At 37.6% G+C, this 57,671-nt stretch carries 47 protein-coding genes, 3 pseudogenes and 3 riboswitches (1 of these 53 running past the window's edge); of the genes and pseudogenes, 25 read left to right on the top strand and 25 right to left on the bottom strand.

Annotated elements, in window-relative coordinates; genetic code table 11:
- From M5A78_RS18940 to M5A78_RS18930, 4 genes and pseudogenes are all read right to left on the bottom strand, one after another.
- Nucleotides 1–281: the start of an ABC transporter permease gene (locus M5A78_RS18940; RefSeq protein ID WP_248736847.1), read on the bottom strand. The gene continues 415 nt to the left of window position 1, outside the view; the window shows 281 of its 696 coding nt (coding positions 1–281); the start codon lies at nt 279–281; the stop codon falls past the left edge of the window.
- Nucleotides 282–295: 14 nt separating this feature from the next.
- Entirely contained in the window at nt 296–430 is a 135-nt protein-coding gene (locus M5A78_RS24745) for a hypothetical protein (protein WP_264760473.1), read from the bottom strand.
- A gap of 49 nt (nt 431–479) precedes the next feature.
- Nucleotides 480–662, bottom strand: a pseudogene (locus tag M5A78_RS18935) (ATP-binding cassette domain-containing protein); the annotation flags it as partial.
- A gap of 630 nt (nt 663–1,292) precedes the next feature.
- On the bottom strand, nt 1,293–4,379 hold the full coding sequence (locus M5A78_RS18930) for an efflux RND transporter permease subunit (RefSeq protein ID WP_248736846.1): 3,087 nt from the start codon (nt 4,377–4,379) through the stop codon (nt 1,293–1,295).
- Nucleotides 4,380–4,679: 300 nt separating this feature from the next.
- Here M5A78_RS18930 and M5A78_RS18925 point away from each other — a divergent pair, with 300 nt between their 5' ends.
- Nucleotides 4,680–5,516, top strand: a complete 837-nt coding sequence (locus M5A78_RS18925; protein WP_248736845.1) for a TetR/AcrR family transcriptional regulator — start codon at nt 4,680–4,682, stop codon at nt 5,514–5,516.
- A 454-nt stretch (nt 5,517–5,970) separates the two neighbouring features.
- Nucleotides 5,971–6,264, top strand: a complete 294-nt coding sequence (locus M5A78_RS18920; protein ID WP_248736844.1) for a Spo0E family sporulation regulatory protein-aspartic acid phosphatase — start codon at nt 5,971–5,973, stop codon at nt 6,262–6,264.
- 415 nt (nt 6,265–6,679) lie between these two features.
- Here the strand turns inward: M5A78_RS18920 and M5A78_RS25015 are convergent.
- A pseudogene (locus M5A78_RS25015) lies at nt 6,680–7,018 on the bottom strand (C40 family peptidase); the annotation flags it as partial.
- Between the two features lie 1,331 nt (nt 7,019–8,349).
- On the opposite strand from M5A78_RS25015, the gene M5A78_RS18910 reads away from it, so the two are divergent.
- The gene (locus M5A78_RS18910) at nt 8,350–8,775 is read left to right on the top strand and encodes an ester cyclase (protein WP_248736842.1); all 426 of its coding nucleotides are present in this window, start codon (nt 8,350–8,352) and stop codon (nt 8,773–8,775) included.
- A gap of 485 nt (nt 8,776–9,260) precedes the next feature.
- Here the strand turns inward: M5A78_RS18910 and M5A78_RS18905 are convergent, their stop codons facing one another.
- Nucleotides 9,261–10,451: a chromate transporter gene (locus M5A78_RS18905; protein ID WP_248736841.1), complete on the bottom strand. Its 1,191-nt coding sequence runs from the start codon at nt 10,449–10,451 to the stop codon at nt 9,261–9,263.
- A 387-nt stretch (nt 10,452–10,838) separates the two neighbouring features.
- On the opposite strand from M5A78_RS18905, the gene M5A78_RS18900 reads away from it, so the two are divergent.
- Entirely contained in the window at nt 10,839–13,775 is a 2,937-nt protein-coding gene (locus M5A78_RS18900) for an EAL domain-containing protein (RefSeq protein ID WP_248736840.1), read from the top strand.
- Nucleotides 13,776–14,219: 444 nt separating this feature from the next.
- Here M5A78_RS18900 and M5A78_RS18895 read toward each other — a convergent pair whose 3' ends face one another.
- The 3 genes from M5A78_RS18895 to M5A78_RS18885 form a co-directional block, all read right to left on the bottom strand.
- On the bottom strand, nt 14,220–14,519 hold the full coding sequence (locus M5A78_RS18895; RefSeq protein ID WP_248736839.1) for a BC1872 family protein: 300 nt from the start codon (nt 14,517–14,519) through the stop codon (nt 14,220–14,222).
- A 224-nt stretch (nt 14,520–14,743) separates the two neighbouring features.
- The gene (locus M5A78_RS18890; protein ID WP_248736838.1) at nt 14,744–17,866 is read right to left on the bottom strand and encodes an efflux RND transporter permease subunit; all 3,123 of its coding nucleotides are present in this window, start codon (nt 17,864–17,866) and stop codon (nt 14,744–14,746) included.
- Between the two features lie 208 nt (nt 17,867–18,074).
- Nucleotides 18,075–20,432 carry a bifunctional YncE family protein/alkaline phosphatase family protein gene (locus M5A78_RS18885; RefSeq protein WP_248736837.1) on the bottom strand — a complete coding sequence of 786 codons (2,358 nt, stop codon included), beginning with the start codon at nt 20,430–20,432 and terminating at the stop codon, nt 18,075–18,077.
- Between the two features lie 994 nt (nt 20,433–21,426).
- Between M5A78_RS18885 and M5A78_RS18880 the strand changes: the two genes are divergently transcribed.
- The 3 genes from M5A78_RS18880 to M5A78_RS18870 all read left to right on the top strand — a co-directional run bounded on the left by M5A78_RS18880 (nt 21,427) and on the right by M5A78_RS18870 (nt 22,997).
- A complete protein-coding gene (locus M5A78_RS18880) occupies nt 21,427–21,630 on the top strand; it encodes a helix-turn-helix transcriptional regulator (RefSeq protein WP_248736836.1) in 204 nt (67 codons plus the stop codon).
- Nucleotide 21,631: 1 nt separating this feature from the next.
- Nucleotides 21,632–22,030 (top strand): hypothetical protein, encoded by a 399-nt coding sequence (locus M5A78_RS18875; RefSeq protein ID WP_248736835.1) that lies wholly within the window; start codon nt 21,632–21,634, stop codon nt 22,028–22,030.
- A gap of 586 nt (nt 22,031–22,616) precedes the next feature.
- Complete coding sequence (locus M5A78_RS18870; RefSeq protein WP_248736834.1) at nt 22,617–22,997, top strand: hypothetical protein; 381 nt, start codon at nt 22,617–22,619, stop codon at nt 22,995–22,997.
- 385 nt (nt 22,998–23,382) lie between these two features.
- Here the strand turns inward: M5A78_RS18870 and M5A78_RS18865 are convergent, their stop codons facing one another.
- The 7 genes from M5A78_RS18865 to kdpF form a co-directional block, all read right to left on the bottom strand.
- Nucleotides 23,383–23,703: a helix-turn-helix domain-containing protein gene (locus M5A78_RS18865; protein ID WP_248736833.1), complete on the bottom strand. Its 321-nt coding sequence runs from the start codon at nt 23,701–23,703 to the stop codon at nt 23,383–23,385.
- A gap of 45 nt (nt 23,704–23,748) precedes the next feature.
- On the bottom strand, nt 23,749–24,324 hold the full coding sequence (locus M5A78_RS18860; RefSeq protein ID WP_248736832.1) for a competence protein ComK: 576 nt from the start codon (nt 24,322–24,324) through the stop codon (nt 23,749–23,751).
- 565 nt (nt 24,325–24,889) lie between these two features.
- Entirely contained in the window at nt 24,890–27,244 is a 2,355-nt protein-coding gene (locus M5A78_RS18855; RefSeq protein ID WP_248736831.1) for a universal stress protein, read from the bottom strand.
- Nucleotides 27,245–27,289: 45 nt separating this feature from the next.
- Nucleotides 27,290–27,850, bottom strand: coding sequence for a potassium-transporting ATPase subunit KdpC (kdpC, locus tag M5A78_RS18850; RefSeq protein WP_248736830.1), 561 nt, complete (start codon nt 27,848–27,850; stop codon nt 27,290–27,292).
- Nucleotides 27,851–27,876: 26 nt separating this feature from the next.
- The gene (kdpB, locus tag M5A78_RS18845; protein WP_248736829.1) at nt 27,877–29,916 is read right to left on the bottom strand and encodes a potassium-transporting ATPase subunit KdpB; all 2,040 of its coding nucleotides are present in this window, start codon (nt 29,914–29,916) and stop codon (nt 27,877–27,879) included.
- A 30-nt stretch (nt 29,917–29,946) separates the two neighbouring features.
- Nucleotides 29,947–31,620: a potassium-transporting ATPase subunit KdpA gene (kdpA, locus tag M5A78_RS18840; protein ID WP_248736855.1), complete on the bottom strand. Its 1,674-nt coding sequence runs from the start codon at nt 31,618–31,620 to the stop codon at nt 29,947–29,949.
- Between the two features lie 33 nt (nt 31,621–31,653).
- Entirely contained in the window at nt 31,654–31,716 is a 63-nt protein-coding gene (kdpF, locus tag M5A78_RS25010) for a K(+)-transporting ATPase subunit F (RefSeq protein ID WP_396954592.1), read from the bottom strand.
- 342 nt (nt 31,717–32,058) lie between these two features.
- Nucleotides 32,059–32,201, bottom strand: a riboswitch (cyclic di-AMP (ydaO/yuaA leader).
- A 233-nt stretch (nt 32,202–32,434) separates the two neighbouring features.
- Between kdpF and M5A78_RS18835 the strand changes: the two genes are divergently transcribed.
- Nucleotides 32,435–32,803 (top strand): DUF2294 domain-containing protein, encoded by a 369-nt coding sequence (locus M5A78_RS18835; protein WP_248736828.1) that lies wholly within the window; start codon nt 32,435–32,437, stop codon nt 32,801–32,803.
- A 1,488-nt stretch (nt 32,804–34,291) separates the two neighbouring features.
- Here the strand turns inward: M5A78_RS18835 and M5A78_RS18830 are convergent.
- From M5A78_RS18830 to M5A78_RS18815, 4 genes are all read right to left on the bottom strand, one after another.
- On the bottom strand, nt 34,292–34,483 hold the full coding sequence (locus M5A78_RS18830; RefSeq protein ID WP_248736827.1) for a hypothetical protein: 192 nt from the start codon (nt 34,481–34,483) through the stop codon (nt 34,292–34,294).
- A gap of 419 nt (nt 34,484–34,902) precedes the next feature.
- On the bottom strand, nt 34,903–35,475 hold the full coding sequence (locus M5A78_RS18825) for a histidine phosphatase family protein (RefSeq protein ID WP_248736826.1): 573 nt from the start codon (nt 35,473–35,475) through the stop codon (nt 34,903–34,905).
- Nucleotides 35,476–35,606: 131 nt separating this feature from the next.
- Nucleotides 35,607–35,786 (bottom strand): hypothetical protein, encoded by a 180-nt coding sequence (locus tag M5A78_RS18820; RefSeq protein WP_248736825.1) that lies wholly within the window; start codon nt 35,784–35,786, stop codon nt 35,607–35,609.
- Between the two features lie 198 nt (nt 35,787–35,984).
- On the bottom strand, nt 35,985–37,094 hold the full coding sequence (locus tag M5A78_RS18815) for a lactonase family protein (RefSeq protein ID WP_248736824.1): 1,110 nt from the start codon (nt 37,092–37,094) through the stop codon (nt 35,985–35,987).
- A gap of 351 nt (nt 37,095–37,445) precedes the next feature.
- Here M5A78_RS18815 and M5A78_RS18810 point away from each other — a divergent pair, with 351 nt between their 5' ends.
- The 12 genes from M5A78_RS18810 to M5A78_RS18750 all read left to right on the top strand — a co-directional run bounded on the left by M5A78_RS18810 (nt 37,446) and on the right by M5A78_RS18750 (nt 47,344).
- Nucleotides 37,446–37,547 (top strand): YjcZ family sporulation protein, encoded by a 102-nt coding sequence (locus M5A78_RS18810; RefSeq protein ID WP_248736823.1) that lies wholly within the window; start codon nt 37,446–37,448, stop codon nt 37,545–37,547.
- Nucleotides 37,548–38,070: 523 nt separating this feature from the next.
- A complete protein-coding gene (locus tag M5A78_RS18805) occupies nt 38,071–38,304 on the top strand; it encodes a hypothetical protein (protein ID WP_248736822.1) in 234 nt (77 codons plus the stop codon).
- Between the two features lie 1,255 nt (nt 38,305–39,559).
- Nucleotides 39,560–39,889, top strand: a complete 330-nt coding sequence (locus tag M5A78_RS18795) for a hypothetical protein (protein WP_248736821.1) — start codon at nt 39,560–39,562, stop codon at nt 39,887–39,889.
- A 180-nt stretch (nt 39,890–40,069) separates the two neighbouring features.
- On the top strand, nt 40,070–41,062 hold the full coding sequence (locus M5A78_RS18790; protein WP_248736820.1) for a ketoacyl-ACP synthase III: 993 nt from the start codon (nt 40,070–40,072) through the stop codon (nt 41,060–41,062).
- A gap of 222 nt (nt 41,063–41,284) precedes the next feature.
- Nucleotides 41,285–41,365, top strand: a riboswitch (ZMP/ZTP riboswitch).
- 114 nt (nt 41,366–41,479) lie between these two features.
- Nucleotides 41,480–41,560: riboswitch (glycine riboswitch) on the top strand.
- A 477-nt stretch (nt 41,561–42,037) separates the two neighbouring features.
- Nucleotides 42,038–42,709 (top strand): TetR/AcrR family transcriptional regulator, encoded by a 672-nt coding sequence (locus M5A78_RS18785; RefSeq protein ID WP_248736819.1) that lies wholly within the window; start codon nt 42,038–42,040, stop codon nt 42,707–42,709.
- Between the two features lie 10 nt (nt 42,710–42,719).
- Complete coding sequence (kdd, locus tag M5A78_RS18780; protein WP_248736854.1) at nt 42,720–43,736, top strand: L-erythro-3,5-diaminohexanoate dehydrogenase; 1,017 nt, start codon at nt 42,720–42,722, stop codon at nt 43,734–43,736.
- Nucleotides 43,737–43,872: 136 nt separating this feature from the next.
- Complete coding sequence (gene kal / locus M5A78_RS18775; RefSeq protein ID WP_248736818.1) at nt 43,873–44,268, top strand: 3-aminobutyryl-CoA ammonia lyase; 396 nt, start codon at nt 43,873–43,875, stop codon at nt 44,266–44,268.
- Between the two features lie 15 nt (nt 44,269–44,283).
- Complete coding sequence (gene kce, locus M5A78_RS18770; RefSeq protein WP_248736817.1) at nt 44,284–45,096, top strand: 3-keto-5-aminohexanoate cleavage enzyme; 813 nt, start codon at nt 44,284–44,286, stop codon at nt 45,094–45,096.
- Between the two features lie 31 nt (nt 45,097–45,127).
- Nucleotides 45,128–45,895, top strand: coding sequence for a transporter substrate-binding domain-containing protein (locus M5A78_RS18765; RefSeq protein WP_248736816.1), 768 nt, complete (start codon nt 45,128–45,130; stop codon nt 45,893–45,895).
- A gap of 44 nt (nt 45,896–45,939) precedes the next feature.
- On the top strand, nt 45,940–46,077 hold the full coding sequence (locus M5A78_RS18760; protein WP_248736815.1) for a hypothetical protein: 138 nt from the start codon (nt 45,940–45,942) through the stop codon (nt 46,075–46,077).
- Nucleotides 46,078–46,091: 14 nt separating this feature from the next.
- Entirely contained in the window at nt 46,092–46,589 is a 498-nt protein-coding gene (locus M5A78_RS18755; protein ID WP_248736814.1) for an amino acid ABC transporter permease, read from the top strand.
- A gap of 44 nt (nt 46,590–46,633) precedes the next feature.
- Nucleotides 46,634–47,344: an amino acid ABC transporter ATP-binding protein gene (locus M5A78_RS18750; RefSeq protein ID WP_248736853.1), complete on the top strand. Its 711-nt coding sequence runs from the start codon at nt 46,634–46,636 to the stop codon at nt 47,342–47,344.
- A gap of 1,214 nt (nt 47,345–48,558) precedes the next feature.
- On the opposite strand, the gene M5A78_RS18745 is transcribed toward M5A78_RS18750, so the two are convergent.
- Nucleotides 48,559–49,116 carry a GNAT family N-acetyltransferase gene (locus M5A78_RS18745; RefSeq protein WP_248736813.1) on the bottom strand — a complete coding sequence of 186 codons (558 nt, stop codon included), beginning with the start codon at nt 49,114–49,116 and terminating at the stop codon, nt 48,559–48,561.
- Between the two features lie 261 nt (nt 49,117–49,377).
- On the opposite strand from M5A78_RS18745, the gene M5A78_RS18740 reads away from it, so the two are divergent.
- The gene (locus tag M5A78_RS18740; protein ID WP_248736812.1) at nt 49,378–50,808 is read left to right on the top strand and encodes a PQQ-dependent sugar dehydrogenase; all 1,431 of its coding nucleotides are present in this window, start codon (nt 49,378–49,380) and stop codon (nt 50,806–50,808) included.
- Between the two features lie 427 nt (nt 50,809–51,235).
- On the opposite strand, the pseudogene M5A78_RS25005 reads toward M5A78_RS18740, so the two are convergent.
- Nucleotides 51,236–51,301, bottom strand: a pseudogene (locus M5A78_RS25005) (cysteine hydrolase); the annotation flags it as partial.
- A gap of 246 nt (nt 51,302–51,547) precedes the next feature.
- Here M5A78_RS25005 and M5A78_RS18735 point away from each other — a divergent pair.
- The 4 genes from M5A78_RS18735 to M5A78_RS18720 all read left to right on the top strand — a co-directional run bounded on the left by M5A78_RS18735 (nt 51,548) and on the right by M5A78_RS18720 (nt 55,190).
- Nucleotides 51,548–51,988, top strand: a complete 441-nt coding sequence (locus M5A78_RS18735) for an OsmC family protein (protein ID WP_248736811.1) — start codon at nt 51,548–51,550, stop codon at nt 51,986–51,988.
- A gap of 57 nt (nt 51,989–52,045) precedes the next feature.
- On the top strand, nt 52,046–53,737 hold the full coding sequence (gene lpdA / locus M5A78_RS18730) for a dihydrolipoyl dehydrogenase (protein ID WP_248736810.1): 1,692 nt from the start codon (nt 52,046–52,048) through the stop codon (nt 53,735–53,737).
- Nucleotides 53,734–54,657 (top strand): lipoate--protein ligase, encoded by a 924-nt coding sequence (locus tag M5A78_RS18725; RefSeq protein ID WP_248736809.1) that lies wholly within the window; start codon nt 53,734–53,736, stop codon nt 54,655–54,657. Before lpdA ends, M5A78_RS18725 begins: the two co-directional genes overlap by 4 nt.
- A gap of 77 nt (nt 54,658–54,734) precedes the next feature.
- Nucleotides 54,735–55,190: a MarR family winged helix-turn-helix transcriptional regulator gene (locus M5A78_RS18720; RefSeq protein ID WP_248736808.1), complete on the top strand. Its 456-nt coding sequence runs from the start codon at nt 54,735–54,737 to the stop codon at nt 55,188–55,190.
- 389 nt (nt 55,191–55,579) lie between these two features.
- On the opposite strand, the gene M5A78_RS18715 is transcribed toward M5A78_RS18720, so the two are convergent.
- The 3 genes from M5A78_RS18715 to M5A78_RS18705 form a co-directional block, all read right to left on the bottom strand.
- Nucleotides 55,580–55,969 (bottom strand): cupredoxin domain-containing protein, encoded by a 390-nt coding sequence (locus tag M5A78_RS18715; RefSeq protein WP_248736807.1) that lies wholly within the window; start codon nt 55,967–55,969, stop codon nt 55,580–55,582.
- 254 nt (nt 55,970–56,223) lie between these two features.
- Nucleotides 56,224–56,610: a hypothetical protein gene (locus M5A78_RS18710; protein WP_248736806.1), complete on the bottom strand. Its 387-nt coding sequence runs from the start codon at nt 56,608–56,610 to the stop codon at nt 56,224–56,226.
- A 296-nt stretch (nt 56,611–56,906) separates the two neighbouring features.
- Nucleotides 56,907–57,356: an AraC family transcriptional regulator gene (locus M5A78_RS18705; protein ID WP_248736805.1), complete on the bottom strand. Its 450-nt coding sequence runs from the start codon at nt 57,354–57,356 to the stop codon at nt 56,907–56,909.
- Nucleotides 57,357–57,671: the final 315 nt, after the last annotated feature.

Raw genomic sequence — 57,671 nt, 5'->3', positions numbered from 1 at the left:
ATCGGGTACATAAATAATATCGTTATCGTCTTATTTTTATATTCGTCAATAATAAGTTTAGCAACTAGAGTGGAAGCGAAGATAATAAAAACAGCTCTAACTAAAGTATCAATCGCGCTAAAGGCAACTTCGTAATTTTCGAAAACAAGTTCATGATCCAGTTTTGAGACATATAGACCTAAAAGAATAACACCAAAAATAATACCAGTTGCAACCAGCGCCCCTTTAATAGAACTGTCGATTTTATGTTTTTTTATTTCTAATCTAATAAGATTAAGCATGGATCCTACCCCCATTAATTAACTTTTAAAAAGTAGTCTTCTAAAGAATTCATTTTCTTACTTATCGATTCCACTGCAAAATCATTTAGGACAAGGGCTTTTGAAATATCCATTTGAGTTATGCTGGAATCATATATTCGTATATTCAATAATGGTTTCCATCCTTTTTAACACTTCATATTTTACTCCAAAAATTTAAATCTCTCCGCTTGTCGGTTTAATTAAATTGGCCATTATCTTCATTATAGTCGTTTCCCCCGCACCATTTGGACCAAGAACCCCATAGATTTCTCCTTTTTTTACATTCATATTCACCTGAGAAATCACTTCTTTACCATGAAACACTTTTGAAAGATTGCTTGTTGTTAATAGATAAGACATGGTATAAACTCTCCTCAACTATTAATTACTCTTATTGTAAGATATGGAAATCTCTTTTTTCTTACTCATTTCTTACAAAAATCTTAAGTTCTTTAAAAAACCGCAAGTGACCATTTATCGGCGTATGAACTGGAGCACTCCGACTGAGATAAAGGAAACTTACCGATTTACCCGTCATTTCGAATGATTTACCCGTCTAAAATTAGATTTTACCCGTCGATTTTTCCGATTTACCCGTCAATTTCCCCATTTTACCTACCAACACCTTCTGTCCCCCTTCAAAAACAGCAAAAAGCCAGGCGTCATGCCTGGCTCAGGTAACTTTTCCTTATGTGATTGAAGGAGTTGCTTATTTTTCGTGATAATTTCTTCCTTGTTTTCCTTTTTAAGTAATATTTTTAGAGGGATTCCCCACTTACCCGTCACTTTGAGTGATTTACCCGTCTAAAATTAGATTTTACCCGTCCATTTTTCCGATTTACCCGTCACTTTCCCCATTTTACCCACCAACACCTCCAGTCCCCCTTCAAAAACAGCAAAAAGCCAGGCGTCATGCGCCTGGCTCAGGTAACTTTTCCTAGTGTGCTGATACAAATTCTAAATTTCAACCAACATTGTAGGATAAATCCTTTAGTTTTCATCTATTTCTTTACGGTTTTTCTTGAATAACTTAGACAATATTTCATAAACGATTGGTACAACAATTAGCGTTAATAACGTTGAACTTGTTAAACCACCGATTACGGTAATACCAAGACCTTTCGAGATTAAACCGCCACCGCCTGAACCAAGGGCTAATGGGATTAGCGCACCGATCGTAGCGATTGCTGTCATCAGGATTGGACGGAGACGTGTTGCACCAGCTTCTAGAATCGCTTCACGCATACCCAATCCATCCCGTTCCATATGAATAATCCGGTCTACAAGGACGATGGCATTCGTTACAACGATACCGATTAACATTAAGAGACCCATCATAACAGAGACTGAGATGGTTTCACCACCGATTAATAAACCAACAAATGAACCAATGACCGCAAATGGTAACGAGAATAGGATCGCAAATGGTGCGACACCTTCACGGAATGTGACAACAAGGATGAAGTACACGATGGCAATTGCCGCAGCCATGGCTACACCAAGTTTGGTAAATGTGTCATTCATATCTGCAGTTACACCAGCAACATCAACTGTAACACCTTTAGGTAAATCTAATTTTTTAATATCTTTATCTACTTTAGATGTTACTTTTGAAATATCCGCACCTTTAATTTTCCCTGAAACGGTTGCGAAGTATTCACCTTTACTACGTGCAAGTGTATTTAAGGTTGTTCCTTTCTTCACAGTGACAAGCTCAGAAAGTGGCATTGTCGTACCAAGTGCTGTCGGTACCGGTGTTGCCAACATATCATCGATTGATTTTGGTTGGGCAGCTTGTTCTTGCTGAACGATGACATCTAATGTGTCACCATTTTTTTCAACCTTTGTTAACACATTTTGTGTTTTTGCTGGGCTTAACATCATGACGAGTTGCCCCGTTGTTAAACCATACTTCAGTAATTCATTTTGTTCTACTTTGAATGTATACTCAACGTAGGCATCCTCTGCAGTTGAAGTAACATCTTTTAAACCGTTATTTTTCTTCAAAACGCCTTCTACCATTTTTACAGATTTATTTAGTTTATCTAAATTTTCACTGTAGAATGAATAGCTGACTTCATTTGTAGACCCCGACATCGAACCGAAGTTCTGACTCTTCCATTTGCCTGATTGACCAATGTTAGTCACATACTTTTCAATTTCATCACGGACTTCTGGGAAGTTATCCATTTTCGGGTCAAAAATAAGGTACATTAATGCACCGCCTGATCCGCCACCACCCATCATCGCTGCCGAGGTATCACCAGCTTTGGTTACAGATACTTGAACGATATTAATATCATCACGTTTGAGCATCTTCTCTTCAACTACTTTAATGTTTGCCTGTGTATCTTCCGGCAGCTCGCCTGCCTTTGGTGTGTACGATAAGTACATCACTTTATCTTCTTCACTACCCATGAAGCTAAAGCCGATTAAAGGCGTTAACGCCAAACTGCCTGCTAATAAAACAACAGCAAGGATTGAAGCAATTACTTTATGGTTAAGGACCTTTTCCAGGAACCATTTATACCATTTTGCTAATTCCCCAGCCTCTTTATGACTTTTCTTAGTCTTTTCACCATATAACTTTTTCTTAAATAAGAAGTGCGAAAGGGCCGGAACGATGGTAATCGCCACAAGTAACGAAGCCCCAAGCGCAAACGCCATCGTTAAGGCGAACGGCATGAACAGCTCGCCGACCATTCCACCAACGAAGATCAGTGGTGCGAATACCGCAACCGTTACTAAGGTTGAGGACATGATTGGTTTGAACATTTCAATTGTCGCTTCACGTACAAGGGCGCGACCAGTTAATTTCTCTTCTTTTAAATGGAGTCTTCGGTAAATATTTTCCACTACTACGATGGAGTCATCGATGACACGACCAATGGCAACCGTGATCGCACCAAGCGTCATAATATTCAGCGTAATATTCATCCAGTTTAACAGCAGTAACGCCATGAAAATCGAAACTGGAATCGATACGATCGAAATAATGGTTGATTTGAAATCACGTAAGAATAGAAGGATAATTAATACGGCAATTAAACCACCAAATAACGCTTTTTCAATCATCGTTGATACGGAATCTTCAATTGGTTTCCCTTGATCAAGGGTTACATCAATGACAAGACCATCAACTTTTGCCTTTTCTTCTTTAACTAACTTCTTCACTTTGTTTACAACATCAACCGTGTTGGCTTGTTGACCTTTGACAATTTGAATCGCAATAGCCTCTTTACCGTTTGTACGGGAAATCGATTGTACTTTACCTACTACGTCAATTGTCGCAATATCGCTAAGCTTCACAAATGGTGACGGATTTGCGGCTGAAGGTGTGACAGGAATAAGCATATTCTTTAATTCATCAGCGGTCATGAACTTGCCGTCTATGGCTACAGCTTGTTCACCTTCTTTAAACTGGTAGAGTCCTAATGAAACAGCTAGGTTACTTGCTTGAATCATTTGTTTGACTTTATCTTCTGTTAAGCCAAATTGATCCATTTTTGCTTTATTATACGTCAGGTCTACTTCTTCAATATGCTGACCAGTAATCGTTGCAGACGCAACACCATTGATTTTCTCGATTTTTGGTAATAAACTTTCCTGTACTGTTGACGTTAATCCAACAATATCCTCTTTTGAACTACTTACACTTAAGGCAACAACTGGCATCATGTTCATGCTAATGGCTGTAGTTGTAGGCTTTTGTGCTCCTTCTGGTAATTTCACTGCATCTAACGCAGATTGTAAGGCACGTTTCGCCTCATCCATATCTATACCATATTCGTATTCTACTTGAATACTGGACATGTTAGAATATGAATTTGAATAAACGGATTTCACATGGTCAAGGCCTTCTAACGCTTTTTCAATAGGCTTAGACACATCTTCCATTACTTTTTCAGGAGTGGCTCCAGGATATACATCCATTACCATTAAGTAAGGAATCGAGATATTCGGGATCGTCTCCATATTCATCCTTGTACCTGAATAAATACCAGATACTGTAATGATGATGGTAAGCAGCCATACTGCTAGTTTATTTTTTAGGACAAAATTGACTAAACCCTTCACTATTACACCTACCCTAAATTGACTTATCAAGCTCATTTCCTTATAATAATGACTAACGAGTCATTTGTCAACGAATTGAGAAAAGCCCAAGCGCCTTGGTCAAGGGTATATAGGACGATTTAGCACTAGAAAGTGCTTAGTTGCCCTTAATTCGTACATAAAGCGTTAGCTTTTTGTAGCCAAGTACAAGACGAGCCTGCCGAAAGGTTGTTCTTTAACCTTTTGGACGGATTGGCTTGTGACCTCGAGCCCTTAGGCGCTGAAGCTGGACATCTTTGACCATAGGAGCGATCAAGTAATATGATAAAAAAACAATTAATTATGGAAAAAGCATTAGAACTTTTTGCAAAACAAGGTTTTGAAGCCACCTCAGTTCAGCAAATAACAGAGCATTGTGGTATTTCTAAAGGTGCTTTTTACTTATCTTTCAAGTCAAAGGACGAATTGATTTTAGCATTAATTAATCATTTTATGATGCAATTCATCTCTGAGATTGACTATATAGTCAGAAACACAAATGATGATAAAGAACTATTATATAAATTTTATTACGCAACGTTTGATTCTTTTCATAAGCATTCTGATTTCGCCAAAATTCTCATGAAAGAGCAAGGGCAATCAATTAATAAAGAATTAATTTTAAAAATGCATTACTACGACAGATTATTCGAGACAGTTATCTTATCAATGATTGAACGTTTATATGGTAAAGAGGTCAAACAAACAAAATATGATTTAATTTATTGCATAAAAGGCTTTATGAATACTTATTCTACGTTATTTTTATTCTCTAATGTGCCGTTGGATGTGAACAAACTGTCTAAGTCGCTTGTGGAAAAAACAAATTTACTTGCGAGACATACAACCGTTCCCTTTATCTCACAAGAGCTTTTTCAAATGTTTAACCATCCAATGAATGAAGAAGGAACAAAGAAGGAACAGATCCTCGAAATCATGGAACAAAAAATAAAAGAAATGGTAGAACCGATTGAAAAAGAATCGTTAATCCTGCTAAAAGAGCAGTTACTTGAACCAACTTTAAGTCCTGCGATTGTGAAAGGGTTACTAGAAAACATTCGAAATCATCCTCATTGCAAATGGATCTCTTATTTACTTCGTGGTTATTTTAAGTTATAAAAATTAAGAAAGACAGAATGCTTTTACTTTTTAGCCTTCTGCCTTTCTTTTTAATATCTTTAGGACAAAACGCGACCATTTTCCCTTTCAATCAAACACTAATTAAAACAGTGGTAATCAATTGTTAGTAATTTATAAATATTTTTACTTTTAGACAAAATGCTATTACTTTAAAATTTATTCCGATGCGCTAAAAACCTCCCCCAATTAAGAAATCGCTTAGTATCAATAAATAAATAGAGAAGCTTTATTTTCCATTGATATATCAATATCATTTACCGTTTTTTGCAATATTTGTACTTTTCAAATCCGCGTTCACATAAAAATGCGACTGTGCTACTATCAATATCGGTTATGGAATTACATTCAAAGGCTCCTTCTTTAATAGGAACATATAAGTTCCTATCATCATGCTTTCCAAAATCATAGTTAAAAAATTAATAATTAGAGGTGTATGATGAAGGCAAAGGAATATGTTGAAAAGGAAAATATAAAACTCTTAATGGAAATATTTAATCTTAAAAGTAATTTACATGAATTATATATTCAAAAAGGGTCGGCGAGCTCCGAATATATTTCACTATCAATTAAGCTAGATTTACTTATAAAAGAATACTTTGAAGAGAAAATAGTAAAACTCGTTAACATGCCAACATCTGAACTTATCGAGATTTGGAAACAAAATGAGTTTAATTATCTTGATACAATTAGAACAGTCCAAAAACTTGATGAAATAATATTTCAATAGCAAAGGCTGAGTAATGGTTAGATAAAATAAGAACTACTTAAAAGTCGCTGATATATCATAAAAGTCGCTGATAAAAGGAACATACTCGCTGATAAACCATTTTAATTCCAAGATAAACTGAATATAGCAAGACCTTTGAGCGAAAAATTGGTGGGATTAGCATTTAAAATCATGAATTGAATAAAAATTCCCATCCTAATCAAAGGAATTATGAATTTTAGTAAGAAAAGCAACTGCATTTGCGAAAACAGCCAAATTTTAACAAAAAAATAAACCCCCTTAAAGGAGGTTTAACCATTTATATACCTATCCTGCCTCACTTGGCAGGTGTCAGGCTCAAAGAGATGGTTTGCTCTTGTTATGCTACCTGTATATTGATTTCAGTTATCAACGAAATCTATTCATAACCTATTAATTAAAAAGCAGATTTTGCACCGAGATATCTAGTCTTCCAATACGATGATGTCATATCAGAGATGGTGACACCTGAAGATGCAGCACTAATGAACTTGTTGTTTCCTAAGTAGATTCCAACATGTGATGGTCCTACTTTGTATGTTTCAAAAAACACAAGATCCCCTACACTTGGCGAATTTACAGGTGTGGTTGCATCCCATTGTGATGCAGCTGTTCGTGGTAATGAAACGCCTTGTTTATCAAATACATATTTGGTAAAACCACTACAATCAAATCCTGCAGGAGTATTTCCCCCCCAGCGATATGGTGAACCAATGTATTTCTTAGCCTCATCAATAATTGCCTGTACTGTTGAAGTAGAAGTCGCCGGTGATTTTTCAACTGCTGTTGAATCAGACGGTGACGCTGGTTTTTCAACTGCTGTTGAATCAGATGGTGTTGCTGGTTTTTCAACTGCTGTTGAATCAGACGGTGTTGCTGGTTTTTCAACTGCTGTTGAATCAGATGGTGTTGCTGGTTTTTCAACTGCTGTTGAATCGGACGGTGTTGCTGGTTTTTCAACTGCTGTTGAATCAGACGGTGTTGCTGGTTTTTCAACTGCTGTTGAATCAGACGATGCCGCTGGTTTTTCAATTGCTGTTGAATCAGACTTCGCAATAGGTTTTTCGGTAGTTATAACTGCATTTGAACCCGCACTTCTCACAATTAACTTTTGTCCTGCATAGATAGTATCAGTTGTTAATTGGTTCATTGATTTAAGCCGGGAAACCGATTGATTAAATCGAGCCCCTATCACAGAAAGGGAGTCACCTTTCTGGACAATATATGACGTATTGTTAGAAGTTGTAGTAGATGTCAAAGCCGGAGTACTTGAATTCAAACCTGATATTTTCAATTGCTGACCGATCCGAATGAAATCTGATGTTAATCCATTTAAGTTCTTAAGGTCACTTACAGTTGTACCATACGATTTTGCAATTACCCAAAGACTATCACCTGATTTAACTGTGTAGGTAAGTGATAGCTTTTGATTTACATAGATTGTATCACTTGAAAGATGATTCCAATCCTTTAATTGATTAATAGAAACATGGTTTACATTAGAGATTTTCCAAAGGCTATCTCCTGGACGAACTGTATATGTAGGTTCTTGTGCACTTGCAGAGGCTCCAAAAGCAGTAAATATAAGCCCAGCAGTTGCAGCTGCTGTTACTAGATTCTTTTTCAATTGTTGCACTTCCTTAAATGTCATTTATGTAATCTATAAATATAATAAAGAAACTTAATACGAAAAACATCCACCAAATCTGGTTATTTATCAGTAATTTATAAATTAAATAACATAAATGGAAGTATATACTCTTAACATTACAAACAATAGAAGTACCACCGAATGCTAACCTATAAGCTGTTTAAGCCTGATTTTCTCACCTTATTTAAAAGCTCTATGTAACCAATTTGTAATCTTTTTTTAATCTTTAATGAGATCTTCTTTAACTATACTATTTAACTCATAATTAGGTTTTAACCCTACCCTCTCATTATTCTACGAATCTCTAAAACAGTTAGTTTATTTCGGCAATTGATGGGGTTGAATTTCAAAATAGAAGGCTAAATTCGAACAGCATCTGGTAGAATAATGATTGATACTAATATGGAGGATTTCACATGACACCAGAACAAATTGTTAGAACATTTTTTGAAGAAGTACGCTCAGGTCATAATCCTGATTACGCAATAAACTTAATGGCAGACCAAGTATTAGCTCACCAAATGATTTCCGAGGAAGACGTAACCGTTATAAGAACGCCGCATGATTATGCTGATCATGTCAGAGAGATGATCGAAGCCTACGGTACCTTTTCTGTAGACATTCAAGAAATGCTAGCTCAAGGAAATAAGGTATATGTACGTTGGAAGCAAGTAGGCACACATGTAGGAGAAGTTGATGGGTATTCACCCACAGGACTCCCAGTTATTGAAATCGCCAGTGCAGTATATAGAATAGAAGAAGAAAAAATTAAAGAATATTGGATTCAAATAGATCGGTCTGGAATTCAAAAGCAATTAGAGCGTAATAAACTCAGTAAATAAATTATTACCTATTTTTCAAAAAAGCATTATCATCATAAAAGCAGCCGAATCATCGGCTTCTCTTGATGATTTATTTGGGATTAAATACGATGTAAACCCTGTGATTGAGAGCCTTGGTTCATCTCGCAAGAAAAGATTTTGTTGTCGAACAACCGATACGATTTTACAGAAAAAAGAACAATATTCCCCAGAAAATGATTCCATTCTAATGAACCTACATGACTCAACGTATATCCCCATATTCCAACAAAAATCATACCTTTGATAAAATCTGTCCTAAAACCCTGTTAATTCAAGGTTTCGAAACTAAATTTCATGCAAACCTTGTTGAAGAAGGCATTAAATCTTACACTCATACAGCTGCGAATCTACATTTCTTCTATACAGACCTCCCTCAAAGTATATCGATATGAGCTGAGTGGGGGTCTGCGCTCAAATTATCCAGTCACACATAACGGTTCCTCATGGCGGTTTGACCCTATTCACTAAAGAAGAGATATAAGAAAACCTCCAAGCGCTCCTGAAAGCACGACAATCCATGGAGGAAGCTTCCAATAAACCAGTAAACTAAACAGTATGGAACCAAAAGCAAAGTCAATGGGTGACAATATCGAGCTTATCCAAATAGGTGAATAGAAAGCAGCTAGTAATATCCCTACAACAGCTGCGTTTACACCTAATAGGGCTCCATTGACTTTTGGATTTCTTCGGAGAGTATCCCAAAATGGTAAGGCCCCCATGATCAAAAGAAAAGCTGGCAGAAAAATAGCAAGTGTCGCTAAAAGTCCGCCCTTCCACCCATTAATAACGGTCCCTAAATAAGCCGCAAAAGTGAATAGTGGTCCAGGAACTGCCTGGGCTGCACCATAACCGGTTAAGAAATTTTCTTTACTAATCCAGCCTGTCGGAACAAATTCACGTTCAAGTAAGGGAAGTACAACATGCCCTCCCCCAAAAACAAGCGAACCTGAACGATAGAAGCTATCAAAGAGGGCAATCCATTTATATGACGTTATTTCTCTAAGAATTGGAAGAACAATGAGTAAACTAAAGAAAATTATTAAGCAAATAAAAGCAAATCGACGGGATAAAGGAACCGTTATCGTTACGTCCTTTTCTATTTCATTTTGCTTAAAAAATATATACCCAACGATGGCAGAAGCAAGAATAATAGCCACTTGTGTATACGTGTTATGCCAGATTAATGTTCCTACAAGAGCGAACAGCGCAATCGATTTCCTCTTTAGATCTGGAGTTAACTTTTGAGCCATGCCGATAATGGCTTGAGCGACTACAACGACAGCTACGATCTTTAATCCATGAATCCAGCCCGTGCTGTTCACGTTCATACCTTTTAGGATAAAAGCAAATAACATGAGCGCTATAACGGATGGAAGTGTAAAGCCTAGGAATGCCACAATTCCACCTAATACACCAGCACGCATGACACCAATACCAATGCCAACCTGACTACTAGCTGGTCCAGGAAGGAACTGACATAGGGCAACAAGGTCAGCATAGCTACGTTCATCTAACCATTTTCTTTTGCGCACATATTCATTGTGAAAATATCCCAAATGAGCAATAGGACCTCCAAACGAAGTTAATCCGAGCTTGGTTGAAATCCAAAATATTTCAGTTAATCTTTTGAATTGACTTTTGGTAGAATCAGTCATTGAATCACATCCTTCCTCTTTAAATCTTAAAATACTTCATAGGTTATATTCAACTTATCAGCGATTTTTAATAGTTTATCAGCGAATAGGTGACTTTTATCAGCGAATTTTATGATTTATCAGCGAAAATCAAGGTTTTATCAGCGAATCTCATCCTACCGTTTATTGTTACTTACCACTAGTACAATTTTTACATCAACCACCATGATAGATTGAAATTACTAGGATGGCGCCTAGCACCAGATTTTGTTCACAAAATTCATGTAGTGACAGGTACCGAAAGCCATGGTAACCTAAAATATGAGAATACTGTTTCATATATGTAAAAATGGATATTATATCGAATTTTTGTTTCATTATATACATCAAGTGAGGGGTAGTTACAGAATGAAAAGGCTTTTTAAAACGACAATAGAACAGTTAATTCACCCCATAGCTAGTAAGGGAGCTATTCATCCTGAAATTTATGATCACTTGAATGCTATTATCAAATTAGACATGGACGGGAACCTCATTTCTTATAACCACGCATTTGCCAAACAATATGGGTATATTGAGCAGGATTTCACAAAACCATTTTTAGATGTCTTCATTAAATATGAAACAATTGTAGAAAAACAATTTTTTGAAAAAGCACTCTTAGGCATGAGGCAAAAATTTAATGCCTTGGGGCGCTGTAAAAACGGAAAGACCATCGATATCAACGTCACACTTATTCCTATAAAAACGAATGCTGGCATGGATATCTATGTAATCGTAAAAAATATCACTGAATATAAAGCGCAGGAAGAAGAACTGCTTCGATTCAAAAAGCACAAGGATACCTTTAATGCGCTTGAAAATATTTGCAATTTCCACTACGACGCCATCAACGATCGCCATTATTTTTCTAAACAATTTCCGGTTATTTTCGGAATAAATGGGAGAAAAAAGGATTTCCTCACACTTAATCAACTTTTACAGTATGTACATTCTGACGATCGCAATCGAGTAAAAAATACAATTGAAAAGGCTTTAAGTGATAGGACTGGGTATCAAATAGAGTATAGATTACTTAGAAGAGATAAAACCGTTCGTTATCTTTATGAACATGGAGAAATTCTTCTTGATAAAAAGGGAAATCTTGATGGTTTGATTGGATTTATTCAAGATATCACAAGCAGCAAAATTTCTGATCATGTATCAGAAAAAGAAAAACAGTTAAATCAGCTTTATAGCAATCCTGATGTTGGAATTTGGTCGACGAATGTCCAATCAGGTCAATGCTTAAACAGTTCTAAGGGTAGTGAAAAGATAAGTGGCTATTCAACAGAAGATTTTAATAATGGAATCCTCTGGACCTCTATTATTTACCCGGAAGATTTACCCCACTATTTGGAAGGTCAGCAAAAATTAGAAGCTGGAAATATCCTACATCATCAATACCGCATTATTCATAAGAATGGTGACATTAGATGGGTGCAAGAGTATGCGATTCCTACCTTAGATGCTGACGGAAAACTCATTCAATTAAATGGCCTAAGTACAGATATTACAGAGCAAAAAGTATTAAATGAAAAAGTTAAGTATTTGTCTGATTATGATTACTTAACGAAACTGCCAAATCGACAAAAGTTCTACGAAAAGCTACAACAACTAACGGATGAGTATGCTAACAGTAATCAAAAATTTGCGATTATGATTTTCGATATGGACCGTTTCAAATACGTTAACGATACGCTCGGACACCAAATTGGCGACGAATTGTTAATACAAATCTCTGAACGTCTTTCTACACACTTAACTTCCGATGATATGCTTTCCCGCCATGGCGGTGATGAATTTATCGTATTAATAGGAAAGATGGGTTCGATTGAGTCACTGAAAGAAAAGGCTGATCAAATGATTGAAAGTTTAAAAGAGCCTTTCTATATTAAAGACTTTCAATTGTATGTGACGGCAAGTGTTGGGATTAGTACATACCCTTATAATGGAGTAAGTAGTATCGAATTATTACGAAATGCTGAACTTGCGTTATACAATTCTCAAAAAAGTGGTAAAAACAATTATAAAATAATCTCTCACTCTAGTAGTATTCAGTCATATAAAGCCTTTAGCATTGGCCGAGATTTAAAAAAAGCCATAAAAAATAATGAAATGACTCTTTTTTATCAACCTCGAGTCGATGCGCATTCCAATCAAATCATTAGTGCAGAAGCTCTGATCCGATGGAATCATCCAGAATGGGGGATTATTTCCCCCCACGAATTTCTCACGATAGCTGAAGAAATTGGTTTAATTACAGAGATAGATGATTGGGTCTTAAAAGAAGTATGTAATCAAATAAAAAAATGGAAAATAGAGCAACACCAAACTGTCCCAATTTCCATTAACATCTCTGCTGTTCATTTTACGAAACCAGATTGGCCTAGTGCAGTCGCAAAAGTAATTCGAGAAGCAGGCATTCATCCTGATGATTTAGAATTTGAAATAACGGAAAGTTTGTTTTTAAACAATAAAAAAATGGTAAAAAATACCATTTATTCATTAAAAGAATTGGGAATAAAAATTGCATTAGATGATTTTGGAACTGGCTATTCTTCCCTTGCCTATTTAACAAAATTTCCATTTGATGTGATTAAAATTGATAAATCATTCATACGGAACATGGACCAGGGCGATCGGGACTTGTTTATCACAAAATCGATTATTTATATGGCCAAAGGATTACAAATAAAAGTGGTCGCAGAAGGTGTGGAAACGATTCAGCAATTAGAAATTCTGCAAAAAGAGCAATGCGATGAAATTCAGGGCTATTTATTTAGCCACCCAGTCCCAACTGATGAGTTTGAACCGATTTTACAAAAAAAGACATTGCCACCAATGGACCCTAAATTAAAAGCAAAACAAAACAAACGAAAACATGACCGGCTTCATTTCCCCTATCCACTTGCGGCTGATATGCGGCTTATATCCATTGCAGGTCGTAGTATGCAATTAGGAAAATCAAATGTATTAATTGAAGATATGAGCATTGGCGGTCTTCGCTATGTTTCAAACCTAAGATTACCTGTTAGAGGGGATGTCCAGTTTGAGTTTAAAACGGAAATCCTTGGTAAGCCCCTTCAATTGAACGGAAGTATTGTTTGGAAAGAAGAAATTAACGAGGGTCTTATAGAATACGGCATTATGTTTATCATGGGTGAAGACGAACAGACTTCATTGGCTAGTCTGCTTGATACTTTTAATGAATTATTAAATAATAGCTCAAGCCTCCCCCCATATAAACTAGTTAAAGAAGATAAGTATCAGTACTTCAAGCAGTTAAATAGTGACCAAACTTAAATACAACGTAATGGGCTTCTATATAGACACATTTGAGGCAATTCCATTAGTCTTCTTGTCTATCCAGACTCACCCTGAGCAAATGAAGGAGAGTACATAATAAATAAGAACCTACTTTTTTGTGGAAAAGGGGCGGAGAGCCGCAAAAATGAATCACTTTAACCAGTTAAAGTGAAATACCCATTTCACTAGACGAAAGATGTGAAGTATAGCTCTGCTCTCACCGCCTTTATTAGGTGACTACGGCTTGTTCTCTACATTTATTTCTATGGTAGGGTTGGGAGTTGAGGCTCATGATAGTTTTTTGGGAGTAAGAATGATAAAAACTTCAAGCACATTGAATAAACATGAGATAAAAACCGCTCTGCAACTAAACATGTTCTTTAGTTGCAGAACGGTGTCATTCCATTACTTGTCACTAGGGGCGTGACAGGTACGAAAATTCTACAGCCATTCATCAGCAATTGTGCTATTATCAGCGAGTGAGTAGGCAGCATTCGTGATTGCTTGTGCTAACGTATCACCAGTTGCGCATACCTCATTAAAGCAGACCTCGGAAACCCCTTTTGTTGTATAAGTAAATCCTAACTCTTCTAGCCTTTTAACGATTAGCATCGCATGATCAAGGCTTTGCTCGGGTTGAAACCCTTGAATGAAAATACCATTTTCGTAATCATACCATTTATCCCATGTATTTAATTTCCAACCTAGTATTCGACGTGCTATTATTTCTATTTTGTTCATATCCTCGCGGCCCACCTTTTTCTCTAGTTTTTTATTATTTTACCATTTTCATGGTTCCGATCCCATATAATTGAACTTCTCACGACTAAAGTCGCAGGATTCTAGCGTCCTTTGGACAGTAAGAGCGCTCTTATTCATTTTTTAGTTAATGGATCGTACTTAAAATCTATAAGCCTTACAATTTTCTGACAAATCCAGGGCGTGACTAGCAGTGATATCAACGATTACACTGATACCTGGTGCTGCTGAAGCTTTTTTGTTTTACTCCTCTTTACACTCAACCATTCATACATAATTGGTATGATTAAGAGGCAGATAAGGGTAGAACTGATCATGCCGCCTACAACGACAACCCCGAGGGTTTGCGATACAAGTGTGTTTCCGTTACTTGAGGCAGCTAAAGGAAGCAAGGTCAGGATCGTCGTCCCCGCTGTCATGAACACCGGCCTCGCCCTTGTAGCAGTTCCCAAAAGGATAGCCTGTCTCACTTCCATCCCTGTAGCAAGATTCCGTTCAATTTTATCGACAAGGACAATTCCGTTGGTTACCGCAATGCCAGCAAGCATCAACATTCCGATCAAGGCAGCAAGATTCCATTCCATTCCGAAAATCGTCATGCTCCAAACAGAACCAATCAATGCCATCGGAATACAGATTAATACTGCAGCCGGTGCATGCCAGCCGCGAAATACCGCACTTACAATCATAAGAACGAGTGCAAGTGACAGAATGAGCGCGAGGCTCATCTCCAACACCATTTGCTTTACTTGCTGAGAGATCCCTCCTAGCGAATAGTCTACTCCTGAAGGGAGGTTCAACCCTTTCATAGTTTCGTTTACTTGTCTCGTTACCTTGCCAATGTCCCTTGTGACAATATTACCGGTCACGGCAGCAAATGGACGGCCATCACGTTCACTGATAACAGTTTGGCTGCTCGTTTCCAGTGTGGTAATTTCCGCCAACGACACCTGTGAGCCATCCCTGGCGGTAAACATTTCGTGTCCAATTTTTGAGAGAATAGTTTTTTCGGGATTAGGGTCACCAGCCGGTACAAGGTGACCTTGAGTAGTGTCCATTTGCAGCTCAATGGGAATAGTTACATCTCCATTGGCAACCTCCATTCTTATGTCTTGAGGCAAATAACCATGAATTCGCTCGAAAACCTCATCAACCTGAAGACCTAAACGCTGAATTTTTTGCTGATTAAGTACAAGAAAATGTTTCATCGACCCATCGGCATCATTTGCCGTTCCTTCTACACTTAAGCCAGGCACCATCTGCAGTTTACTTCTTACTAGGATCGCTGCTGAATCAAGTTCACGTTGGTCTTCCCCCGTTAAAATAACCTTTAACCGCGAATCATCACCAGCAATATTTTGATTCGCAACGGTAAAGACTGCTGAGGTTGATAAAGCTCCAAGATGGCTCTGCAATTTTTTCACGAATAAGTCAGTGTCTGTTTGTTTCTTGATGCCAACTGAAATAGTAGCAATATTTTGCTTTTGAATCCAGCCGCCGCCTTCATCAAAAACATCGTCAAACATCGGCGTAAAGCTGGAACCAAGCGTAGAAGTGAAGATTTCAACCTCAGGTCTGTTTTTTAAGATGGTTTCAATATTTTTTACCTCAGCATCAATATCAGCAAGCAGGGCTTCCTCAGGAAGCTCCACCTGTATAGTAACACCATTGGCATTTTCTCTTGGAAAAAAGTTTACTGGTAAAATAGCAGCTAACGCAACTGTGATAATAAATACAGCTAAAGTAATGACCACAATCACTTTTTTCTTTAAAAATACCCGCTGAAGTATGTTTTGTGCTTTTTTCTCAATGTCAACGGACTTCGTAATCGGCTGCTTTTTCCAACATAAATACGCTAACACAGGTACGACAATAATCGAAACTGCCAATGAGGTTACTAGGGCAATGACAACGGACCAGGCAAATCCGGAGAAAGCAGAACTAATCATCCCGCCAATGATCGAAATAGGCAGGAATACGGCGACCGTAGTCGCAGTGGAGGAAACAATTGCGGGAATCATTTCCATGACGCCGTTTGCCAATTGCTGCGCTGTTACATGATCGTTCGATTTTTCCATTTGTCTTCTGTACATATTATCGATTACAACAATAGAATCATCGACCACTCTCCCCATCGCAACGATTAATCCGGAAATGGTTAAGATATTCAAACTGACATCCATCGCTTTCAGTATTGCTGTTGCGGCAAGGAGGCAGATCGGCAATGTCAAGGCAATGATCAAGGTTGAACGGATATTCCTAAAAAATACAAATACACAGATGACAGAGAACACAATTCCCAATAACCCTTCTTTTATTAACCCTTTTAAAGCAGCGTTTATTTCTTTTCCTTTGTCCAATAAGATGGAGAGATGAACGGCTTCCGACTTGATTTCAGGTATGGCTTGGATTCGTTCGTTGATGCGTTCTGTAACATCCGTTATGTTTGCTGAAGGTGTTTTTAATACATCAAGAAGAACACTTGGTTTTCCTGATGTTCTTGAAATAGTATGTAAGTCAACTACGCTGCTGTTTATAGTGGCAATGTCTTGTAAAACGACTGTTTTACCGTCTGGAGTAGGAATTTTTATGTTTTTTAGGTCAGTGCTATTAATATCCCAGCCTGTAACGCGGATCGGCATCGATATTTGTCCTTCAGGTCCACCTTTTTCTTTAATCGTCCCTTGCGGCCATATCGGATGAATCGACGAAAGTGCATTTTGGATATCTTCTACTGTTAAACGATATTTTTTGACGGCATCGGCTTTCAGTGTCACCAAGTACCCGGCTTTTCCTGCACCTGTTACACGTACATCCATGACTCCAGGAACCTGTTTGATTTCACTTGCCACTTTTTCTTGAATCGTTGTACGCAACTGATTTTCATCCATTTTTTCGCTTGTTAAACTTAATCGCAGGACGGGAAACGAATTCGTGCTGACCCGAGAAATCAAAGGTGTGTTCACAAGGTCAGGCAATTTGATTTTTTCAACGGCCGCCTGAACTTCCTTTTCCGCCTTTTCCATATTCGTATGAGCAGGGAAATAGAGACTTGCCATGAAACCCCCATCAAACGAGTTGGTTTCTATGTAGCTAAGTTTATCAACAGAGTGGACAGCTTCCTCGACTTTTGTTGCAATCGTTTGTTTGACTTGATCTGCTTGATACTGGTCGGCCTGAATTGTGATCATAAGAGCCGTGTTGTTAATAGGCGGCAGATAGTCCCGCTGCATCTGAAAAGCAGACATGGCCCCCCATGTTATGATTAAGGCGACGCATGTTAAGATTAGAACCGATCGTTTCATTGTTGCTTCAATAAATCGAATCATGGCAAAATAAACCACCTTCTACAAGTAGTAAATGCATAGAGAATTCCTTGGGGCTGGACAATTCTCAAAGATAAAAATTTTTACAGGTATCTTTTTAAAAAAAGGGTGACCCAAAGGATTGAGTCCACACTCGCATCATCATGTATTTACAAGGATAGATGTTTGTGGGGCCACTATTTTCCCTTTGCGCCACCCTATTCATCATGATTTACTTAGACTTTTTCTCTCCAGGATATGGTTTATCCCCTTTTGTAGCTTTCCAAAGAATCTTGTTTAACTTTTCAGGGTTAGCATGATCAACTCCTGTAAAGTCTAGTTCTGCAGATTCTTTAGCCATCGGTGCGTTAACTCCATTTTTCTGATCAAGCGGATAGGTTGGTTCGATCACATTAAAGGACGTAAAGTCTGGTTTATGTGTGAACGAATTGACCATTGGAACAGCCGAGGCATCGAATTGAGTCATCGGTTTCATACCCAAGATCATTTCCATCGTCCGCAGCATGGAAGTTGTGTCATAAAGGGTACTGTCCACTTTCCCTATTTGCGTGTAAGGGCTGATAACAAGTGACGTTGTGCGGTGTGCATCCACCGAATCCCACCCATTCTGAGCATCATCCTCTGTAACAAAAATAGCTGTTTCTTTCCAATAAGGGGAATGGCTGACCATATCGACAAGCTTTCCAAGTGCATAATCGTTTTGTGCTACCATAGCTTGCGGCGTTAGTTCTCCCACCTTCGTTCCAAGTGTATGATCGTTAGGCAGACGAACAATTTGTAGCTGAGGCAGATTCCCGTTTTTCACATATTGCTGAAATTCTTCTGCCCACGCCTCATATCGGGTAAGATCGGAAATTTTAAGATTATAGGAAGGAAAATCCGGGTCAAAATTATTGCCGATGCTAGGTTCATTCGCAACATATTTTCCTGTTTTTTTGTCATAATTGACGAATTCTCCATAGTTTCTGAATGATACACCTGAGCGAGCTGCATTTGTCCAGAGGAATCCTGCTTTTGGATAGGCCGCATCGTTATCCCCTTCAAAGTCATAACCGCGGTTACGACCAGAATAGTTGGCCAGCCAGTTTTTCTCAACATAATCATTGGACTGGGCAGCAGTAGACCAGTTATGGCCTTGGGCGCTGATTTCAGCATTCGCATAAAAGTTGTCCAATAACGCGAATTGATCAGCAAGCTGATGGATATTTGGTGTAATCTCTTTGCCAAAGATGGTTAAGCTAGGATCGCCATTTCCTTTTTCCATATCGCCAAATACTTGGTCATACGTACGGTTTTCCTTAATCACATAAATAACATGTTTAATCGGTGATTCTTGACCTTCGAAGCGCGGGATTGGGAATTTTCCACTGGCACTGAATCCAGTTAGCTTATAAATCTCATTATTCTTTTCTACTTGCTTCGTATATTTTTTTAACTGCTTTTCATTCGGAGTATCGATAAACGACATCGTCCCTTGGATCATGCTCCCGATATACTGTCCTTCTCGGTTCGACCCGGCTCCAAGGCCCTTCGCATTCAGTACCATGAGTTTATCATCATTTAAGTAAATACCGCTCGGATACCAACCAGTAGGAATAAGCCCTGTCACTTCTCCTGCTTTTAGGTCAACAACGGCTATATCGTTATTTCCTCCGTTCGAAACGTAAAGAGTTTTTCCATCCTTACTTAAGGCAAGCGCATTTGGCTGGCTTCCTGCGGGAGCATTTTTATACGGGCTTAGTGAAATCGTTTTGATTTCTCTTTGTTGGTTAGGGTCAATAACGGAAATGGAATCGCTGTCGGAATTCGCTACATAGAGTTTGCCGTCCGCCGTGTTTTCAATAATCGCATTCGGATGCAGTCCGACGGGAATGGTGCTTTTAATGGTTAACGTTTCTGGATCCACGACACTGATGCTGCTTTCACCCCAGTTGCTGACATAAAGGGATTTCCCATCATGGCTTAATTCGGCTGTGTAAGGATTTTTGCCAACAGAAGTGGTTTTTACAATTTGATTGGTCGTAAGATCCACTTTTGAAACCGAATGATGTAAATTATTAGCAACTAATAGAAACTTCCCATCCTTTGAAACAGATAATCCTGCCGGATAGAAGTTTGTTTTGTTTTTATCTGTAAGCATAATCGGAGAACGTTCCGTTAATGTTCCGTTTTCAAATCCATAGACGCGGATTTTATTATTACCGCCTGCGGATGCATAGACGGTTTTTCCGTCCGGACTAAAGGCGACCCCTAAATAAAGGGCTTCAGGAGATTTGTAAGGAATGGTCTGAACGACTTGCTGGGTGTTCACATCCACCACTTGAAGGGATTGCTCACCTTGACCATCATTGGAAACGATGAGATAGCGATGATCAGGACTTAATGCACCACCCATTGGAAAATCACCAAGGGTCACTTGTGAACCCGGAGGAGTAACCGTCCACCCGTGAGGGGTAACAGCTGTTCCATCTTCTTTAGGACCGACCAATTTCGTGTAGGCCGCATAGGTTGACGTGGAACCAAGGAGCAAGGCAACGAGCGATGTTACCAGTAACTTTTTGTGTTTCATTTTAACATCTCCTTTTTGATTGGGTTTGTTTACAAAACCAATCTTACTCCGCTTTTGTAAATTGGAAGTTAAGGAAAATTAAAGAAATATAAAGAAAATTAGGATAATTTATCGATTGATATTTTTCTTTAGGAGGAATTTCCCATTATCCAGAGAATATAACTCCGACAATTTTAGTATTATTTAAGATTCATAGGTTGTAGAAATGGAATTTTTCCATTAAGTGAGGATCGTAATTGAGGCAAAAACAAAATCAATATTGTGTTATCGTCTTGCAAATCAAAATGGGGGAAAATGAAAAAAATTGGCTGCGAAATCATCAAACGTTAGAGATTTTGGAATAAAAGACAAAACAAACACTATTCTCACTAACGGAGTTCTTATTTTATGTAAGAAAGTTGCTTATTTTTCATTCAGATTTACTTTTTAGCAGCCTTATTAAGTTACCTTTTTAGGGGAATCCTCTCTTATCCGTCACTTTGAACGATTTACCCGTCTAAAGTGGATATTTACCCGTTAATTTTTCTATTTTACCCGTCCGTTTTGCCGATTTACCCGTCATTTTTCCCATTTTACCCGTCCCCCTCTTCCAAAAGGTAGAAAAGCTAGGCATCATGTCCGGATCGGGTCACTTTCCCTTTGTAAGATAGCAATACTTTTCTTAACGTGCTGATACTAATCCGAGATTCCCTGAATAGTCTCACTAACGGCCAGTAATGTTACTCACAAAAAGCAAAAAAACCAAGGGAATACCCCAAGGTTAAGTTTGATAAATTCTATTAAGTTACCTTTTCATATTATCGTGGAACAATGCTTCGAAAAAAATAACTCGGGCCGTGATACAGAATTTAGGTTATTTCAACCTTTTGCTGTTTTTTAGAACCAAATATAAATACATGGCGATGTAAAGATATCTTTACATCGCCATGTATTTATTTTATACTTAACGTAAAGATATCTTTACATCGTTATCAATAAAGGAAGTGAAGTGCTTTTGAAAGTAAGAAATAGAATTAAAGAGATCCGTTTGGCAAAAGGAATTAGTCAAATTCAAATGGCAGAAGATCTTCAGATTACGAGACAAACGATTAACGCGGTAGAGAATCACAAATATAATCCTAGCTTAGAACTGGCACTAAAACTGATGAAGTATTTTAATGTAACAATTGATGAAATATTTACGTTGGAGGAGGATTAGAATGAAAAAGAAGTGGCCCCTTATTGTGGCTATTACGGTTGTTTGTTCAATGAGTATTGGTTGGTATCTAGGTAAATTATTGGTTCCTGATTTACCTGTTGGAACAGTTACAGCAGGTATCACTGGTTCTGTTTTAGGTGTAGGAATTGTTATTGGAACCGCAAAATTTCGTGAAAGTCGAAAAAGCCATAATGTACCTGATGTAGATGAAAGAACCTGGATCAATATAAAAAACTTCTATGCATTTTCCTTATATATATCGTTATTTGGAAGTATGTTACTTGTAATCGTGCTTTTTTCTTTAGGTGTAGAAACCATTGAGATAGGCGCATTGAGTATCTATTTATTAGCGTTATTTATGTTATTAGTGATTGGAACTTTAGTTGTTAAAAGACAATAAAACACGTAGTAGTGAAACAAGCTGCATGCTTGACTGTGTCTAATCGAGTCCTTTTTGCATAGCGATTTTACATTAAACACGGCTTACATTTTAAATTTTTCCATTATGTCACGAAATTTGTCGCAGAGTGGATGCTATGCTCTAAATTAGCAGAGCGTGCTGCCACAAACCAGGTTTCATGCTTTAAAATTAATTAAGACTAAATTGCAGTACCCCTATATACGACAAGTAAGAAAATAGATTGTCAGACAATAAATGATTATTGGTACGTCACTAAGATATAGTGGTGTACTTTTTTATTTTTATGACCTCTTATAAACCCTGTTCATTCAAGCAGAGGATTACATTGTAGTAACAATAATAAATGGGTCGCTAATCATTTTGAGATGCTCAAATAAGTTTTATAATAAAACGAACATCTAATCCCTCTCCAAATAACGGTTGCAGGTTAGTTTATGAATAAAATGAGAAATGTATTGCCAAGCCTCGATAAAAATGTTATTTTTAGTGTAATATTACACTAAATGATCTAAAGTGAAACATTATAGTTATTTTACTAAAAGGTACATTACTAGGAGGAATTCAATTGAAGAAAAAAACGAAGTACACCATACTAAATGTATTATTAATCGGAACATTGTTGCTAAATTTGCTTATTTTTACGTCACGAATGAGCTATTTCCCATGGTTTATTGAAGATGCTTATGGGTATTTTGGTGTATTTGTTACGACTCCAATATTGTTAGTTATATACTTCTTTTTTCACCGTCTTCAAAAAAATGATAAAGTGACTAACTTAAATAAATTTATACCACTTATTGGAGCCATAACTTCTCTTATCATTGTTTTGGTGCATGTCACAGATTTTGCTAATCTCTTAGCTCTATCTGTTAATACAATTATGTTTATCATCGCTTGTGTCATACTCATTCAACATGTAGCTATGAATCAATCAGGTTCTTATTAAAACGAACTACCGACAAAACGTGGTCATAAAAATAAAGTTGAATAATATTCGAAGTTTGTAAAGAAATGTTTTCAGAAAGCAAAAAATATTAGGCTTTCATTTTTAAAAGAGAAAAGATTTTGAAGTCTAATTAGTTAAATACAAAAAGGGATAGATTAAGCAGAAATTATTCTGTCTTATCTATCCCTTAATCATTTCATTATAATGATAATCAGGTAAAACTTACTTTTTGCGACCTTTAATAAAACTCTATGAATCCGGCCTCTTTTTCAAAAAACAAGCAAGATAACCGTCCCCTTGCTTCTACCTTGAAACATCAAATTCCACTGCCCTGTTTGGGTTCTTTTTTTTCATAAAATTCATACCAATCTTCTGATAAAATCTATCATATCTCGGGGTGTGTCAATGTACCCGAATCCATAAATGAATTAATATTATTGTCCCTGATTCCGAAACAATCCTTTAATAACCATTCATTTTCTGGTTGCTCTTCTAGTTCTTTGATGATTTCAGAAGCTCTCATTCCGAGTCCTTTTCCAAGAGCTATGATGGTATCTAGGCCTGGCTTCTTAATATCCCTTTCTAGTATGCTGATATAGGACCGATCTAGATTGGAGTCGTGCGCCAGTTGCTCTTGTGAAAGATGCCGAGCTTCCCTTAATTTTTTTAATACCTTTCCAAAGTGAACAGACGAATAATCATCCAAAGACATTCTCCTTTTGAACACTGACGTCGTACCAGCTTGAATCCATTATTTTTGCTCCTCTTCTAATGCCTCAAAATTGTATTTGCCTGTTTCCTCCTTGGTTAGTTGGTGTTCTTTCCTCGGTTCAAGATAGAAGATAATTGGATTAGGATGATTGCCTCTTTTCATCGAAATCCGTATTAATCGATTGGCTGTATCAATTTTTTCATTAAAGGAAGATAATTTTGAATCGACCATGATGGAATAACCATTACTCAATTCTACCTTTGTCTTGATGCCTACTGGTGTGATTTTCACAATATGTTCGGGGTTAAACCAGATACAATCCACCTTATGGGGTGATTTATTCGGAAAAAGGCAAATACCCAAATAAGGATTCACGATAATTGGACACTTTACTTTCTTACCAAGTACAGATTTCGCACCCATCATTGCCCCTCTTAAATCAAAGCCTATGTAAGTCAACGTATCATCTAATAGTTGTAAAGGTGTCCTGTTCACTAGAAATGCCGATTTACCTGCCATGACCCGTGCACACAGTTTTCCATATCGATTATATTCCCCCATCATCAAGATTGTTTTCTTTTCGATAAAGTAATTTTTTTGAATAATAATGGTCATCCTCTCCTTTAAATCTAATTGATTTGAAAAAAGGCACGCCTGCTACTATTTCTGATATGAACTGCCAAATGGACAACATGATTACGCTTTCATTAATGTGTATGAACGCTCCTCACCACCTTTGGACCCTGCCAACAGATTTCTTCCTTTGAAGGTAAAATGGATTAAAACTGTCAGCGTATTGGGAAATGTTTTAAAAAAAGGTAATATTAACCTTCCGTATCTATTTAATAATAATCGGGACTTTATTACCACTGACTAAAGTATGCAGGATTCGCCATTTTAAGCGTTAATTCGTGACAAATAAATGACAATTTTTATTTGAGGATCCCTGGACGCCCTAAAGTTTGTCGAATAGTGGCGAATTAATAGATAGTTCAAAACTCCTCTATAGTAATCTAAAACTAGCAAGTTTCCCTCTCTAAATAGACAAATATCGACCATATTTCAAATACGCTATACCATTTAATCGTTTGATTAATAACCACATAAACACTGCTATATTGGGAATTTACTAATCTGACAAGAAATTTTTTTGTCTAATAAGCGTTAAAATTTCATCAGATCAAATATTCCGGTGCCATGCACCAAAATGATCTTGGTCAGCTACCACTAACACATCCATATGGCGTACCTCCCATAACAGTCGTTGCGTAACCGAACCCTTTATGATCTCTTCCCAACGGGTACGAGCTGATTGTCCAATAATAACTTGTGTGGCTTTTTTTTCATTCATCTGACTAACTAACTTTCTAAAGACATTTCTACGACCAGTTGTCTCATACATTTCAAAAATACCACCAAGCCGTTCAGTCAATTGTTGAATTTTAGTTAAAGTTTGTTTCTCTTCCGCTGTTAGTGGATGGTCCTTTACATATGAAACATACCATGAAGCTTTCAAACGATAAGCAATACGAAATCCGCGGCGAACAAGCCTTTCGCTGTCAGGTCTCAAATTGGTACAAACAAAAATGACTTCCTGCTGCCTCCAAGGACCTCTTAATGTTCTTTTTCGCTCCCACGCCTCTAACCGTTCATCTACATCATCAGCTACTTCTCTGAGGGCTAGCTCACGAAGAGCTATGAGATTGCCGGTTTTAAAGAAATGATTCAGCGCCTGATTTACTTTTTCCACAGCATAAATCCGACCTTCCTTCATCCTGTCGCGTAATGCTTTGGGGGAGATATCAATCAATTCAATTTCATCCGCTCTTCGAAGAATGTGATCAGGCACGGTTTCCCGTACTCTCACCCCTGTTATTTGTTCTACGCTGTCATTTAGACTTTCTAAATGTTGAACATTCATAGTAGAAATCACCGAAATGCCTGCTGCTAAAATATCTTCCACATCCTCAAATCGTTTATGATACTTGCTACCAGGCACATTTGTATGCGCTAATTCATCGACTAACACGACTTCTGGATTACGCTTAATAATCACTTCGGTATCTATTTCTTCTAATGTAGTTCCCTTATAAGATATTTTTTTGCGAGGAATGATTTCCAATGAGCCTATTTGTTCAAACGTCTCTTTCCTTCCATGTGTTTCTAATAACCCAATCACAATATCAATGCCCTTTTTCTTTAGTTCATTCGCTTCTCGTAACATCGTAAAGGTTTTGCCTACTCCAGGTGCTGCACCCATATATACTTTTAACGTCCCCCGGCGAATGTTATCCATTTCGTTTTCTAGTTCTTGAATCGTAAGCCGGCGATAAGGATTTGTTGCTATCTCTTTCTTCCTTTGCTTTGTTGGAATAACACGTTCCCCATCTTTTTCGGCTCGGTCCGCGACAATAAATACATCTATATTTCTCGTTTTCCGGAGGATTTTATTGATAATCGAACCATAAGCCATTTCTTCCCAACGAGTTCGCTTCGATTGCCCCATTACAATCCTTGTTACATTGTGCTCTGTGGCATAGTTAACAATTTGGTCGGCAACCGAATCGTGTTCTATTGGTAATTCCTCAAAATCCCCTCCCACTTTCTCGACTAGCTTTATAATCGAACGTTTGAAAGTTTGTTCATTCTTAGATAAATTTTTATTTACAAAACAAACAACCAGCAATTCGCCTCCTAATCTCTTGGCAATTTGCTGCCCACGTCGAATCAGTATCGATCCATTCCAATGGTATTGCACGGTTACTAATATTTTTTCAGATGCTCCAGAGGGGCCAATCATTCCATGCTTTTCTCGATACTCGTCGAGAGCATCATTTACTTCTCCCGCTAAAAAGCGAAGGGCAAGTTCACGAAGAACAGCTAGATTGTTCCGATGAAAGAGGTTTTCTTTCCCACGCTTTTCCTCCAGACTAAGCTCGATATCTCCTTCTTGAAGCCTGCTTAGTATCACTTCAGGTGTTACATCCAACAGCTTTACTTCATCTGCTAATGCCAGTGTATCTTCTGGGACACTACAACTGACCCTTACCCTTCCATCTGTAAATTTATCAGCTATCCCTCGAACACCTTCAAGCTCATAGATGTTAACAGTTGTAATTACACTAATGTTCCTATTTAATAGATAGCTAATATCATCCAAACGAGTGGACCTGGGGGCTTCCGGCCGATTTCGATGTGATAAGTTATCGACTAAAACCACTTCAGGATTACGGGCAATGATCGCCTCAACATCAAGATCGAATTTTGCTTCACCCATGTTTATCCATTCAATAGAAGGAATGATTTCTAAACAACCAATTTGTTCCATTGTTTTTGGACGGTTTGATGGACTGACGATTCCGATGACAACGTCTAGCCCTCGTTTTTTTAAAATATTCCCCTCCTGCAGCATATGATAGGTTTTGCCAGTACCACTTACAGCACCTAAAATAATTTTAAGATGGCCTTTGCCTATTTTTTGTATCGACCTTAAGATTTCTTCTGGTGTTTTTCGGCGAAACTCCCCTTCACTCATGCATGCCCCTCCTTTTTGAAAAAGGAGAGAAAGACTCTCCCCTCTTTATTTTAATTGTTGTAATGCCATGTTTAGTTCTAAAACATTCACACGTGGTTCACCAAAAATCCCAAATGAACGTCCTATAGTATGTTCATTGATTAGTGCTTGTAATCGATCTTCCGAAACACTCAATGCTTTTGCAATTCTTGGCACCTGAGCCTTTGCTGCTTCTAGAGATAAATCCGGGTCAAAACCGGAACCGGAAGTCGTAACCAAATCTGCGGGAATCTTATTACCTATATTTCCATTTTCCTTTTTTAATTGATTCACATTGTCTTTAACGGTTTTCACGTATTCATTTGAAGCAACAGCTGCATTCGTTGCAGCAGAAGCGGTTGGATCATATTTCGCCGCAGAAGCTCGTGGATGAAACCACTCCGGCCCTTTAAACCCTTGAGCCAAAAGCTCTGAACCCTGAACTTTCCCGTTCTGAATAACAAGACTACCTTCTGCTTGTTTGTGGAATAGTACCTGAGCAACTGCTGTTGTTGCCAAAGGATAGAGTAAACCACATAGGATCATTAAGAACAACGAGGTTCGCAGTGCAACAATAAATGACCTCATCAATAATCTCCTCCACATTTTATTATTTAAGCTAGATGAAAAGCTGCTACAATCATATCTATTATTTTAATACCGATAAAGGGAACAACCACTCCACCAAAACCATAAATGAAGAGGTTACGGGAAAGGAGTTTATTCGCACTCATCGCCTTATATTTTGCCCCCTTCATCGCAATCGGGATGAGGAGAGGAATAATAATGGCATTAAAAATCAAAGCGGAAAGAATCGCTGATTTTGGTGATGCCAGCCCCATAATATTAAGAGATTGTAATGGCGGTATGAATGTAATAAATAGCGCCGGTATAATCGCAAAATATTTGGCAATGTCATTAGAAATCGAGAAGGTTGTTAATGCCCCCCGGGTAATCAATAATTGCTTGCCGATTGCAATAACAGATAATAGTTTAGTAGGATCTGAGTCCAAATCGATCATGTTAGCGGCTTCTTTTGCAGCCATTGTCCCTGAATTCATCGCTAATCCAACATCTGCCTGTGCAAGAGCAGGAGCATCATTCGTACCGTCACCTGTCATCGCAACAAGCTTACCTTCTTCTTGTTCCTTCTTAATAGCGGCAATCTTATCTTCAGGTTTTGCTTCTGCGATAAATTCATCCACACCTGCTTCCTTAGCGATGGTAGCTGCTGTTAAGGGATTATCACCTGTACACATAACCGTTTTGATCCCCATAGCTCTTAGTTCAGCAAATCGCTCTTTTAGTCCAGGTTTAACAGTATCTTTTAGATAAATAAGCCCGTATATCTTATGATTAATCGCAACCGCTAAGGGAGTTCCTCCTGCCTTTGCGATGACAGTTGCTTTTTCGTCAAGGTCAACAGGAACGCTTCCGCTTTTATCCGCAACATATTTTTTTATCGCGTCTACAGCACCCTTTCTTATCTCGATACCATTTTTTAAAGTTAGACCAGACATTCTAGTTTCTGCTGTAAATTCGATAATTCCAGCCCCGTCGTATTCCTTTTCATCCCAATGGACGCCTTGTTTACGGGCTAACTCGACTACAGAACGCCCTTCAGGTGTTTCATCTTTTACCGAAGCTTGTAAAGCCGCGAATGTAACCTCCTGTTCAGAAACATTGGCTACTGGTACAAACGCACTTGCCATTCTGTTTCCAAAAGTAATGGTTCCTGTTTTATCAAGTATCATCGTATCAATGTCACCAGCGGCTTCTACTGCTTTACCCGACATCGCTAAAACATTAAATTGCGTTACTCGGTTCATCCCAGCTATCCCAATGGCCGAAAGCAATCCCCCAATCGTAGTTGGAATTAAACAAACAAGAAGCGCAATGAGAGTGGCCACATCTAAATGAACCTTTAAATAGTCAGCAATAAGAACCAATGTCATAATGACAAATAAGAAAATAAGTGTTAGAACAGCCAAAAGAGTGGTTAACGCCATTTCATTCGGCGTTTTTTGTCGAGAAGCACCTTCCACTAATGAAATCATCCGATCAAGGAAGGATTCACCTGGATCTGTTATAATTTTAACGATGATAAAATCCGATACAACTCTTGTTCCTCCTGTAACGGAGGAGAAGTCCCCACCTGCTTCTTTAATGACTGGGGCTGATTCACCTGTAATCGCTGATTCATCAATCGAAGCCAATCCTTCGATAATTTCTCCATCCGAAGGAATCATTTCACCTGTATCCACACGGACAATATCGCCTTTGCGTAATGAAGTAGATGGAAGCTCTTTGTACGATCCATCTTTTTGTTTAACCTTCGCCATCGTTTCCGATTTCGTTTTTCGTAATGTATCTGCCTGTGCCTTACCTCGCCCCTCCGCAAGAGCTTCGGCAAAATTCGCGAACAGCACCGTAAAGAAAAGGATAAAAAATACGGCTACATTATACCCTCGTCCTCCTGTACTAACCCCAAAAATATCTGGTTTTATCGAAAGAATCAGTGTTATGAGTGTTCCGACTTCGACAACAAACATAACCGGATTCTTAATCATCACGAGCGGGTTTAACTTTTTAAATGAATCTGTGATGGCTTGAAAGATAAGATCTTTTGAGACTGCTTTATTTTGAATGGCCATAAGTCATCCTCCTTCATAATTCCCTTACTACTAGTGAAACATCCCAAGATGTTCGGCAATTGGACCTAAAGCAAGTGCAGGGAAAAACGTTAATGCCCCGATTACCACAATAATCACGACTAAGATCCCAGTGAATAGTGGTGTATCGGTACGAAACGTTCCCGAAGTTGCAGCTGCCACTTTCTTAGTAGCAAAGGATCCCGCTATCGCTAACATCGCAATGATCGAAATATATCGACCTAACAGCATGACTAAACCAATTGCGATATTATAAAAGGTGGTATTTGCTCCGAGTCCAGCGAAAGCCGAACCATTGTTTGCTGCTCCTGATGTAAAAGCATACAAGACTTCCGTTAATCCATGTGACCCCGGATTTGCTATCGACGAAATAGCACTAGGTGTGACGAAAGCAATCGCTGTGGAAACTAGAATTAACACAGGATGAACCAGCAAAGCAATCGATGCCAATTTGACCTCTTTTGATTCAATTTTCTTCCCTAAAAATTCAGGTGTTCGCCCCACCATCAAGCCGCAAATAAATACGGTTAAGATGACATAAAGTAATCCGTTTAACAACCCGACCCCTTTTCCGCCAAACACGTTATTTAACATCATTTCCCCAAGAGGAACAAGACCGCCAATCGGAGTTAATGAATCGTGCATATTGTTAACAGATCCCGTTGTAGCAGCTGTCGTCACAGCCGTAAATAAGGCTGATCCTGAGATCCCAAAGCGAACTTCTTTCCCTTCCATATTCCCATGAACACCAAGTGCATGTAATGCCGGTGTCCCGTTATATTCAGCAATAAAAACAATGGAAAGAAACACTAAGAACATGATTCCCATCGCTGCGAAAATGGACCAGCCTTGGCGTTTGTTCTTAATCATCACTCCAAATGCATACACCAATGCTGTTGGTAGTAGCAACATACAAAGAATCTCCATTAGGTTCGATAGTGGAGTTGGATTTTCAAATGGATGGGACGAATTGGTACCAAAATACCCACCGCCATTTGTTCCAATATGCTTAATCGATTCTAACGATGCAACAGGACCTCTTGTAATCATTTGTTTAGCGTCTTCTAGTGTTGTGGCATCCGCCGCGCCATGGAGTGTTTGAGGTACTCCTTGAAATACCAGAAATAAAGCTACTATAAAAGATAGTGGCAAAAATACACGCGTGATGGAACGAATCAAGTCAACATAGAAGTTTCCAAGGTTATTCTGGCGTGCTACTAGACCACGAATAAAGGCAATCGCCACGGCAAATCCTGTTGCAGCCGAAGTAAACATCGGGAATGTAATAGCAATCATCTGGGATAAGTACGACAGTGAATTTTCTCCGCTATAAGCCTGCCAGTTTGTATTCGTAATAAACGAAGCTGCCGTATTAAAGGCCAATGCAGGAGGCATATTATCGATCATATCTGGATTTAATGGTAAAAACTTTTGTATTCTAAAAATGACATACATGAACATCATCATGATAAAATTAGTGAGTAGCATGGCGAAAACATACTTTTTCCAGCCCATCGACTCTTTTTCTCTAACTCCAATTAATCGGTAGATGAACCGCTCTCCTGGTCTAAAAAACCGGTCCAACCCTGTTGTTTCATAATCGAAAACTTTCACAAGGTAGGTACCAACCGGCTTTACTAATAAACCAGCAATTAGTAAGGTAACTACTACCTGAATTAAACCCATAGTCATTTGGATCTTCCCCCTATTAGTACATGATTAAAACTTTTCTGGTTTCATTAAGACGTAAAATAAATAAATAATCAAAGCAACTCCAATCATTCCTGGTATGAGCATTCTCGATATCCCCCTATGCATTCTTTAGTAATGAAAAAAAATAGACCAATGCACACTCATTCCCCAGTTAACCAATGACAACGATAGCTAAATAGAAATATCCATAAAAAGATATTCTAAAAAGGAATTTCGCTGTATTGATTAAGTAATGGAGAAAAAGTACTCATTGGTCTACCTAACGCCTAGCAAGCTTAATCACTCTCTTTGCGTTCTGTCTTCCATATTCCTTTTTCTTATTAATAGGCATAATAAAAAGACCTACTATTCATCCTCAAGCTGCCCTTTTGCTGAACAAACAAAAAAGCCCCCTGAATTAGGCGGTCTCTAGACCTCCTTCGCTTTAGCCGACGAAGTTAGCTGACGGGTAGGATGGCGAAAGAGCATCTCATCCCTTCTACAACATGTAGAATTAACCCCAAAAATTGGTTCCTCCGTTCCTGAGTTCCCTCAGGATTAAGCCGAATTATTAAATTACTTATTACGATGTAATTGTAAGCTTGAGCAACTATCTTGTAAATGGCTATATTTGGTTAAAAATAGCCTTGATTTAAGATTATCCCTTAAAAATACGATCTTTTCGCCTGTTTTCTAATCCATCCTCATTATTTTATATACCTTTACCTGATTGACATCTCTCTAAAGACGAAAGTAATATTATGTTCATATTGTCAAAGGATCAGTTTTATTAACTGGGGGTCATAAGATGGCTTATTCTAAAAAGAAACTTGAGGCTGAGATTAGTTCAGCATTTATAACATTCCAAAGGGAATTAATTGGGCGGGGGCCACAAGAAGCAAAAACATATATTGTTCAAGATATGGTCATCACTCGGTTCAAAGGAGTGTTGACCACTGAGGAAAAGCACCTTGTTAACCATGATAAGGGAAGAACATTGGTAAAGAAAATGAGACAGGTCCTACGTGAAATGTACAGTCAAGAATATGAAAAAATTGTAGAAAATCTTACGCATTGTAAAGTTCTATCCAGTCACAGTGATATCAGCACGAAGATGGGCGAAAGAATAGAGGTATTTATTGTCGACAAAGATTTAGAAAAATTATTAGATGAATAGCCTAAGCCATCCATGTCGGTGAAATAACTTATCTTGTCAAATCCTTAACAGGTTCACTTGTGAGGTGCAAAACAGTGAATCGAGGGTAAAATCTCACCACTAATCACAAACTATTCACAAATGAAAACGCAATATAATGGACTGAAAGAATGGCTCGAAATCTTCTCCGAGTCATTCTTTCATTTATGCTGTTTTGGATAGATGGTTATAGGGAATTTCCTGCTAATCCTGTCCGAATAACCCTTGCATTCGGACTATCGTAGGCAATTTTCTGCTAGTCCTGTCCGAATAACCCTTCGCATTCGGACTATCACAGGCAATTTTCTGCTAGTCCTGTCCGAATAACCCTCGCATTCGGACTAACATAGGGAATTTCCTGCTAGTCCTGTCCGAATAACCCTCGCATTCGGACTAACATAGGAAATTTTCTGCTAGTCCTGTCCGAATAACCCTCGCATTCGGACTATCACAGGCAATTTTCTGCTAGTCCTGTCCGAATAACCCTCGCATTCGGACTATCGTAAGCAATTTTCTGCTAGTCCTGTCCGAATAACCCTCGTATTCGGACTATCCTAGGCAATTTTCTGCTAGTCCTGTCCGAATAACCCTCGCATTCAGACTATCACAGGCAATTTTCTGCTAGTCCTGTCCGAATAACCCTCGCATTCGGACTATCACAGGCAATTTTATGGTAGTCCTGTCCGAATAACCCTCGCATTCGGACTAACATAGGAAATTTCCTGCTAGTCCTGTCCGAATAACCCTCGCATTCGGACTATCACAGGCAATTTTCTGCTAGTCCTGTCCGAATAACCCTCGCATTCGGACTAACATAGGAAATTTCCTGCTAATCCTGTCCGAATAACCCTCGCATTCGGACTATCGTAGGCAATTTTCTGCTAGTTCTGTCCGAATAACCCTTCGCATTTACTTTAAAAATATACTCCTCAGTTGAATTCACACCCTAAATCACACCAACTTCACATAAAGTCCAATAATTATTTCCATCTTTAGAATTACCTTGTGAATTGATAGGTGAAAAAGTTGTAAAAGTATATAGAAACCTTGCTATTAAAATAAAAAAACACACGAGATTTCCTATGTGAAATCTCATTGTGTTTCCCCTTGTGATTTTGGTGATTGCACCTCTGAAGTGAACCCGTTAGTCACATTCTACCCTTTTTTTTGATCATGCAAAGAGGATGTATTAGCTGGATCTCTTGAGATTCCAAAAGGACCGAGCATAATTTTTTATTAAAGGTCGCAAAATTAAGTTTTACCCGATTATCATAGGACTTTTATAGAATGTCTGACAAAATAATGAAATGATTAAGGGATAGATAAGACAGAATAATTTCTGCTTAATCTATCCCTTTTTGTACAACGTATGACCTCATTTTCAATAACAAAACCGTACGTTTTTACTGCTACAAAATATGAAATTGTTATTAAGCAAAAAGCACGCGTTTGTATAATAAGAAAATATATTTATCTCATAAGTTCGGCAATAATATCAGAACTACCAGGCATTAATAAAAGCAACGAAGTAACAATACATAGAATTCCAATAACAAACAGGAAAATAACTATTTTAACGGAACGAGAAACGTCTTTTTTTAGTGTACCAACTATAAGAAGAACAACGCCAATAAAGAGTAATAATAAATAATAAAAACCCATCAAATCACCTCATTCAACTTTATTAACTGACACTTTATTATAAAAAAAGAGGCTCACGGTTGTTCTAACCCCATTAAGAGGGACGTTCTTAGATGTAATATTGGTTATAACTACATAGAAATTTTATGCACATAGTTATTCTATGTATAAGGATAAACCAAAATAACCTTAAAGTAAACCATTTTGTATAATTTCACCTATTTCGAATTATTTCCTTTACCCTTTCTTATTCCACAAAACTGCTCGTTACTAGAATTTCTAATATTTCCATATTAATTGAACCCAAGAAGAACTGATATAGATAATATTAAATAGCCATTATTAGATCAAAAAGCTTTTACAGTATGTAATTTACTTTGGAGATAATAATTGACTATCCAAACCAAGATTTTAAATAGTGGGAAAAATAATCACCTCTGTTAGCATTTCCACATTCTTTTAACCTCCACCAATTCCTGACCATTGAATTCCATTCTGTATATATCTGGTTTTGATGTATGTAGCAAAAAATCCAAATCGTACTGACTGTCATAATACCCCATCATCAAAGTCATAACAGCTCCATGAGTGCCTAATACTACTTTCTGTCCTCGATAGATCTTTAATAATTCTTTTAAAACTTTTATAGCTCGGTTCTGACAAACTGCATTAGACTCCCCTCCCGTTAAAGCAAAGTTTGGATCAGAAAACGAATTCTTTAACAAAGGGAATAATTCCTTATCAGATATTCGCTTGTCTTCAGCAGAAAAAATTCTCTCTTTAAGATCTTCAAATACTAAAACTTCTTGTCCTAAATGTCTAGCTAACTCCTGAATAGTTAGGATTGATCGGTTGTATGGACTTGAAACAAAAACCTCAATACCTTCCCCTAGTAATATATTAGTTATTCGATAAGCATCTAATTTCCCTGTTTCAGTTAACCCTCTTGTTCTTTCATTTTCTTCTGTTTTTGGTGATTCGCCATGTCTCACCATGTAAATGAAAGTTTTCATAATACCCCTCCATAATTTTTAGAATCTTGTTATTCCAAATAAATCCCTGTTTTAACTCTAATATTAATCAACATAATTTTACTAATCTTCAACAATCCTTTTTCGTTAGCAATAAGAAAAAGCGTCCCCACTTATTGTAGAAACGCCCCCGGTTCATCCAGAATACCTATAACATTTACCTTTAGAGCACCCAGTTCATAGAGTTTTTCAACAAATTTGATTGCATTAGCAGTTTTGCCAAACCTATCAGATGCTAATGCTGATGGATTGTTGTTACTTTTAAGCCATTCTAAGGCTTCAAATGTTTTCATTAAAATCACTCCTAGACTTCATTGTTGTTATAGGTAGGTAAGGACTCCTTCATATCACCAAGTTTTAACTTACAAAAAGCAATATTCTACACCGATTTTGGAAATTCCTTCTTCCGCTAATCTAATCCGTTACTTGATAAGAAAAATGCCTTGCTCCCTTATTGAAGCAAAGTCCCCGTTACTTTAGGGCGCCAATCATCAAAGAACAGCTAACCCTTGTGAACCAAGATAAGGAAAGTTAGTCCAAGCAGCAACCTGCAATCTAACCAGACTACCATCATCTTGGATAGTAAATACTGAGACTGTACCCTGATTTCCGTTAAGGGTGTAAAACTGCCGTCCATCTTTACTCACTCCAACATCCATCGGAAGACCTGGTGCTGTACCTGGCGGTGTACTGGTAATATGCCTTACCACCGACAGTGCTCCATTGGAATCGATTTGGTAGGTGGAGATGGTGCCACTTAAGGTGTTCGTAGTGTATGCAAAACGTTCATCCCTCGTTGTTACAACCCAACAAGCAGTCTTATATCCGTTTGGTACAGATCCGCTTATCACATGAAGTTTCCCGTCGTTGCTTAAGGAATAAGATGACAGCGCATTTGAAACTGCTTCTGTAACTAAGAGGATTCCAGAGGATAGAAAATAAGCACCCAATGGTCCTTGACCGTAAGAATCATTAACGATTGGTTCTGTAACCGTCCCATTTTGATTTACATGGAATACACTGAGATGGTTTGAAGTAAGCTCTGATACAAGGATTTTACTACCATCACGAGTGAAGAGAACCTGAGCGGGCTGAGCATTGAAAGTACTGAGAGAATGGGTGGATCCGGGAATAGGAGTAAGGTGTCCGTTATCATTTATCCGAAAACCAGTGATATTGGATGCAAAATTGTTAGCAGCATTACCTACATTGGAAACATAGAGAAGATGACCAAACACATCTATGCTATTGGGCTGGGCACCTCCTGATGGCTTCACATCCACAAGAACAGGTGCTCCACTGTCGGTTATGACGAAACTACTGATACTATTGCTGCCCGCGTTAACTGCAAGTAGGAAACGTCCATCTCGGGACAAAGTCAGGGCGCCTTGTGAGGCAAGGGGATCGACGCCATCGTTTGCTGTTGCAGTAGACACTTCCCTTGGACCAGTACCTCTTCCATTAGTTGGGTAGGAACCTACAAAGGTTAGCATTCCATTCATGTCTCTGTAAAAAGCAATGATTTGATTCATTACTTCATTATTTGTCATAATATAAACCATACTCGCACTCGTACGAAAATATTTGTTCATTATCTGCATTTTATAACTCTCCTCCTTTCATAGTTTTATATGGTGCTCTCGCCATTTCAATTCCCAAAATTTATATAAATTGGTTTAAAGGATTATTATCCACTTTTCCCACTATCCTGTAGTAAGTTAAATAACGATAATGAAAAAGGACTGCAGAAACAGTCCATTTAACACTTATATTCGTAATTTTTGTTAAACTCTTGTCGGCAAAAGTTACATTTATTATCCATTTTTAGACCTTCTTTCTTCGTACGATACCTAAAAATAAAATTAATAAAATAAAATTCAACACTTGTCCACTTCATATCTAACCATCATTACATATTATTTAAAGACTCTTAATAAAGGTGGTGATACACTATGGAACATGAAATCAGACATCATAATCCTTTCGCTTTAATCGTCGTTCTTTTCATCCTATTGATTATTGTTGGGGCATCTTTAATGGGAGGCGGTTACTAATCTTTTTTAGGATTCTACAAGTAAAAAGATAATAAAAACTATTCATTTACCTCGGGTTGGTGCTGACTTTACTCGAGGTTTTTTATTTAAGACTTCTATCAAAGAATTTATTTTTCTTTTTAGGAAAAGATAATTTCTGTTGGACAAGGCAGTCACCTTGGAGATCTCCTCACATATGCCTTGTGCCAACGCCAATGTGTCTCAGTCACTATTTAAAAAAAGACATATAATAAACATGAACAAAATATCCTTTGCTAAACCAGTTTGCTTCTGAGCCTTAATGGCTCTTTTTTACATAATGCTTTATTGAGTTTCATATTTTCTTCGTAAGACGAACTAAACCGCTAAAAATCTTTCCTTGCTATGGACTCCGATTAATTACAATTTTGTTAACATAATTACTTTTCAACTAATTCAAAACATGTAACAATATAGAAAATAAGGAAATATTTCATTATTCTTCAATGCCAGTCCTTTTTTTTGCTAAAGTGAATTATTTTATTTAATCCGGGAGGCATAAAACTTGAAACCTTCTATAGAAAAAATATTTAGTTTTTTTTTCGAAAAAAGAGAAACAAGAACCCATTCAAAAACAATTTCAATTGTCTTTTTAACGCTGTATAGTTTATTTTTGTTACTCTCTATCATTAATCTTCTTGGAATGTATGAACATAAGACCATGGTGATTAATGGAAATTTTGGTTTAGCATTATTTGTAGTAATACTTATTGATTTCATTACTTCTAGAAAAAAATAACTTTTATTATTGAAAGAATCACTAATACCTTTTAGTGGTTAATTTGATAGTAATGATTAAGGAACATCAAATTTAAGGAGTTCCCTAATTGTCGTCTTTTTTGTCAAATATGAAACTCGCTGCTTAATAAGTTTCATACTTTTTTCGAATATCGCACTAAAGTTCATCAATCGTAGAATAAACGTTTTGAAACTTTCCCTTATCGTTTCCACATTTTGTTATAATTTAATTTGATTATTTAATAACTTCATAACTATTTAAATTGGGAGATAACACTTTATGAAAAAAACTTTGAATGTGATTGTTTTACTTTTTTTATCTGCCATATCGTATATTAATTATCGGTTTCTTATTATATTGTTTTCAACTCATTTCGTTCATGGAGATAAATTAATACACGGACTCGACGCTACAAGAAAATGGGTTAATATTGTTGAGCCTACTATCACAATAATTCTTTCAATTTTGACAGGAGTCTTTTTTTATTACCTCCATAAGAAGAAATTAAAGAAAACTAAAATAGCTTTTTCTTTACTTCAAATACTCCTATTTATTTACTGTTTTTATAAAATAATTGAAATACTTAGTGACCATAACCCTATACCCATATACCGATAATCTGAATAATATATTGTTTTTATTGCCACAATTTTTTTGTGGTTTTTTTGTTAATTTCTTTAAAAAATGATATTACTCAAGAAGATTCTTATGGATTCTCTCTTGTCACGCCTCATATTACTTAAAGCCAATTGTTCCGATTATGCCTTTGGTTCCCTTCCTTTCAATCCCCCATCGTATGCCTCTTTTTTCTGTGTAATTTTTTGAGAAGAATTCAACGAATTTCTCTGCTTGTTCTATGTTCTTTAAGCACAACGGCCGATTATTACAGGAATGTTACATAAAAAGGATAATATTTGGGGGTTATTCCATTAATTCGAGCTATTTTATTTTTATGTGCGATTGCCCCGGTGAAAGTATCATTAAAATGGAGGTAATATATTCCGGAAAGTAATTCCAAACATTCCTTCCTCAGGGAGTTTAATCATTTAATTTAATTATCGCTATATTTAAAACGAAGTTTTTTCAAATTATCTGGGTTAAGTGTTGACGGTGGCTTACCTTGGTATATTCTTTTGAAGATTGTTGTTAAATACTAAACTGGAGGAAAAAATTCCCGATATTATAAATATAAAAATAAGTAATATATAAAGAGAAAGGGAGAATACAATCTATGCAAAATACAGGAAGTTTCACAATGAAAGTAAATCAAGCAGAAAAAACCATTGATATGACAGTGAGCGGTACATTCACTCCCGAAAAAGCACAAGAGTTTATTAAGGAGTATCAACAAACATTGTCTGCGATTAAACCAGAAGAATTTGTTCTACAATTTGACTGCAGGGATTTGAGCGTTGTATCACAAGATTTAGCTCCAAACCTTGAAAATGTTATGAGGATGTATAAAGCATCTGGATTTAAAAAAGTGTTGGTTGGCATTCAAAAGAAACCAATTATTAAAATGCAGTTGAATCGTTTGGCTCGTAGTGCAGGGCTTGACAATTTTGAAGTAGCGGAAATTTATTAAGCGGTCTTATAAAAGAGTAAAGCTTGAACGAGCCTTACTCTTTTTTATCGAAAATCGTCCGAATTTTTCGTTCAATTATGATAGAACGAATTTTCTATCATATGTTCTTGAAAAATAGAGTAATTATACTCTTGTAATTTAATTACAAAAATATAGTAAATGGAGGCGTTTATAACAACTATGACAAACATTAAAATTAAGGCGGTAGATATCTATCATGCCGAAAAAAGTATTTCAAATGAATTTTATATTAACCATTTTAAAGAACAAGGGAAAGACATTTCTCACTTTTTGGAAATAATGGGAAGAAAAGACCGATTTGTTATTGATAATGAAAGAGAAAATTCTCTTACGATGGGAATAGAAGCTTCGAATCGTGTATTAAAAAAAGCTGGTTTAACTGGTAAAGATTTAGATATGCTTGTCTTTACTTCACAAGTACCTGAATATATTATTCCAACTAACGCATTATTAGTCCACCATGCAATAAACGGAAAGGAAAACATGGTTGTTTATGATATGAACGCTAACTGTGCTGGGATGACTATAGCAGTAGAACAAGTATCGAGATATATGATGTCCAACCCTCATATGAAAAGAGCATTAGTGGTAGGCTCAGATAATTTTTCCTTGCTATCAAGTCCAGAAGATACTATGACGTATTCTAATTTTGGAGATTCTTCTTCCGCAATTATTTTAGAAAAAACAGAAGAAGATACAGGTTTTATTGACTCAATAGTTGATGTTCATTCTGATACGGATAATCGAACATGTGTTGTTTATCCTGAAAAGGGGCTATCTCAAACAATTAAAGGGAATGGACAAGGTAAATCGATGTTGTGGATTCCATTTGACGGAAGATTTGTTTTACCCCAAGTATATAAAATGTTTGAAAAAGTATTAGAAAGAAACAATCTAAAGATTGAAGATATTGACCATTTTTGTTTATCACAATTTGCTCTAACACTTCTTCAAGAAATTCAAGACCATTATCATATTCCAGAGGAAAAAATCATCTTTTCGGGAGACCGTTATGGATACACTGGAACAAGTAGTCCTTTTATGGCTTTTCATGAAGGAATTGATTCTGGTAAAATCAACCGAGGAGATAAGGTGTTATTCTGGACTATAGGTGGAGGATATCAACTTGCGACAATGTTGTTTAAATATTAACATTATAAAAGAGTGTACTTAAAAAGACATCTACACAAGTATCCAGTTGTTAAGTAAAATTATTCCGGCCCAAATTCAAGTGGCGAATGATTTTTACGATGCGATGTCTGCAAAGTATAGGAAGATTACCAATGTGTGCGGGAATTCCCTTGGTGGTGCAACCACGAATGCGGTTGGGATTAAAAGTTGCCGAAAATTTTGATAAAAAAATTATAAATTTTAAAGACGATGTGTGACTGGCGAAACACGGATCACCGTGAGGGAGCACACCGTATCGTATAGCCGTTCGTCTGGGCAGAGGTAAGGGACATTACTCCCTTGCCTCTTTATGCTTTTAAGGAGGCGATAAGAAAGCAAATTTGTATACTGAATAACAAAGTAAAAAGCGCTATGATGGTTATGGGTCACAATATAACAGGAGTAGCTTCTGGAGAGGATGCGGTCTGGCCGCAGCGCCGAAGGGTTCAATATCTCAGGCAAAAGGACAGAAGATAACAAAGACACTACATAATTTGTTATTTCTGATACCTTTTGAGAGATTGGTGTAGTTTTAAAATAAAGATTGATTAAAAAATACCCATCAATATTGAATACTGTAAAGTTATCCGTTATGGATGGTTAAGATAAATGCGGATTTACAACGTTAAGGAATTTCCAATATAAAAAGCCCAATTCCTCTTTATTAAAATAGAGAAATTGGGCTCTTTTTTGTTCCTCCATTAAAGCGCCCTTTAATGAAATAACGAAAATATGTGTTTAGTCATCTCTTTGAGCATAATCCAGTGCCCAATTAGGACCCAGAACCGTCCCCGTGGTTCAGTGCAAGGGTCTGGCCCCTCAAACTAGCTAATTATTTTAAAAATTAAAAATTTACAGAAAAATATGTTGACACTCAATCAAGTGGTTGATAGAATGTTCTCAATCAATCACTTGATTGAGAAAGGTTAAAACTGTCGCGAGAGGGTTGATTCCATTTTGTTAAGTACAGGAGAAAAAATCGTTCAAGCTTCCTTACGACTTTTTGCACAGAAGGGATTTGAGGCTACAAGTATACGTGACATTGCTCTTGAATCAGGCATTAATTCCGCAACCTTGTATTACTACATTAAGAGCAAGGATGATTTTTTAATCTCAATCATGAATGATGAGCTCGAGGGACTAATCAAAAATGCCAGTGAAATTGTTTCTACGCTCACCACCCCTGAACAGCAAATTGCCGGATTGGTGCAAATGCATGTAATGGCACATGGCGTTCACCAGTTATCCATGTTGGTCACAGATACCGAATTTCGCGCATTGCACGGTGAAAACAAAGTCAAGATCCGAAATCTGCGGAAGAAGTATGAACAAATTTGGACAGAAGTGATTAGTAATGGTGAACGTGAAGGAAGGTTTCAACATGTTGAGGATCCAAAACTCTCCACCCTTGCCGTCTTAACGATGTGTACAGGTGTTGTGCACTGGTATTCTCCAAAAGGAAAAAAATCGTTAGTCACAATCAGCGAGAATTATACAAATATGGTTTTACATCTTTTAGGGGCCAAAATTGAAGGAAAAGCACTCTCGATACATGATCTTAATTTGCATGCCTCTACAAAGTATTATTCTGAAACCGATGGCTCCGATGAGCAAGAAATGATGATGTGAGGTGAAAGAAATGAAAGCGGGTTGCCCCTACGGAACACATCGAGTCCTAAATGCAAAGCATGGTAAATTTCCCCAAGCTGCAAGCAAATTAGATAATCATATGGAGATTTATGATAATGAGCTATTAATTGATGTTGAAATGTTAAATATTGATGCTGCAAGTTTTAGACAAATTCGTGAAGAAGCAAATGATGATAAAGAAAAAATGGCCGAGACGATTTTGAAAATAGTGAACAGCCGCGGGAAAATGCATAACCCAGTAACTGATTCGGGCGGAGTTCTAATGGGCACAGTTAAACAGGTTGGGGAAAATTTCACAAAAAATATTAAACCTGGAGAAAAAATTGTGACACTGGTTTCTTTATCACTAACACCATTGAAAATTGAAAAGATTTATGATGTAATTCCCGAAAAAGAACAAGTCTTGATTAGCGGGCAAGCCATTTTGTTTCAATCGGGGATTTATGCCAAGCTTACGGAAGACCTCTCTCTGGATTTTGTTTTATCCGTTTTAGACGTGGCCGGTGCACCTGCTCAAACAAGGAAAATTACCAAAGAGGGCGACACAGTTTTCATCATCGGCAGCGGGGGTAAATCAGGAATGTTATGCCTCTGTGCAGCAAGGAAGCAAGTCGGAAGTGCCGGGAAAGTGATTGGATTAGCATACAGTGCTGCAGATTACCAACGTACGGTAGCATCCGGATTGGCGAACCATGTCATCCAAGGCGATGCCAGAAATCCTTTAGAGATCTTAGAAAAGGTTAAGGCCGTTACCCAAAATAGGCTCGCAGATGTTTCGATTAATTGCGCAAATGTCGGTGGTACCGAGATGGCTTCCATCATAACGACCAAAGAAGGTGGAACCGTTTATTTCTTTAACATGGCAACCAAGTTTACGGCTGCTGCCTTAGGTGCTGAGGGAATTGGTAAAGATGTGAATTTGTTAATTGGAAACGGTTACACAAAAGGCCATGTGGAAGTTGCACTTGGTTTGGCCAACGAATTAAGAAAGAAAGGGCTCTTTTAAACGATTGTTATTTTTTACAATTCTTCAAAAAATACTTACAAGAACCTCTACAGAATCCGCATACAATCTTCAAGCATAACAACTTACACTCAAGAATTTAAACTAACGAAAAATCCTAAACACAGGAGGCTGTTTCATGAATCAAGCGCTTATTCGGGTGAGAATGAGTCAACAGGATGCTCATTATGGGGGAAATCTCATTGATGGTGCAAAAATTCTGCAATTATTTGGTGATGTTGCCACGGAACTATTGGTGAAAAATGATGGAGATGAGGGCCTGTTTCTTGCCTATGACAATGTTCAATTTATGAAACCTGTTCATGGAGGCGATTTTGTCGAAGCAACTGGGAGAATTGTTCAATTAGGTGAAACATCAAGGAAAATGGAGTTTGTAGCAAAAGTAGTTATCTCGGCTAGGAGTGATATCAGTGATTCCTCGGCCGATGTTTTGGAACAGCCTGCTCTCGTTTGTAAAGCGGTCGGGACTTGTGTAGTTCCCAAAAACAAGCAACGGAAAACCATTCAAGAATAAGGGTGGAGAGGCTTTTTGAATAAATTAATGATTACCGCTGCCCTAACCGGAGCGGAAGTAACAAAGGAGCAACATCCAGCTCTTCCCGTAACACCGGAGGAAATAGCGATTGCAGCGTATGAATGTTTCAAAGCGGGAGCATCGATTATTCATATCCACGCTAGAGAAAATGACGGGACACCCTCACAAAATATTGAAATATACCGAGAAATCATTGAGAGAATAAAAGAAAAGTGTGACGTAATCATCCAGGTATCAACCGGTGGTGCAGTTGGAATGACCATGGAGGAAAGAATGCAGCCAATCTTTCTTAAACCCGAAATGGCAACTCTATCGACCGGAACTGTTAACTTTGGCGATAGTGTTTTTCTAAATTCACCAAATGACATGGAGAAATTGGCGGACTCAATGCTGAATGAAGGTATTCTGCCGGAATTTGAAATATTTGAAGTAGGTATGATTCAAAATGCACTTAAACTAGTATCGAAAAGAGATCTTAAACATCTTCATTTTGACTTTGTCATCGGAGTACCAGGCGCAATTCCCGCAACGATTGAAAATTTACTGTTATTGAAAAGCCAAATACCTAATGATGCTACATGGACAGTGGCAGGAATCGGTAGACATCAATTACCAATGGCCGTATATGCTATGTTGATGGGCGGACATGTCCGAGTTGGATTTGAAGACAATATTTTTTACAAAAAAGGTGTATTTGCGAATAGCAATGCGCAATTAATTGAAAGAATTGTACGGATAGCGGATGAAATTGGCAGAGAAATCGCAACTCCGACTGAGGCAAGAAAAATATTGGGATTGGGAATTTAAAAATAATTAGTTTGGCGGGAGGTAATAAATAGTGAAAATAAAACAGGTAATGGTTAGTGTGATCGTAGGATTAATGATGCTGTTGGCGGTAACCGCCTGCGGGAAGGATTCCCAAAAAACAACTGCCGGTGCTGATAAAGAAATTAGAATTGCGGTAACAGAGGCAAGCCCTCCCTTCAGCTATTTTAACAAGGATAACAAGTTGGAAGGTTTCGATGTTGATTATGCAAACGAGGTCGGAAAAAGGCTAAACAGAGATGTGAAATTAATCAGTACAGCATGGGAAGGAATCCTCCCCGGTTTACTGGCGAAAAAGTATGACTTGATTATCGGCAGTATGGCCATTACAGAAAAACGTAAGGAATCCGTTAATTTCAGTGATCCATACTATGTTTCGGGTGCCGCCATTGTCGTCCATAAAGACAATCAAACCATCCACTCACCTAAGGATTTGAAAGGAAAAAATGTTGGTGTAACATTAGGAACCACATACGAGGAAGCCGTCAACAAATTAGGAGCAAATACAAAAACCTATAATACGGAAGTAGATCAGTTAACAGACCTTGAAAATAAACGAATTGACGCAATGGTTACCGACAAATTTATCGGCGCCTTTACCATCAAAGAAACCAAGCGCCCATTGAAGCTTTTAGATAGCTTGCTGTATGAGGAACAAATCGGGGTCGCGATTCGAAAAGAGGATAAGGAATTATTGAAACAAGTGAACAAAGCAATCAAAGAGATTAATAGTGACGGTACCTATGAAAAATTAGCCATGAAACATTTTGGTACGAAATAGATTGTGCCTTTATCCGATGGGGAACATGACGGGAGTGATTATATTTGGATTACCAATTAATTATTGATTCAATCCCCATATTACTAAAAGGGGCTTGGATTACGGTAATCGTAACGATTATATCCATGGCATTTGGCTTGATTTTTGAATGCTCGCTGCGCTTTCCAAGTTATCAAAGGTAAAAATACTACGATGGTTGGCAAATCAATACATTGATATTATCAGGGGTACCCCTCTGTTAGTGCAATTATTTATCATTTACTATGGGTTGCCCCAGATTGGAATCATTATAAATCCATTTGCTTCTGCGATATTGGGTCTAAGTATCAATACCGGTGCATATGTCGCTGAGGCGATCAGAAGCGGTATTTTAGCAGTGGATCAAGGTCAAAGAGAAGCGGCAGCTGCTCTTGGCTTTTCATCCGCGCAAACCATGCGGCTCATCATTTTGCCGCAGGCTTTGAAAACGATGATTCCCCCTGTAGGAAACCAGTTTCTTCTTTTAATCAAGGATTCTTCACTGGTCTCAACAATTACTCTGGTAGAGCTTACACGAACGGCTCAGCGCATCATTAGCACCACATACAAACCGATTGAATTATATATTGCTGCGGCAGTCATCTATTATATTATTTCGTTATTAGCTACCAAACTATTAAATATTTTAGAGAAAAAAGCAAGAGTAAGCGAATAGGGAGAATAGTTGATTGGGAGGTATTCTTAGTGTCGGGGAACGAAATCATCAAAATTAAAGATTTGCGAAAAAGCTTTGGAGAAACAGAGGTATTAAAGGGGATCAATCTATCTGTATCCAAAGGCGAAGTGGTAGTTATCATTGGAGGCAGCGGTTCAGGAAAAAGTACCTTATTGCGTTGCATCAATCGGTTGGAGCCATTTACAAGCGGGTCGATTTTTTATAATCAGCAAGATATTTTACAAACAGAAATGGTTCGAAATGAAATCGGGATGGTCTTTCAGCAATTCAATCTATTTAAGCACAAAACCGTACTGGAAAACATTACATTAGCCCCGATCCATGTTTTAAAGAGAATCAAGGAAGAAACGGTTAAAGAAGCAATGGAATTACTGAAAAAGGTTGGGATTGAAGAAAAAGCAGATGTCTACCCGTCTAAATTATCCGGCGGTCAAAGCCAACGGGTCGCCATTGCCCGTGCCTTAGCCATGAAACCGCAGGTCATGCTGTTTGACGAACCCACATCCGCTCTCGATCCTGTACTGGTAGGTGAAGTATTGTGGGTTATAAAAAAGCTTGCCGAAGAAGGAATGACCATGGTCGTGGTCACACACGAAATGGGATTTGCTCGCGAGGTTGCTGACCGTGTGGTATTTTTTGATAACGGAATAATTGTTGAGGAAGGTAAACCGCAGGAAATCTTCAATGCTCCGAAATCGGAGCGACTGAAACAGTTTTTGAGACGGATCTCGTAGGAAAGAGAAAAAAGTAAGAATCGAAGAATCGCTAAAATAGTATTCGAGCTCCCTTTTAACTTAAGGGAGCCTTTTTGTGAAAAAATTAACCATTCCTACCTTAATACTAAGGGAAAACGTCTCCAATATATTATCCAAATTAACTATACCTCCTGTTAAATCAGGCTATTATCGCAGTAAGCACAAAATATTCACTCAACTTTTGTCATATATGGAAAAGAAGTTCGTCATTAAAATCATTATAAATTTTTATCTCTTACAGTCTCCAAATCTTTTACAGCATTCTCCCCATTTCGATAATAAACAAACGTTTATTTAAAAAACGTAAAAATCTATTTACCTCTAGGCCGTACGGCAGACCGCACGGAAAAATATTTGCCGGTAACTGACGAAGGCTGAACACCATCCCTCCGCAAATCCCCTATAAAAACAACAATCTTCTATATTTCTACAATATTCCCTTGGAAATCATTTTAAACAAATTATCATTTAAAAAGAGCCGAACCCGCAGTAAATCAAAGTTTTTCACCGCCAGCTCTAAAAAGAATGTCGAATTGAAGATCAGCAAACGATTTCATTATGACCGTAGAAGTATTCCTAGTCCCCTTTATCCTAGGATTTTTGTTGGAATAGCACGACGAAATGAGACCTATTGTCCTGATAAACTCCAATCATTATCACCATTGGCAGCGTAACAGTAACAGAATCGGGAAACATTATTCGATTTCTTTATAAATTGACATCTAAAAATATGAAATACCACTAATATTGACCGAATGTTGGCTTATTCGTAGGATTTCAAATATGTACGGAGTACCAGATTACTTAAACAAAAGGGCACTGACCCATTCCGTTAGCAAAACTGGCCTCCACCCCTTGGATAGGCATGACGAAGGAATGAAAGGGCAAATGACCCATTGAGACATGGGAGGGAAAGCCTCCAGGGGCGGCGTGGAGAATGTACATCATATGGTAAAATATGGAGTGATGTTATACTCCTTTATTTCACTATGCCTCCACGGAGCTATTAATGTTTCTGGCCCACTTCAATTAATCGTTACAAAATATCAAGGTACATGAAATCCTGCGAATAAGCGAGTATTCGGGAGAAAATCGTATTTAACTGAGGGAGTTTAAGTACATTATTTCACAATGTTAGTTTAAGATTGGTTTTGGTAAATGTAGATTCATTCAATTCGGTTTCTACAAGATAATTAAAAATCTTCTTCTAAAATAGAATACATCTTTAAATCTTGATGTTTTTCCTTTACAAACATCCCTTTTCTAATTATACCTTCAAATGACATTCCCGTTTTTTCCATCACTCGTGCTGAACCGATATTTTCTACAAAACACCTTGCTTGAATACGAACTAAATCCATTTTTTCAAAACCGAATTTTATTACTTCTTTTGCTGCCTCAGTAGTTAAGCCAATTCCCCAATAGTCTTGAGAAATAACATAGCCGATTTCAGCAATTTTGTGATTTGGTTGCAACCAAACAAAGTCAATAGTCCCAATGAGTTTTCCATTTTCTTTGTATTCGATTCCCCAAGGAGCCACTTGACTGTTTTCATATTTGTTTAAGACAAAGCCAATAAATTCTTTTGTGTCGGATAATGTTTTGTGAGTATTCCAAGTTACATACTTAGATACTTCTTCATTTGAACCATATAAAAACATATCTTCAGCATCATCTAAAGTAATTTTTCTAAGAATAAGACGTTCAGTTTCTAATATCGGTAAATCACAATATATTTTTTCAATCTCCATATAATTCCATCTCCAATTCAACTTGATGAACACTATTTCTATAAAAGTTTCTATTTCTCCTTCTTGTTGAACTAAACTGCCAGTTAGTTCAATAAGAAAGAGTGCTTTCCTTCTTTTAGGAAAGCACTCTTTAGTTTAAGTACGCTGGTGCGGAAAATGGCGCAATGCCTTGTCAGATTCCCCGGCGCTAATTTGGTACTAATAGAACAGTTCTAATCATATTCTTATTAAAGAAAACAATAAGAAGGGGTGTAAAGTTAGTTGATAAAAGTTAAGGTTAGTTTACGTCCCATTGTAAGTAAGATAAATTTACCCACTGTTTTGAAAACAACTATACTTCCAGGTGACTCAATTGAAAGATTATTTATTGCAACCCAGGTAGGAGAGATCTTTTACATAGGAAACTCAAGTTTAAGGACTTTTTTAGATATTCGCTCGCGAATCATAAAACTAGGGGACTCTGAACTAGGTGTTTCTAGTGGTGGATATGATGAACGGGGATTGCTAGGGCTAGCGTTTCATCCAGAATTTTATTATAACGGTCTGTTTTATCTTCATTATTCAGTAGCTGGAACACAAGGTCCAGGTGCTCTTCCTGAACCTTTTAAGCCTAACCCGTGTGATCCCAGAACTTTAAACCTAAGGTGGATAAATAGAGAAACTCTATATGATCATATTGATACAGTTGAAGAATGGATTTTACAAACGAATGGTCAACCTCAAAAACGACGGACATTACTTAACTTAAGAAGACCATTTTTTAATCATAATGGTGTCAATAGCTTAAACTTTTCACCTGAAACTGGAAAACTTATTTTAACAACCGGAGATGGTGGATCAGGCTATGATCCATTTAATTTAAGCCAGGATGATATGGAAATCGCCGGTAAAATAATTGAAATTGATGTAGTTAAGAATACATTTATCTATAATCCACCCGTAGTCACACGTTTTAATGAACTGCCCGCACCTATTCAGGAAACGCTTACGGTAATTGCCAAAGGGGTTCGCAATATACCAGGCATTTCATTTCAAAGGTTTAACAATCAGTATATCAAATATGTGGGAAATGTTGGACAGGATTTGGTAGAGTCGATTTTTTCATTCGTTCATTGTAAACCAATACCGGTTACTCAGCTTATTCAAGCTTCTTTAAGAAACACTGAACCTGACCAAGAAGGATTTATTAACTTTGGCTGGCGAGGGTGGGAAGGTGCTTTTCCTGCCTCGTTTATAAGGGTCTGCTCTGAAAATCCGACTTTGGATGAGAAAACAATTGCTTTTTACGATGAAGCAATAAAAACTTCAGTGAGACGTCTTCAGCCTTTAACTAGTTATTTTCACAAAGATCCCCGTCCCGATAAGTTTGGAGGAACTGCACTTACAGGAGTTCAAGCCTTTATGGGGAATGGAATCCCCGATTTAACGGGAAGCGTTGTGTTTACCGATCTTGCTCGGAAAGAAGAATCTCAACCTCCGGTTAGAGGGGTTTTAGCTTATACCAAGGTAAGAACAGATGGTAAACTAAATGATTTTAGTGTTATTAAAACCGATTATAATTTTGGGTCTCAATCAGCTTATTATGTTAATCTGGGAACGAATCTGGATCAAACCAGACTATATTTAGGGGTTTATGGCTCTATGAAAGTGACTGATTTTAACCAAGGTACTGTTTTTGAAATTGTTCCATGATTCATAACTATAAAATTCTACCTAATAAATCTCTTTCTTGGATTTAATTGAATCGAAATATAAAACAAATAAGAGAGCAATCATGCCCGCGTTTGATTATTTTTCCGGGTATTTAAAAGCCCGATTCCGTCCCAAATATTTGTATTTCTCTTACAATAGAACGGATATTATCTTGCTTGTCCTCGTGAGTTAACTCGCCGTCTTTGAAGAAGTAATTTTCCGCGACTTCTTGTAGTTCTGCTGTATCTGGCTCTCACTAACTTGTTGAGCATTCAATCGCTCTTGAGCAAGTGTCATCTCCTGAAAAGTGTGCGTCTGCTAGTCCTACCTCTCCAGCACAAATTCTAAACAACAAATTATAGTAGTAGGAATCTCTATACCTTTACGCAAAGACCACGTTCTTTTTACGCAATTGTGTACCCCTGGGGGCTAAAAACTTGTTTCGTTCCCCCCATTTTTTATCATCAAAAGCTTTTTGTACATTTACAATAATTAAAGCTCTATTTTTTTATCCAAGATTTAACGAAGGAGACGGGTCTTCTTTGGTATTGTCTTTTTTTGGAGTAACTGAATTTTATTTTCAGGATAGGATAGTTAACAAAAATAAAGACGTTTCAAAAAGTAGCGGTTCTACCAAAATACTTACTTAGCTAACTATTGATTTTTGAAACAATGAATGTTATGATTTCAACGTAAAGATTGTTACATATTTCACAAACTTAATTTGGAGGTAATATTCATGTTAACCACTTTTAAAGCAACCGCAACAAAATTGCCTAATGGTTTGCAGGTCGAATCCAGTACAAGGGGCTTCAAAATAATTATGGACGAACCAGAGGATTTAGGTGGAACAAATGCCGGAATGAATCCTGTAGAAGCCCTTTTATGTGCACTTGGTGCATGCCAATCTATTGTTGCCGCTGCATTTGCTGAGGCCAATGATTTTTCATACGAAGAATTTTACATTGATCTTGAAGGTGACTTAGATCCAGATGGTTTTATGGGCCTTGCCGATGTAAGACCAGGATTCCAGGAAATCCGGTTTGTCATGCATTTTAAAACCAATGAAAGTCAGGAAAAAGCGGAAGCTTTTGCAGAGTTTATCGAGAAGTCATGTCCGGTTGGCGACTGTCTTGCTAACGGTGTAAAGTTGGTAAAATCAGGCGTAGTCAGACACTAATACGTTTATCAGAAGGGGCTCATTTAGTGCCCCTTCTGATATATAAGGAGCATTACGATGGAAATAAAAATGTCATTAATTCCTGGTGGAAAAAATGGAAAAGCAGGAAAAATAAATGTCAAGCTGGGTGACAAAGTTTCTGTAGGAGATATATTGGTACAGGTTGAAACAGGGAAAGGCAACCGACCTATTAAAGCTGCGGAAGAGGGCATCATAACAAAAATATTATTTGATGAAGGCAGCGAAATTACTTCGAACCAAGTTTTGTTTAAACTGGATGCAAACAAGCTTGACAGTCACACCCAATCGCCAGTTTCCCAGCAAACATCCTCTTCCGAAAAAGAAACAAACGATTTAAAATCAGAACTACTGATTATTGGGGCCGGTCCGGGCGGTTATGTTGCCGCTATTTATGCTGCCAAAAAAGGTCTACAAGTGACATTGATCGAAAAAGAAGAACTTGGTGGCACCTGCCTTAACGTGGGTTGTATTCCTACTAAATCCCTTGTTAAATCTTCCGAAATCTGTCATAACGTAAAGAATTCCTCTCTATTTGGTATAAAAGCAGAAACAGATATTCAAGTCGATATGAAGCAGGTTATTCGACGTAAAGATGAAGTCAAGGAAAAATTGGTTTCTGGTATTGGCTACTTGATGGAAAAGAACGAAATTCAGGTAATTCACGGCGACGCTTCCTTCCTATCAGCGAATACAGTTAGCGTAAATGGTGAAAAAAATTACCGTATTTCAGCCAAAAATATCATCGTAGCAACCGGCTCTAAGATTGCTAAGGTGAATATCCCTGGTATTGATCTGCCATTTGTAATGAACAGTACGGATGCACTCTCCTGTGCTGAGCTTCCAAAGAGCATCACCATCATCGGCGGCGGTGTCATTGGTATGGAATTCGCTTTTATCTACCGCAATCTGGGCGTTGAAGTGCATGTTGTAGAATTTATGGATCGCCTGCTCACAATGCTGGATCGCGACATTTCTGAAGAAATTGCACATTCGGCTCAGCAAGCAGGGATTCATATTCATACCAATTCTAAGGTATCCAAAATCCAACGTGCGGACGATGATCAAGCGATTGTAACCTACGAGGATGCAAAAGGTGAGCATCTTCTTGTTAGTGATAAGGTGCTGGTTGCTATCGGACGTGAGCCAAACCTGGACGGATTGGAAATTGAAAAATCAAGCATTCAACTGAATGAGCGTGGTAAAGGTATTGCCGTGAATAAACAAATGCGTACGAATGTAGAGCATATCTATGCGATTGGAGATGTCACAAACATTATGCAGCTTGCTCATGTCGCATCGCATCAAGGCATTACGGCAATAGATGCTATCTTGGGCGAATCTTCAGAAATGCACTATTCCGCTGTACCAAACGTAATTTTCACCTCGCCTGAAATTGCCAGCGTGGGTCTGCTGGAAGACGAGTGCAGAGAAAGGGCCATGGATTACAGTGTGAGCAAGGTTTCCTTTGCAAGCAACGGCAAGGCGCTGACCATGAATGAATCGGAAGGTTTTATTAAGCTAATCAAAGATACTCGCTCACAAAAAATTGTTGGAGGCTCCATCATCGGTCCCGATGCATCTTCCTTGATCAGTAGCCTCACCCTTGCTATTGCCAATGAACTTACCGAACAACAGATTACGCAAACCATCTTTGCCCACCCAACTACTGGGGAAGTTATCCACGAAGCTGCGTTCGGTCTAGGGATTGGAGCGTTGCATCAGGCATGAACCGTATTTATATATCCAGGGAAACGGATCCTTACTTCAACATTGCAACAGAATACCAGCTTTTCTTGGAAGCCAAACCGGAAGCCGCCTTGTTTTTATGGCAGAATGATCCCGCTGTTATCCTTGGACGCAATCAAAATTTCTATGCGGAGTGCGATGTAAAGTATTTGGAACAAATGCAAATTCTTCCTGTAAGAAGATTCTCTGGCGGCGGCGCTGTTTTTCAAGATTTGGGAAATGTGAATTTCACATTTATAACACAGGAAAAAGCTGCGGATACGGAAAAGTTTTTGTCCGTTATTCAAAATGCTGTGGCTTCTTTGGGCATTGATTGTACGTTCAGCGGCCGAAACGACCTGCTTTATCATGGTAAAAAATTTTCCGGTCACGCCTACTATGCCGATAACGGTAATTATCTCTACCATGGCACCGTGATGGTCGACGTGGATATGGACAAATTATCCGGTGTACTCAGTCCCTCCTCTTTGAAGCTGCAATCCAAAGGTATCGCATCTGTCCGCAGCAGAGTCATTAATTTGTCACGGATCAACAGTGAGATAACAACAGACGCTGCCAAAGAAGCCCTGATACTCGCGTTTGTGAAAATCTATGGCGAAAGTGAACCCATCAAGTACATCGACAGAAAGAACCTGCAGCCGGAACTCTGGGATACAATCAAACGCGAAGAATGGATCTACGGTGAAGCTCCTTCATTTTCAATTAGTGAGGAAAGAAAGCTACCTTTCGGTAATGTAACCTTGTCGGCGGACGTAGCTGAGGGACGGATACAGCGCATTAAAATCCACACCGATAGCCTAAATACGGTTGATTTCACTATACTTGAAAATACCTGCATGGGTGAATTGTTTGAAATAAAGGTACTGTTTGAACGCATTGAAAAATATGTCCGGTATCAATGAGAATAATTTGCTATAATACTAAGAAAAGAGGAAAAAATATACTAAGTTAAAACGGTAGGGATTGGTTGGTGTAGATATTGTTTAATTTAGACGACTGTATTGCTTTTATTACAAACCGCAGTGCAAAAATATTCGCAGAAGCATTAGAAAAAGAATTCAAACCTTATAACATGACTAGGAGCCAATGGATAGCCATGTATTACATCTATATCAATGAATCCATAACCCAGCGGGAACTGGCCGATAAAATGTCTATCAAAGAGCCCAGCGTGGTAAGATTACTTCAAAAACTGGAATCAGAGGGTTTGTTGCATCGCTCTAGTACCAATGAGGACAAGCGAATCAAGAAGTTAGAATTGTCTGACAGAGGAGTACAGCTATATCTCGATTTACTACCAGTCGCCGAAAAATTTAAAAATGATACGATTGCTAATATTCCCGAAGATGATCTTCAAACGTTTAAAAATGTATTAAATACCATGGTTGAAAATACATCAAAAGAGAAACATTATTGGAATAATGAAATAAAATAAAGAATCGATAAAATTCAGTGTGCTTTGTCATGCATACTGAGTCTGGTCGATTCTTTTTTTATCTGTGTAGCACTCTTGATCATGTTAAAAAATCTGCTGATCGATTTTGGAATATCCCCCAATAAAAGAATGAACACTTCAATTACTCTATTGTCACATAACTGGTTTCAACGTCCTTAAAGATTAACCTATGAAAATTCCTTTTATTTTACCTACTGAAGTTTACGAATATAATTGAACAAGCCTACCTCTTTACTTTAACAAAAAGTGAGCATTTCACTTCTTAAAGGAACATCCTTTTGTGGAGGAATGTTAGCTGTTATAATGATTTCTGGGTTTTAATAATAAGCAAGTTACCGTTGCCAATTAAAAAAGCAAGGCCCTGTTTGTTATTTGACTATTACTTTTCCATCCATTCCTTTGCTGAAATGGTACCGACATATCAGTTCATATGTACCGGGCTTTTTCGGTTTCACGGTAATGGTTTTTTCTTTTCCTGGCTGGACTTCGGCGTCAATTCTGAGCTTTTCCACTGTGAAGGTGTGTTCTTTCTTACCTTCGTTTTTCAATATCAACGGTGTCGTTTTTCCATTGAGAATAGTGATGACTTTCGGATTAAAGTAATCATCGTTCAACTTAACCTCAATCGCTTTCACCGTCTCCATAGGCTGAGTTACGACACCGGATTTGGCAAATACGCCGAGTGAGCCTAGCGTTGTCACAATCACAATCATTGCAAGCAAAACGACCAATCCTGTTAACCACTTTTTCACAGACATTCGCAATCCCTCCTTTCCTAAACACTATTTTTTTCTAATTCATAAAATATTATCACTATAAATTGGGGTCCAACGTGCTTTCAAATAGTAACTCTTTTATCTGAAACAGTGAAAAGAAAAAGATCGACTCTAATGACGTTCTTCTGGAATCCATTCTTATTCAGATAACCTGAACCGCACAATAAGAAAAGCTGCCTCAAAGACAGCTCCGATCTTCAACTCTTGCACCCGATAGTTGAAGAACATAATCTCACTTATTCCCCAACATATTTAATCTTAATCCCATTTACTCTTTTATCCATTTCGTAAGTTTTAGAAGATTTATCATAAATGACCTTTAAGTTCTTTTCATAAAGCCATTCAATTGAAAAACTATTATTCGACCTAAATGTATTTCCACCTTCATTTTCCAAATTCTCATCTTTATTTAATATGGATAATTGGGGAGAATAACCTGTTGTTGCACCACAATCTCTTACGAATACATAAGCTACTTGATCTCCACTAGGAGACGAGACTTTTTCTAAAATATTATTCCCACACGCCCCTCCAATTACTGTATCAAGTATTAATCCCCCTGCCATAAATACAATAAATATTACTATTATTGTTATTAAAATAGTTTTCCTCTTATTTTTCACTAAATCCACCCTTCCTACATAGTAGAGTTATTTCAACTACCATCTCCATAGTGTCCAATAGACAAAAGCCAAAAATTGAGTACTACATTTTTTGGTAATTATATCATATTGTTACATAGAATATCTATGTATATTTTTAAAACTTTTTTATGATTCTAGTTCAACTATCCTGTCCGTTCGTGAAACAAGAGAAGGGATTGCCGCAGCAATCCCCCATATTTAGCTCTAGCCCCCTTTAGTTGAATAAGATAAAAACCACCATAAGTTTGCAGCCTGGGTTTAAAGCAACTATGATTTTAAATATGGATTGGTAAATAAATCTCTACTTCTTCCTCACCTTTTTCCATTGGATGATAGGTCTCAACAATATGAGATTCTAAATCCCTTTTATAACCCTGATCATCTGCCCATTTTAATAAATGGTTATGTAGGTTATCGATATTAATTATTTTCCACCTAGTCGTGACATAGGCTTGAGCAGTTTCGATATAATCCATCCCAACTGGAATTTCTTTTAGAGTCTCATTAACAATTAATCCTACATAATAGTGACCTTCCAGATGGTTAGCATCCCTTTTAGGTTCGAAAAGAGCTATTTCAGTACCCGAATGATTTTCAACTTCATCTAAACGAGTTAGAAATTGCTGGGCAAGTTTCGGGACTTCGGAACTAAAATTAGCAAAAGCTCCACCACCTTTTATGCCTACAACTCTATAGATTTTTTTAACCTTTCTACAATCCACCATTATCCTCCCAAAGACTTTTATAATCACTTATATTCCAATTCTCTTCCAATTAATCAAATTCCTTCTTATGCACTCTTTTTTATTAAACTAACCTCCCTCTTTACTTGAATAAGAAAAAGGCGATCATTCTTATTGAATAATCGCTCCCGATTGTGGAAGATCAATACCTAAATCTTATTAGAGATAAGCACCCGTTAGTTATCATGAACGAAACTAGCTCCTTACTCGTAACACCGTAGATTAATTTGGTTACACTGTTTACTGGAAAAAAACAAACCAAATCAGAGCTACATTACGAAAGGAGCTAGCTATTAT

Source organism: Neobacillus rhizosphaerae (genome assembly GCF_937468385.1).
GTDB classification, from domain to species: Bacteria; Bacillota; Bacilli; order Bacillales; family Cytobacillaceae; genus Neobacillus; species Neobacillus rhizosphaerae.
The sequence above is the reverse complement of the archived record's forward strand: the minus strand, read 5'-3'. Positions and strand labels throughout refer to the sequence as shown.

Excerpts from the sequence above, each read along its gene's own strand:
- M5A78_RS18925 (WP_248736845.1), top strand. The coding sequence starts at position 4,680 with ATGATAAAAAAACAATTAATTATGGAAAAAGCATTAGAACTTTTTGCA.
- M5A78_RS18920 (WP_248736844.1), top strand. The coding sequence starts at position 5,971 with ATGATGAAGGCAAAGGAATATGTTGAAAAGGAAAATATAAAACTCTTA.
- M5A78_RS18910 (WP_248736842.1), top strand. The coding sequence starts at position 8,350 with ATGACACCAGAACAAATTGTTAGAACATTTTTTGAAGAAGTACGCTCA.
- M5A78_RS18905 (WP_248736841.1), bottom strand. The coding sequence starts at position 10,451 with ATGACTGATTCTACCAAAAGTCAATTCAAAAGATTAACTGAAATATTT.
- M5A78_RS18900 (WP_248736840.1), top strand. The coding sequence starts at position 10,839 with ATGAAAAGGCTTTTTAAAACGACAATAGAACAGTTAATTCACCCCATA.
- M5A78_RS18895 (WP_248736839.1), bottom strand. The coding sequence starts at position 14,519 with ATGAACAAAATAGAAATAATAGCACGTCGAATACTAGGTTGGAAATTA.
- M5A78_RS18890 (WP_248736838.1), bottom strand. The coding sequence starts at position 17,866 with ATGATTCGATTTATTGAAGCAACAATGAAACGATCGGTTCTAATCTTA.
- M5A78_RS18885 (WP_248736837.1), bottom strand. The coding sequence starts at position 20,432 with ATGAAACACAAAAAGTTACTGGTAACATCGCTCGTTGCCTTGCTCCTT.
- M5A78_RS18875 (WP_248736835.1), top strand. The coding sequence starts at position 21,632 with ATGAAAAAGAAGTGGCCCCTTATTGTGGCTATTACGGTTGTTTGTTCA.
- M5A78_RS18860 (WP_248736832.1), bottom strand. The coding sequence starts at position 24,324 with ATGACCATTATTATTCAAAAAAATTACTTTATCGAAAAGAAAACAATC.
- M5A78_RS18855 (WP_248736831.1), bottom strand. The coding sequence starts at position 27,244 with ATGAGTGAAGGGGAGTTTCGCCGAAAAACACCAGAAGAAATCTTAAGG.
- kdpC (WP_248736830.1), bottom strand. The coding sequence starts at position 27,850 with ATGAGGTCATTTATTGTTGCACTGCGAACCTCGTTGTTCTTAATGATC.
- kdpB (WP_248736829.1), bottom strand. The coding sequence starts at position 29,916 with ATGGCCATTCAAAATAAAGCAGTCTCAAAAGATCTTATCTTTCAAGCC.
- kdpA (WP_248736855.1), bottom strand. The coding sequence starts at position 31,620 with ATGGGTTTAATTCAGGTAGTAGTTACCTTACTAATTGCTGGTTTATTA.
- M5A78_RS18835 (WP_248736828.1), top strand. The coding sequence starts at position 32,435 with ATGGCTTATTCTAAAAAGAAACTTGAGGCTGAGATTAGTTCAGCATTT.
- M5A78_RS18830 (WP_248736827.1), bottom strand. The coding sequence starts at position 34,483 with ATGGGTTTTTATTATTTATTATTACTCTTTATTGGCGTTGTTCTTCTT.
- M5A78_RS18825 (WP_248736826.1), bottom strand. The coding sequence starts at position 35,475 with ATGAAAACTTTCATTTACATGGTGAGACATGGCGAATCACCAAAAACA.
- M5A78_RS18820 (WP_248736825.1), bottom strand. The coding sequence starts at position 35,786 with ATGAAAACATTTGAAGCCTTAGAATGGCTTAAAAGTAACAACAATCCA.
- M5A78_RS18815 (WP_248736824.1), bottom strand. The coding sequence starts at position 37,094 with ATGCAGATAATGAACAAATATTTTCGTACGAGTGCGAGTATGGTTTAT.
- M5A78_RS18810 (WP_248736823.1), top strand. The coding sequence starts at position 37,446 with ATGGAACATGAAATCAGACATCATAATCCTTTCGCTTTAATCGTCGTT.
- M5A78_RS18795 (WP_248736821.1), top strand. The coding sequence starts at position 39,560 with ATGAAAGTAAATCAAGCAGAAAAAACCATTGATATGACAGTGAGCGGT.
- M5A78_RS18790 (WP_248736820.1), top strand. The coding sequence starts at position 40,070 with ATGACAAACATTAAAATTAAGGCGGTAGATATCTATCATGCCGAAAAA.
- kdd (WP_248736854.1), top strand. The coding sequence starts at position 42,720 with ATGAAAGCGGGTTGCCCCTACGGAACACATCGAGTCCTAAATGCAAAG.
- kal (WP_248736818.1), top strand. The coding sequence starts at position 43,873 with ATGAATCAAGCGCTTATTCGGGTGAGAATGAGTCAACAGGATGCTCAT.
- M5A78_RS18745 (WP_248736813.1), bottom strand. The coding sequence starts at position 49,116 with ATGGAGATTGAAAAAATATATTGTGATTTACCGATATTAGAAACTGAA.
- M5A78_RS18735 (WP_248736811.1), top strand. The coding sequence starts at position 51,548 with ATGTTAACCACTTTTAAAGCAACCGCAACAAAATTGCCTAATGGTTTG.
- lpdA (WP_248736810.1), top strand. The coding sequence starts at position 52,046 with ATGGAAATAAAAATGTCATTAATTCCTGGTGGAAAAAATGGAAAAGCA.
- M5A78_RS18725 (WP_248736809.1), top strand. The coding sequence starts at position 53,734 with ATGAACCGTATTTATATATCCAGGGAAACGGATCCTTACTTCAACATT.
- M5A78_RS18715 (WP_248736807.1), bottom strand. The coding sequence starts at position 55,969 with ATGTCTGTGAAAAAGTGGTTAACAGGATTGGTCGTTTTGCTTGCAATG.
- M5A78_RS18705 (WP_248736805.1), bottom strand. The coding sequence starts at position 57,356 with ATGGTGGATTGTAGAAAGGTTAAAAAAATCTATAGAGTTGTAGGCATA.